The 57671-nt window shown below is 41.6% G+C and carries 58 protein-coding genes, 1 pseudogene and 1 riboswitch (2 of these 60 cut by a window edge); of the genes and pseudogenes, 5 read left to right on the forward strand and 54 right to left on the reverse strand.

What is annotated here, in order from left to right:
• The 22 genes from secY to rpsJ all read right to left on the reverse strand — a co-directional run.
• On the reverse strand, positions 1-1206 hold the 5' portion of the coding sequence (secY, locus tag G611_RS0102010; RefSeq protein WP_028242190.1) for a preprotein translocase subunit SecY. The gene continues 114 nt to the left of window position 1, outside the view; 1206 of the gene's 1320 nt are visible here — the first part of the coding sequence; it begins with the start codon at positions 1204-1206; its stop codon lies off the left edge, out of view.
• Complete coding sequence (gene rplO, locus G611_RS0102015) at positions 1206-1649, reverse strand: 50S ribosomal protein L15 (protein WP_028242191.1); 444 nt, start codon at positions 1647-1649, stop codon at positions 1206-1208. The genes secY and rplO overlap by 1 nt, the downstream gene beginning before the upstream one ends.
• 17 nt (positions 1650-1666) lie before the next feature.
• Positions 1667-1852 (reverse strand): 50S ribosomal protein L30, encoded by a 186-nt coding sequence (gene rpmD, locus G611_RS0102020; protein ID WP_015548343.1) that lies wholly within the window; start codon positions 1850-1852, stop codon positions 1667-1669.
• Positions 1853-1865: 13 nt separating this feature from the next.
• Complete coding sequence (gene rpsE / locus G611_RS0102025; protein WP_015548344.1) at positions 1866-2375, reverse strand: 30S ribosomal protein S5; 510 nt, start codon at positions 2373-2375, stop codon at positions 1866-1868.
• A gap of 11 nt (positions 2376-2386) precedes the next feature.
• Complete coding sequence (gene rplR, locus G611_RS0102030) at positions 2387-2755, reverse strand: 50S ribosomal protein L18 (protein WP_028242192.1); 369 nt, start codon at positions 2753-2755, stop codon at positions 2387-2389.
• Between the two features lie 18 nt (positions 2756-2773).
• Entirely contained in the window at positions 2774-3313 is a 540-nt protein-coding gene (gene rplF, locus G611_RS0102035; RefSeq protein ID WP_028242193.1) for a 50S ribosomal protein L6, read from the reverse strand.
• Between the two features lie 87 nt (positions 3314-3400).
• On the reverse strand, positions 3401-3802 hold the full coding sequence (rpsH, locus tag G611_RS0102040) for a 30S ribosomal protein S8 (protein WP_028234420.1): 402 nt from the start codon (positions 3800-3802) through the stop codon (positions 3401-3403).
• A 41-nt stretch (positions 3803-3843) separates the two neighbouring features.
• Entirely contained in the window at positions 3844-4029 is a 186-nt protein-coding gene (locus G611_RS0102045) for a type Z 30S ribosomal protein S14 (protein ID WP_028242194.1), read from the reverse strand.
• A gap of 10 nt (positions 4030-4039) precedes the next feature.
• Entirely contained in the window at positions 4040-4585 is a 546-nt protein-coding gene (rplE, locus tag G611_RS0102050) for a 50S ribosomal protein L5 (RefSeq protein ID WP_028242195.1), read from the reverse strand.
• A gap of 22 nt (positions 4586-4607) precedes the next feature.
• Positions 4608-4919 carry a 50S ribosomal protein L24 gene (gene rplX / locus G611_RS0102055; RefSeq protein ID WP_015548349.1) on the reverse strand — a complete coding sequence of 104 codons (312 nt, stop codon included), beginning with the start codon at positions 4917-4919 and terminating at the stop codon, positions 4608-4610.
• A gap of 13 nt (positions 4920-4932) precedes the next feature.
• Entirely contained in the window at positions 4933-5301 is a 369-nt protein-coding gene (rplN, locus tag G611_RS0102060; protein WP_015548350.1) for a 50S ribosomal protein L14, read from the reverse strand.
• Between the two features lie 18 nt (positions 5302-5319).
• Positions 5320-5574 carry a 30S ribosomal protein S17 gene (gene rpsQ, locus G611_RS0102065; protein WP_028234423.1) on the reverse strand — a complete coding sequence of 85 codons (255 nt, stop codon included), beginning with the start codon at positions 5572-5574 and terminating at the stop codon, positions 5320-5322.
• Positions 5575-5614: 40 nt separating this feature from the next.
• Complete coding sequence (rpmC, locus tag G611_RS0102070) at positions 5615-5821, reverse strand: 50S ribosomal protein L29 (protein ID WP_015548351.1); 207 nt, start codon at positions 5819-5821, stop codon at positions 5615-5617.
• Positions 5821-6249, reverse strand: a complete 429-nt coding sequence (rplP, locus tag G611_RS0102075; RefSeq protein ID WP_028234424.1) for a 50S ribosomal protein L16 — start codon at positions 6247-6249, stop codon at positions 5821-5823. Before rplP ends, rpmC begins: the two co-directional genes overlap by 1 nt.
• 1 nt (position 6250) lies before the next feature.
• Positions 6251-6910 carry a 30S ribosomal protein S3 gene (gene rpsC, locus G611_RS0102080; RefSeq protein ID WP_028234425.1) on the reverse strand — a complete coding sequence of 220 codons (660 nt, stop codon included), beginning with the start codon at positions 6908-6910 and terminating at the stop codon, positions 6251-6253.
• 11 nt (positions 6911-6921) lie between these two features.
• On the reverse strand, positions 6922-7311 hold the full coding sequence (gene rplV / locus G611_RS13590; RefSeq protein WP_036947839.1) for a 50S ribosomal protein L22: 390 nt from the start codon (positions 7309-7311) through the stop codon (positions 6922-6924).
• A gap of 22 nt (positions 7312-7333) precedes the next feature.
• Positions 7334-7615: a 30S ribosomal protein S19 gene (gene rpsS / locus G611_RS0102090; protein ID WP_028242197.1), complete on the reverse strand. Its 282-nt coding sequence runs from the start codon at positions 7613-7615 to the stop codon at positions 7334-7336.
• Positions 7616-7626: 11 nt separating this feature from the next.
• Positions 7627-8469 carry a 50S ribosomal protein L2 gene (gene rplB, locus G611_RS0102095; protein WP_028242198.1) on the reverse strand — a complete coding sequence of 281 codons (843 nt, stop codon included), beginning with the start codon at positions 8467-8469 and terminating at the stop codon, positions 7627-7629.
• Between the two features lie 81 nt (positions 8470-8550).
• Entirely contained in the window at positions 8551-8850 is a 300-nt protein-coding gene (gene rplW, locus G611_RS0102100) for a 50S ribosomal protein L23 (RefSeq protein WP_028242199.1), read from the reverse strand.
• Positions 8850-9470, reverse strand: a complete 621-nt coding sequence (rplD, locus tag G611_RS0102105) for a 50S ribosomal protein L4 (RefSeq protein ID WP_028242200.1) — start codon at positions 9468-9470, stop codon at positions 8850-8852. The genes rplW and rplD overlap by 1 nt, the downstream gene beginning before the upstream one ends.
• 29 nt (positions 9471-9499) lie before the next feature.
• Positions 9500-10183 carry a 50S ribosomal protein L3 gene (rplC, locus tag G611_RS0102110; protein WP_028242201.1) on the reverse strand — a complete coding sequence of 228 codons (684 nt, stop codon included), beginning with the start codon at positions 10181-10183 and terminating at the stop codon, positions 9500-9502.
• 170 nt (positions 10184-10353) lie between these two features.
• The gene (rpsJ, locus tag G611_RS0102115; protein ID WP_015548360.1) at positions 10354-10665 is read right to left on the reverse strand and encodes a 30S ribosomal protein S10; all 312 of its coding nucleotides are present in this window, start codon (positions 10663-10665) and stop codon (positions 10354-10356) included.
• A 449-nt stretch (positions 10666-11114) separates the two neighbouring features.
• Here rpsJ and G611_RS0102120 point away from each other — a divergent pair, with 449 nt between their 5' ends.
• Positions 11115-12002 carry a class I SAM-dependent methyltransferase gene (locus tag G611_RS0102120; protein WP_028242202.1) on the forward strand — a complete coding sequence of 296 codons (888 nt, stop codon included), beginning with the start codon at positions 11115-11117 and terminating at the stop codon, positions 12000-12002.
• 34 nt (positions 12003-12036) lie between these two features.
• On the forward strand, positions 12037-13410 hold the full coding sequence (locus tag G611_RS13595; protein WP_036947842.1) for an MATE family efflux transporter: 1374 nt from the start codon (positions 12037-12039) through the stop codon (positions 13408-13410).
• A 54-nt stretch (positions 13411-13464) separates the two neighbouring features.
• On the opposite strand, the gene G611_RS13600 is transcribed toward G611_RS13595, so the two are convergent.
• The 11 genes from G611_RS13600 to G611_RS0102180 all read right to left on the reverse strand — a co-directional run bounded on the left by G611_RS13600 (position 13465) and on the right by G611_RS0102180 (position 28560).
• Positions 13465-14520: an ABC transporter substrate-binding protein gene (locus G611_RS13600; RefSeq protein ID WP_036947845.1), complete on the reverse strand. Its 1056-nt coding sequence runs from the start codon at positions 14518-14520 to the stop codon at positions 13465-13467.
• Positions 14521-14525: 5 nt separating this feature from the next.
• A complete protein-coding gene (locus tag G611_RS0102135; RefSeq protein ID WP_036947847.1) occupies positions 14526-15566 on the reverse strand; it encodes an ABC transporter permease subunit in 1041 nt (346 codons plus the stop codon).
• Entirely contained in the window at positions 15566-16645 is a 1080-nt protein-coding gene (locus tag G611_RS0102140; RefSeq protein ID WP_028242204.1) for an ABC transporter permease, read from the reverse strand. Before G611_RS0102140 ends, G611_RS0102135 begins: the two co-directional genes overlap by 1 nt.
• Positions 16638-18158, reverse strand: coding sequence for a sugar ABC transporter ATP-binding protein (locus G611_RS0102145; RefSeq protein WP_028242205.1), 1521 nt, complete (start codon positions 18156-18158; stop codon positions 16638-16640). The genes G611_RS0102140 and G611_RS0102145 overlap by 8 nt, the downstream gene beginning before the upstream one ends.
• Before the next feature lie 78 nt (positions 18159-18236).
• Positions 18237-19271: a substrate-binding domain-containing protein gene (locus G611_RS0102150; protein WP_028242206.1), complete on the reverse strand. Its 1035-nt coding sequence runs from the start codon at positions 19269-19271 to the stop codon at positions 18237-18239.
• 115 nt (positions 19272-19386) lie between these two features.
• On the reverse strand, positions 19387-20733 hold the full coding sequence (locus G611_RS0102155; RefSeq protein ID WP_028242207.1) for a sensor histidine kinase: 1347 nt from the start codon (positions 20731-20733) through the stop codon (positions 19387-19389).
• Complete coding sequence (locus tag G611_RS0102160) at positions 20730-22343, reverse strand: response regulator (RefSeq protein ID WP_036947851.1); 1614 nt, start codon at positions 22341-22343, stop codon at positions 20730-20732. Before G611_RS0102160 ends, G611_RS0102155 begins: the two co-directional genes overlap by 4 nt.
• 20 nt (positions 22344-22363) lie before the next feature.
• Positions 22364-23653: a diguanylate cyclase domain-containing protein gene (locus G611_RS15080; protein ID WP_051195013.1), complete on the reverse strand. Its 1290-nt coding sequence runs from the start codon at positions 23651-23653 to the stop codon at positions 22364-22366.
• Positions 23654-23708: 55 nt separating this feature from the next.
• Entirely contained in the window at positions 23709-24305 is a 597-nt protein-coding gene (locus G611_RS0102170; RefSeq protein WP_028242209.1) for an AAA family ATPase, read from the reverse strand.
• 93 nt (positions 24306-24398) lie between these two features.
• Positions 24399-25748, reverse strand: coding sequence for an SLC13 family permease (locus tag G611_RS0102175; RefSeq protein WP_028242210.1), 1350 nt, complete (start codon positions 25746-25748; stop codon positions 24399-24401).
• Between the two features lie 76 nt (positions 25749-25824).
• Positions 25825-28560, reverse strand: coding sequence for a glycoside hydrolase family 3 protein (locus G611_RS0102180; protein WP_028242211.1), 2736 nt, complete (start codon positions 28558-28560; stop codon positions 25825-25827).
• Between the two features lie 142 nt (positions 28561-28702).
• On the opposite strand from G611_RS0102180, the gene metF reads away from it, so the two are divergent.
• Positions 28703-29557 carry a methylenetetrahydrofolate reductase [NAD(P)H] gene (gene metF / locus G611_RS0102185; RefSeq protein ID WP_028242212.1) on the forward strand — a complete coding sequence of 285 codons (855 nt, stop codon included), beginning with the start codon at positions 28703-28705 and terminating at the stop codon, positions 29555-29557.
• Positions 29558-29566: 9 nt separating this feature from the next.
• Positions 29567-30448, forward strand: coding sequence for a serine O-acetyltransferase (locus G611_RS0102190; RefSeq protein WP_028242213.1), 882 nt, complete (start codon positions 29567-29569; stop codon positions 30446-30448).
• 112 nt (positions 30449-30560) lie between these two features.
• Here G611_RS0102190 and G611_RS0102195 read toward each other — a convergent pair whose 3' ends face one another.
• The 18 genes and pseudogenes from G611_RS0102195 to G611_RS0102285 all read right to left on the reverse strand — a co-directional run bounded on the left by G611_RS0102195 (position 30561) and on the right by G611_RS0102285 (position 52842).
• Positions 30561-32837: a cyclic nucleotide-binding domain-containing protein gene (locus G611_RS0102195; RefSeq protein ID WP_028242214.1), complete on the reverse strand. Its 2277-nt coding sequence runs from the start codon at positions 32835-32837 to the stop codon at positions 30561-30563.
• A gap of 163 nt (positions 32838-33000) precedes the next feature.
• Positions 33001-35808 carry a glycosyl hydrolase 53 family protein gene (locus G611_RS0102200; RefSeq protein WP_028242215.1) on the reverse strand — a complete coding sequence of 936 codons (2808 nt, stop codon included), beginning with the start codon at positions 35806-35808 and terminating at the stop codon, positions 33001-33003.
• 227 nt (positions 35809-36035) lie between these two features.
• Entirely contained in the window at positions 36036-36674 is a 639-nt protein-coding gene (upp, locus tag G611_RS0102205; protein ID WP_028242216.1) for a uracil phosphoribosyltransferase, read from the reverse strand.
• Positions 36675-36698: 24 nt separating this feature from the next.
• Entirely contained in the window at positions 36699-38087 is a 1389-nt protein-coding gene (locus G611_RS13610) for a uracil-xanthine permease family protein (RefSeq protein WP_081656944.1), read from the reverse strand.
• 63 nt (positions 38088-38150) lie between these two features.
• A complete protein-coding gene (locus G611_RS0102215) occupies positions 38151-38930 on the reverse strand; it encodes a TraX family protein (RefSeq protein ID WP_051195014.1) in 780 nt (259 codons plus the stop codon).
• The gene (locus tag G611_RS0102220) at positions 38915-39391 is read right to left on the reverse strand and encodes a KdsC family phosphatase (RefSeq protein ID WP_028242218.1); all 477 of its coding nucleotides are present in this window, start codon (positions 39389-39391) and stop codon (positions 38915-38917) included. Before G611_RS0102220 ends, G611_RS0102215 begins: the two co-directional genes overlap by 16 nt.
• Positions 39392-39432: 41 nt before the next feature.
• Positions 39433-40971 carry a Na+/H+ antiporter NhaC family protein gene (locus tag G611_RS0102225; protein WP_028242219.1) on the reverse strand — a complete coding sequence of 513 codons (1539 nt, stop codon included), beginning with the start codon at positions 40969-40971 and terminating at the stop codon, positions 39433-39435.
• Positions 40958-41842 carry a 4-hydroxy-tetrahydrodipicolinate synthase gene (dapA, locus tag G611_RS0102230; RefSeq protein WP_028242220.1) on the reverse strand — a complete coding sequence of 295 codons (885 nt, stop codon included), beginning with the start codon at positions 41840-41842 and terminating at the stop codon, positions 40958-40960. The genes G611_RS0102225 and dapA overlap by 14 nt, the downstream gene beginning before the upstream one ends.
• Positions 41843-41899: 57 nt before the next feature.
• Positions 41900-42086: riboswitch (Lysine riboswitch) on the reverse strand.
• A gap of 53 nt (positions 42087-42139) precedes the next feature.
• Positions 42140-43102 carry an ion transporter gene (locus G611_RS0102235; RefSeq protein ID WP_242824244.1) on the reverse strand — a complete coding sequence of 321 codons (963 nt, stop codon included), beginning with the start codon at positions 43100-43102 and terminating at the stop codon, positions 42140-42142.
• A 20-nt stretch (positions 43103-43122) separates the two neighbouring features.
• Complete coding sequence (locus G611_RS0102240; protein WP_028242222.1) at positions 43123-43923, reverse strand: N-acetylmuramoyl-L-alanine amidase; 801 nt, start codon at positions 43921-43923, stop codon at positions 43123-43125.
• Positions 43924-43950: 27 nt separating this feature from the next.
• Positions 43951-45447 (reverse strand): bifunctional ADP-dependent NAD(P)H-hydrate dehydratase/NAD(P)H-hydrate epimerase, encoded by a 1497-nt coding sequence (locus G611_RS0102245; protein ID WP_036947854.1) that lies wholly within the window; start codon positions 45445-45447, stop codon positions 43951-43953.
• A gap of 135 nt (positions 45448-45582) precedes the next feature.
• On the reverse strand, positions 45583-46764 hold the full coding sequence (locus G611_RS0102250) for a hypothetical protein (RefSeq protein ID WP_028242224.1): 1182 nt from the start codon (positions 46762-46764) through the stop codon (positions 45583-45585).
• 217 nt (positions 46765-46981) lie between these two features.
• A pseudogene (gene rhuM, locus G611_RS13615) lies at positions 46982-47892 on the reverse strand (RhuM family protein).
• Positions 47893-47974: 82 nt separating this feature from the next.
• Positions 47975-48508, reverse strand: a complete 534-nt coding sequence (locus G611_RS0102260; RefSeq protein ID WP_028242225.1) for a GNAT family N-acetyltransferase — start codon at positions 48506-48508, stop codon at positions 47975-47977.
• 360 nt (positions 48509-48868) lie between these two features.
• Complete coding sequence (locus G611_RS0102265; protein WP_036947856.1) at positions 48869-49924, reverse strand: ORF6N domain-containing protein; 1056 nt, start codon at positions 49922-49924, stop codon at positions 48869-48871.
• Positions 49925-49999: 75 nt separating this feature from the next.
• Positions 50000-50296 carry a hypothetical protein gene (locus G611_RS0102270; RefSeq protein ID WP_028242227.1) on the reverse strand — a complete coding sequence of 99 codons (297 nt, stop codon included), beginning with the start codon at positions 50294-50296 and terminating at the stop codon, positions 50000-50002.
• Positions 50297-50503: 207 nt separating this feature from the next.
• On the reverse strand, positions 50504-51892 hold the full coding sequence (gene rlmD, locus G611_RS0102280; protein WP_028242229.1) for a 23S rRNA (uracil(1939)-C(5))-methyltransferase RlmD: 1389 nt from the start codon (positions 51890-51892) through the stop codon (positions 50504-50506).
• Complete coding sequence (locus G611_RS0102285) at positions 51892-52842, reverse strand: 3'-5' exoribonuclease YhaM family protein (protein WP_028242230.1); 951 nt, start codon at positions 52840-52842, stop codon at positions 51892-51894. The genes rlmD and G611_RS0102285 overlap by 1 nt, the downstream gene beginning before the upstream one ends.
• 250 nt (positions 52843-53092) lie before the next feature.
• On the opposite strand from G611_RS0102285, the gene G611_RS0102290 reads away from it, so the two are divergent.
• Positions 53093-55135, forward strand: coding sequence for a beta-galactosidase (locus tag G611_RS0102290; RefSeq protein ID WP_028242231.1), 2043 nt, complete (start codon positions 53093-53095; stop codon positions 55133-55135).
• 115 nt (positions 55136-55250) lie between these two features.
• On the opposite strand, the gene G611_RS0102295 is transcribed toward G611_RS0102290, so the two are convergent.
• From G611_RS0102295 to G611_RS0102305, 3 genes are all read right to left on the reverse strand, one after another.
• Entirely contained in the window at positions 55251-55658 is a 408-nt protein-coding gene (locus tag G611_RS0102295) for a hypothetical protein (RefSeq protein ID WP_028242232.1), read from the reverse strand.
• A 177-nt stretch (positions 55659-55835) separates the two neighbouring features.
• Entirely contained in the window at positions 55836-57113 is a 1278-nt protein-coding gene (locus tag G611_RS0102300; RefSeq protein ID WP_028242233.1) for an O-acetylhomoserine aminocarboxypropyltransferase/cysteine synthase family protein, read from the reverse strand.
• A 97-nt stretch (positions 57114-57210) separates the two neighbouring features.
• Positions 57211-57671, reverse strand: the 3' portion of a protein-coding gene (locus G611_RS0102305) for a superoxide dismutase (RefSeq protein ID WP_028242234.1). It continues 157 nt past the right edge of the window; 461 of the gene's 618 nt are visible here — the last part of the coding sequence; the start codon falls outside the window, past its right edge; its stop codon occupies positions 57211-57213.

Consider the following 57671-nt stretch of genomic DNA (forward strand, 5'->3'; position numbering starts at 1 on the left):
ACTAGCACCAAGTAAACCATTAAAGATGATTGGAAGTAAAGCCACTATTGAAAGACCTATTGCTCCAATAAATATTACATGTCTTAATATAGCTGTAAGATAATCGGATGTAGGCTTTCCAGGCCTAATACCTGGAATAAATCCTCCGGAACGCTTTAAGTTCTCTGCAATCTCCAAAGGATTAAATGTAATCTCTGTATAGAAATATGCGAATCCAATGATTAGCAATACGTATACAAGAGCGCCGATTGTATAAATCCAGTTGGATGGGCTGAACCAGTTAGACTGATTCATACCGTTAAGTACTTTACCCCAGAATCCCTGAACACCATTCTTTGCAAATAACTGCACAAGCATGATAGGTGTCTGTAAAAGAGACTGAGCAAAAATAACTGGAATAACACCAGCTGTATTTACCTTCATAGGAATAACTGATGAATTTCCACCCACCTGTCTTCTTCCCTGAATCTTATTTGAATACTGAACTGGAATACGTCTTTCTGCGCTTTGAAGAATAACTACAAATACAACTAGTGCAACGATAATTGCTGCAATAATAATTGCTGCAAGTGTTGCCTTTGGAATTGTCTTTCCAGCCATATACTGCTCATAGAGCTTTGTCAAATCAGATGGGATACGGCTAATAATATTAATAGTAAGTACTATAGATATACCATTCCCAATACCCTTCTCAGTGATTCTCTCACCAATCCACATTAATACTGCTGAACCGGCAGTGAGAGCTGCTACTACAAGCACATAATTAATGTATGGAATAGAATAAGATACTAAGTATCCGCTTCTTCCAAATCCAATTGCCATTGCAATTGATTCACCTAACGCTAACGCTATTGTAAGATAACGAGTAATCTGCGTCATCTTTTTTCTGCCTTGCTCACCATCACGCTGCATCTCTTCCAACTTAGGAAATGCAATTGTAAGCAACTGCATGATAATAGAAGATGTAATGTATGGTGTGATATTAAGCGCAAATACAGACATATTTGAGAATGAACCACCAGTGATTGAATCGAAGAAATTCAATGCATTGTCAGAATTCTCGAATAAGCTAGAAAATGCACTACCATTGATGCCAGGCACAGGAAGCAAGCTTCCTAGCCTAACAACAATAAGCATTAAAAAAGTAAAACCAATTCGTCTTCTTAAATCTTTTATTTTGAAAGCATCGCGTAGTGTCTGAAACATTAGATCACCTCTACTGTTCCGCCTAGAGCCTCGATCTTTTCCTTTGCACTAGCACTAAAAGCGTTTGCCTGAACATTGAGCTTCTTTGTAAGCTCGCCACCGCCAAGAATCTTAACGCCATCGCGAGGGTTCTTGATGATACCGCTCTCAACGAGTGTATCAACTGTTACAGTAGCACCATTATCAAATCTCTCTAAATAAGAAACATTGATACCAACGATTTCCTTTGTATTTCTATTCTTGAAACCACGTTTAGGAAGACGTCTGTATAAAGGCATCTGTCCACCTTCGAATCCAAGTCTAATGCTTCCGCCTGAACGAGCCTTCTGTCCCTTATGACCCTTACCAGCAGTCTTGCCATTACCTGAACCGTGTCCACGGCCTCTTCTGAAATTATCACTATGCTTTGAGCCTTCAGCTGGCTGTAAGTTAGATAAATCCATTATGGCACCTCCTTCTATTAAATTTCTTCAACTTTTACTAAGTGATTGACCATTCTAAGCATTCCGCGAACGCTGTCGTTGTCAGGAAGCTCAACAGTCTTATTGACCTTTCTAAGGCCAAGTGCTTCTACAGTCTTCTTGTTCTTAGGAACAGCACCGATTGTAGACTTTACGAGTGTTACTCTTAACTTCTTCTCTGCCATTTATCTTTCCTCCTTAAGCAAGAATGTCTTCAACCTTCTTGCCACGAGCCTTTGCTACCTCTTCAGGTGACTTAAGAAGCTTAAGTCCTTCGATTGTAGCAAGTACAACGTTCTGCTTATTTGATGATCCAAGTGACTTTGTACGGATGTTTCCGATACCTGCAAGCTCACATACGGCACGTGCTGGACCACCAGCGATGATACCAGTACCTTCTGGAGCCTTCTTAAGAAGTACAGAAGCACCTGTGTGCTTTCCTTGAATATCGTGTGTAATACTGTGGTTGTCATCAAGCTTAACTGTGATGAGCTTCTTCATAGCATCTTCCTTACCCTTGCGGATAGCTTCAGGAATTTCAGCTGCCTTGCCAAGTCCAGCGCCAACGTGTCCGTTCTTATCGCCTACTACTACAAGAGCTGTGAAACGCATGTTACGTCCACCCTTAACAACCTTAGTTACACGCTTAATTTCTACAACCTGCTCAGTTAATTCTAACTGGCTAGCGTCAATGATTTCACGTTTCATGTGTTCTCCTCCTAGAATTCTAATCCAGCTTCTCTAGCTGCATCTGCTAAAGCTGCAACCTTGCCGGCATAAATGTAACCACCTCTGTCGAATACGACTTCCTTGATTCCCTTTTCCTGTGCCTTCTTAGCAATAACTGTACCAAGCTTTGAAGCAGCTTCTACGTTATTTGTCTTTGCAAGATCTGCTTTAACGTCAGCGTCAAGAGTAGATGCTGAAACGAGTGTATTTCCACATGTATCATCAATAACCTGAACATACATGTGATTGTTGCTTCTGAACACTGCAAGACGTGGTCTTTCTGCTGTACCGGCTAGAGTGTTACGAAGTCTTCTATGCTTTGTCTGGCGAATTACTGATCTAGATTTCTTACTTACCATTTTACATTCACTCCTTTACTATTTCTTACCGGTCTTACCGACTTTACGTCTAATAACTTCATCAGAGTACTTAATACCCTTACCCTTGTATGGTTCAGGTCTTCTCTTATCTCTGATGTTGGCAGCGTACTGACCAACCTTTTCCTTGTCGATACCCTTGATGATAATTTTATTTCCGTCAACTGTTGACTCGATACCCTCTGGATCTTCCATCTCAACTGGGTGAGAGTAACCAAGGTTAAGAGTAAGCTTCTTACCAGCCTTTGATGCTCTGTAACCTACACCGTTAACTTCAAGAGTCTTCTCATAGCCTGTTGTAACACCAACAACCATGTTGTTGATAAGTGTTCTAGTAAGACCGTGTAAAGACTTCATTTTCTTTAAATCATTAGGTCTTGTAACAACAACTTCTGCACCCTCGAGCTTAATATCCATCTCAGATGGAAGAGTTCTCTCAAGAGTACCCTTAGGACCTTTTACAGTCACATGATTATTTTCTGCAATTTCAACTGTAACACCAGCTGGAACTGCGATTGGCATTCTTCCTATACGTGACATGCCCGTACCTCCTTAAAAATATGATGTATGTCCGGCTTCTATAACCGGGTTATACTTTTAGGTAATTAGTTACTTGTTTGGATATGATTACCAAACGTATGCAAGAACTTCGCCACCAACCTGAAGCTTACGAGCTTCCTTATCTGTGATGATGCCCTTGTTTGTTGAAAGGATAGCGATACCAAGTCCACCTAAAACGTATGGGATATCGTCCTTACCAGCATAAATACGAAGACCTGGCTTAGAAATTCTCTTAATACCAGAAATAATCTTCTCGTTCTTGTTTGCACCGTACTTTAATGTAACACGGATATCCTTGAAGTTACCATTATCAACGATGTCATACTTTGTGATAAATCCTTCATCTACAAGAATGTCTGCAATTGCAACCTTCATCTTAGATGCAGGAACATCTACTGTATCATGTTTTGCAGTATTTGCATTACGGATTCTTGTAAGCATATCTGCTATTGGATCACTCATTGTCATGATGCAATTTCCTCCTAATTTTCAATCTGTGCTCGCTTAAATTACCATGAAGCTTTCTTAACGCCAGGAATCTGACCCTTGTAAGCTAACTCACGGAAACATACTCTACAAATACCATACTTTCTAAGGTATGCATGTGGACGACCGCAGATTTTGCAACGACTGTACTCTTGTGTAGAGAACTTTGCTTTGCGCTGCTGCTTAACTTTCATTGACTTCTTTGCCATAACTTTCCTCCTATGCTTCCTTAGCGAAAGGCATGTTGAATAAACGAAGTAATTCTCTAGCCTCTTCATCTGTCTTAGCTGTAGTTACAAAGATGATATCCATACCACGAGTCTTGTCGATCTTATCGTACTCGATCTCAGGGAAGATAATCTGCTCCTTGATACCAAGTGCATAGTTACCTCTACCATCGAAGGAATTAGGATTTACACCTCTAAAGTCACGTACACGAGGGAGTGCAAGATTGATGAGACGATCTGCGAACTCATACATCTTTTCTCCACGAAGTGTAGTCTTGCAACCAATTGCCATACCTTCACGAATCTTGAAGTTAGCAACTGAGTTCTTAGCCTTTGTTGTAACTGCCTTCTGGCCTGTAATCATTTCCATATCCTTGACTGCAGACTCAAGAAGCTTTGCATTGTCCTTTGCTTCGCCAACACCCATGTTGACAACGATCTTGTCGATCTTAGGAACTTCCATAATATTCTTGTATCCGAACTTCTCTACCATTGCTGGTACGATCTCATTAAGATACTGATCTTTTAATCTACTCAACGAACTGTTCTCCTTTCTTCAATTAGTCAATCACTTCGCCAGTCTTCTTAGCGAAACGGACTTTCTTATCTCCGTCCATCTTGAAGCCAACGCGTGTAGGCTGACCGTTATGAAGTAACATAACATTTGAAGCATCGATAGGAGCTTCCTGCTCGATGATACCGCCTGCCTGGTTAGCCATGCTAGGCTTAACATGACGCTTAACCATGTTAACACCTTCAACTGTAACGGTGTTATTCTTCTTATCTACTGCGATAACCTTACCTTCGTTGTTAACATCGCCACCAGCAATGACACGAACTGTATCGCCCTTTTTAATTTTCATAGTTGCCATTCTACTCTTCCTCCTACAATACTTCTGGAGCGAGAGAAACAATCTTCATGAACTGCTTCTCACGAAGCTCTCTAGCTACAGGTCCAAAAATACGAGTTCCTCTTGGAGTCTTGTCATCTTTGATGATGACTGCAGCATTTTCATCAAACTTGATATAAGAACCATCTTTACGACGGGCACCTTTAACTGAACGAACAACTACTGCCTTAACAACGTCACCCTTCTTTACAACGCCACCTGGTGTTGCATCTTTAACGGTAGCAGTAATTACGTCGCCGATATTGGCATATCTTCTTGTAGATCCACCCATAACACGGATAACAAGGATTTCCTTTGCTCCTGTATTATCGGCTACCTTTAATCTACTTTCCTGTTGTACCATTATAGTAGCCTCCTTTAATTATTTTGCTCTTTCGATTACTTCTACAAGTCTCCATCTCTTATCCTTAGAGAGTGGTCTTGTCTCCATAACCTTTACAGTATCTCCGATGTGAGCATCGCCGTTCTCATCGTGAGCCTTAAGCTTATATGTCTTCTTAACGATCTTGTTGTAAAGTGGATGCTTTACATTGTCACGGATTGCAACAACGATTGTCTTATCCATCTTGTCGCTTACAACAACACCTGTACGTGTTTTTCTTAAGTTTCTTTCCACGTCTTTGTTCTCCTTTCAAATAGTTAAGATCCAAAACTAATTATGCGTTCTTCTCAGCTTCTGTGATAACAGTCTGAATACGAGCGATGTTACGACGAACCTCACGGATTCTTGCTGTATTGTCTAACTGATTTGTAGCATTCTGGAATCTTAAGTTGAAAAGTTCTTTCTTAGCTTCTACGAGCTGAGCGTTAAGCTCTGCTACTGAAGTGTTCTTTAAATCTTCTACGTACTTTGTATTCTTCATTATGCTTCACCGCCTTCTAAATCCTCACGGGAAACTATCTTGCACTTGCAAGGAAGTTTATGTGTAGCGAGACGAAGTGCTTCTCTAGCAACTTCCTCAGATACTCCTGAGATCTCGAATAATACACGGCCCGGCTTAACAACAGCTACCCAATATTCAAGTGTACCCTTACCTGAACCCATTCGAGTTTCAGCAGGTTTTGCAGTAACTGGCTTGTCTGGGAAAATCTTGATCCAAACTTTACCACCACGCTTAATGTAACGTGTCATAGCGATACGAGCTGCTTCGATTTGGTTTGACTTAATCCAAGCTGGCTCCATTGCAACGATACCATACTCACCGTATGAAATCTTATTTCCTCTTGAAGCTTTACCAGCCATGTTTCCACGGAACTGTTTTCTATGCTTCGCTCTCTTTGGCATTAACATATTATTCGGCTCCTCCTTCCACATTCTTCTTCTTTGGAAGTACTTCACCCTTATAGATCCATACCTTTACGCCAACCTTACCATAAGTAGTGTCAGCCTCAGCGAATCCATAATCAATATCAGCACGGAGTGTCTGAAGTGGAATAGTACCTTCGTTGTAAGACTCGCTACGTGCCATATCAGCACCACCAAGACGACCTGAACAGCTTGTCTTGATACCCTTGATGCCAGTCTTCATTGCTCTTGACATGCAAGACTTCATAGCTCTACGGAAAGATACACGGTTCTCAAGCTGACCTGCAATGTTCTCAGCAACAAGCTGTGCATCACGATCTGGTCTCTTGATTTCCTTAATATCTACAACAAGCTTATCGCTTGTCTGCTTCTGGAGCTCTGTCTTAATCTTGTCGATTTCAGCGCCGCCCTTACCGATAACTACGCCAGGCTTTGCTGTATAAACTGTAACCTTAACTCTACCAGCAGCACGCTCGATTTCAATCTTAGAAACGCCTGCAGCATAAAGCTTCTTCTTAAGAAATTTTCTGATATTATAGTCTTCAACTAAGTAGTCTGAGAAGTTCTCGCCCTCAGCATACCACTTAGAATCCCAGTCCTTAATAACACCGACTCTTAAGCCATGAGGATTAACTTTCTGTCCCATGTTTTGCCTCCTTAATTTTTCTGATCAAGCACTACTGTGATGTGGCTCATTCTCTTTTCGATTCTGTAAGCTCTACCCTGTGCTCTTGGTCTGATTCTCTTCATTGTAGGTCCCTTGTTTGCATAGCACTCAGCTACTACGAGGTCCTTACGATCTAAGCCGTTATTGTTCTCAGCGTTTGCAATAGCAGACTTAAGTAATTTTTCTATAACGCTTGAAGCGTATCTTGGATTGTACATTACGATAGCAAGTGCTGTATCAACATCCTTACCACGAATGGCATCAAGTACGAAACAAGCCTTCTGAACTGACATTCTAGCATAAGATAACTTTGCTGAAGGTCTTGTATCCTTTACATCGTTTCTCTCACGTTTAATTTGAGATCTATGTCCCTTAGCCATGATTAAAACTCCTTTCTGTTAATTAGCGTACCTTTGACTTCTTTTCGTCCTTGCCGTGACCTCTGTAGGTTCTAGTAGCAACGAACTCACCAAGCTTGTGTCCAACCATATCTTCTGTTACGTATACTGGGACATGCTTTCTTCCGTCATGTACTGCAATTGTATGTCCAACCATCTGTGGGAAGATTGTAGAACGACGTGACCATGTCTTGATAACTGACTTGTCGCCGTTTGCGTTCATAGCGTCAACCTTCTTTAATAAGCTTGCATCAGCAAATGGTCCTTTTTTTAATGAACGTGCCATGTGTATCCTCCTTACTTGATTGCTCTACCATCGCGTCTTCTTACGATGAGCTTGTTAGACTGCTTATGTTTCTTTCTAGTCTTGAGACCAAGAGCAGGCTTGCCCCAAGGTGTACATGGACCTGGACGTCCGATAGGAGCGCGGCCCTCACCACCACCATGTGGATGGTCATTAGGGTTCATAACAGAACCACGAACTGTAGGTCTGATACCCATGTGTCTCTTACGACCAGCTTTACCAATCTTAACAAGGTTGTGATCACCGTTACCGATAACACCGATAGATGCACGGCAGTTAAGAGGTACCATTCTCATTTCGCCTGAAGGAAGACGAAGTGTTGCATACTTTCCTTCCTTAGCCATGAGCTGAGCTGAGTTACCAGCTGAACGAACAAGCTGTCCGCCACGACCTGGATAAAGCTCGATATTGTGAATAAGTGTACCAACTGGAATCTTCTCAAGTGGTAAGCAGTTACCAACTCTAACTTCAGCGTCAGCACCGTTCATAACTGTCATGCCGTCTGTAAGACCAGCTGGAGCAAGGATGTAAGCCTTCTCACCATCTGCGTAGCAGATAAGAGCGATGTTAGCTGTTCTGTTTGGATCGTACTCGATACCAATTACCTTTGCAGGAATTCCATCCTTATTTCTCTTGAAATCGATAAGTCTATATTTCTGTCTGTTACCGCCACCGTGATGTCTAACGGTAATCTTACCCTGATTATTACGACCAGCGTGCTTCTTTAATGAAACAACAAGTGACTTCTCTGGAGATGCCTTTGTGATCTCAGCGAAATCTGAACCAGTCATATTTCTTCTAGAAGGTGTATATGGGTTATATGTCTTAATTCCCATTTTAGTTCTCCTTTCATGTACTCGTTTATTATCGCGCTCGACTGCGCATACATTAATTTACTCTTGCCTTTAGGCTAAATCTTAAAGACCTGAGAAAATTTCGATATCTTTGCTATCAGCTGTAAGCTGTACGATAGCCTTCTTTGTCTTTGCTGTCTTTCCGTAAGTCATTCCACGTCTCTTTGTCTTGCCATCAGCGTTCATTGTGTTAACTGAAGCAACCTTTACTCCGTCGAACATCTTCTCAACAGCGTCCTTAATCATTGTCTTGTTAGCTTCTGGATGAACTAAGAATGTGTACTTCTTCTCAGCCATAGCGTTCATTGACTTTTCTGTGATTACAGGCTTTAGGATTACGTCATAATATTGTACATTTGCCATTATGCATATACCTCCTGAATCTGATCTACAGCAGCCTTTGTTACAACTACTGTGTTGTACTTAAGGATGTCATAAACGTTGATTGTGTTTGTAAGAGCTGTCTTTACTGTAGGAATGTTCTTTGCAGACATAACTACGTTCTTGTCGTTTGTATCAAGAACTACAAGAGCCTTTTCAACGTTAAGGTTTGTAAGAACCTTTGCAAAATCCTTTGTCTTAATCTCGTTTAACTTAAGCTCGTCAACAACGATGAACTTGTTCTCGTTAACTGCAGAAGTGAGAACTGACTTAAGAGCTGCTCTCTTTTCCTTCTTGTTGAGCTTAAATGTATAATCTCTTGGTGTTGGAGCGAATACTACGCCACCACCTGTCCACTGTGGAGATCTTGTAGAACCCTGTCTTGCATGACCTGTTCCCTTCTGTCTCCAAGGTTTTCTACCACCACCAGAAACCTCAGAACGTGTCTTAGCTTTCTGTGTTCCCTGACGGTTATTTGCAAGCTGCTGGACAACTGCCATGTGAACTAAATGTTCGTTGATCTCAACTGCGAAGATGCTGTCGTTAAGATCCATGGTGCCAACTTCTTTGCCTTCCATATTGTATACGGATACTTTAGCCATCGCTAAGTTCCTCCTTTCCTATCGTAAGATTACTTTCCTGCTTTAACTGACTCTTTGATTGTTACAAGAGACTTCTTTGGTCCTGGAACAGCACCCTTTACTAAAAGCAGATTGTTTTCAACGTCAACACGTACAATCTCAAGATTCTGGATTGTAACTCTTGTTCCGCCCATCTGACCAGGCATTCCCTTGCCCTTGAATACACGGCTAGGTGATGAACATGCACCGTTTGAACCCTGATGTCTGTGGAACTTAGAACCGTGAGCCATAGGTCCTCTGTGCTGACCTAATCTCTTGATAGCACCCTGGAATCCCTTGCCCTTTGATGTAGCTGTTGCATCTACCTTGTCACCAGCCTCAAAGATATCAGCCTTGATTTCCTGAGCGAGTGCATAATCTGCACAATTATCAAATCTGAACTCTCTAACAAATCTCTTTGGCTCAACACCAGCCTTATCGAAGTGACCCTTCTCAGGCTTGTTTACGCCATTACGATGAATGATTTCTTTGCGTCCGTTAGCATCCTTATTAACAAGCTTAACCTTCTTGTCGATAAAGCCTACCTGAACTGCATCGTAACCGTCGTTTTCTACTGTTTTGATCTGTGTAACAACACAAGGACCAGCAGAAAGAACAGTTACAGGAATAAGCTCGCCGCCTTCACTGAAGACCTGAGTCATTCCGACCTTTGTAGCTAAAATAGCTTTCTTCATGTTTCTTACCTCCATTTTCTACAGCGGAACGCTTCTTGCCCAACTTAATAACTGGGGTAGCGGAACCGTTCATCCTAGAACAGTGTCATATAAGTGGAACTAGATAAGAAATCTAAGTTGCTTCTATATAAAACCATCTTGGATGTTTACAAAATTTGTTTCGAACTCAATTACTTGTTTTTGATGCTGATTTCAACACCTGCTGGCATCTCTAACTTAGAAAGTGCTTCAACAGTCTTCTGTGTTGGATCGATGACATCAATCAATCTCTTATGAGTTCTCTGCTCGAACTGCTCACGAGAGTCTTTGTACTTATGTACAGCTCTAAGAATTGTAACAACTTCCTTCTTTGTTGGAAGAGGTACTGGACCACTAACCTGTGCTCCGTTCTTCTTAACAGTCTCGATGATTTTCTTGGCAGATGAATCTACTAACTCGTGGTCATAAGCCTTGAGTGTGATTCTCATAACTTGATTTGCCATAAAAAAAGTCTCCTCCTTTTTCGTTTTTCTTCTTTCTGAAAAAGCGAACAAGTGGCGACTGTACACTTACCCGTGTGTTTCATGCTTCAATTTTTAAAAATCGAATCAAGTTCTCACACGTCGTCTCCGCAAAGCGGACGGTTTTCTGTTGTACAGTGACTTGTCGTCAGTTTCCTAACTTGACATTCGCTCCACGGAAAACCAACCACAGCAAGCTGGGTTGCAACCTCACGCTTCATCGCTATCATGTCACAGCAAGTAATAATATACACGAGAAAGGGGGTATCTGCAAGAAAAAGTAAGAAATAATTGTATTTTATTAAGAACAATCCATATTTCAACTATATATTGTGGTCAAAATAAGAAACGACCACAAAAAGCCATTGAAGAATAATAAAGTTTTCGTATAATTACTAAGTCAACATATTATATAGATAAGAGGTAACGAAATGCAAGTAGCAAATAATTGGAAAGATTATGAAATTATAGATTGCTCCTCAGGAGAAAAGCTAGAACGCTGGGGAGACTACATTTTACTTCGTCCAGATCCACAGGTAATCTGGAACACTAAAAAAAGCTCTCCTTATTATAAGAAGCTAAACGGTCACTATCATCGATCTAACAAAGGTGGCGGTGAATGGGAATTCTTTGATTTACCTGAGCAGTGGACCATCAGCTACCCTATTTGTGAACACAATCTTACATTTAATATTAAGCCATTTGCATTTAAGCATACAGGAATCTTTCCTGAGCAGGCTGTAAACTGGGATTGGTTCTCTTCTATTATTAATAAGGAAATAAAAGAAAAGAATCGTCCTGTTAAGGTCCTTAACCTTTTCGCATACACAGGCGGTGCTACACTTGCTGCTGCAGCTGCTGGTGCACAGGTTACTCATGTAGATGCTTCAAAGGGTATGGTTGGATGGGCTAAAGAAAACGCCATCTCATCTGGCCTCGGTGACGCACCTATCAGATGGCTTGTAGATGATTGCCGTAAGTTTGTTGAAAGAGAAATCAGACGCGGAAACAAATACGACGGTATCATTATGGATCCTCCTTCATATGGAAGAGGTGCTAAGAATGAGATTTGGAAGATTGAGGATGATATCTTCCCATTCATCGAGCTTTGCGAGCAGGTTTTATCAGATGATGCATTATTCTTCTTAGTTAACTCATACACTACTGGCCTTCAGCCCGCAGTACTTAACTACATGATTAGCACTGCTTTATTAAAGAAGCACCCTGGTACAGTTACAGCTGATGAAATTGGTTTGCCTGTAACAGATACAGGTCTTGTACTTCCATGCGGAGCTAGTGGACGTTGGATTAGAGCATAATAGAAATTACTATAATATAGAAGGAACGAGCACAATGGAAGAAACAACTAAAATTAATCCACTGGGCACTGAGCCAGTTGGAACACTTCTTAGAAAATTTGCGATACCAAGCATTATCGCCATGCTTGTAGGTTCTCTGTACAACATGGTGGATCAGCTTTTCATTGGAAACTTTGTAGGGCCTTTAGGTAATGGTGCCACAAACATTCAGTTTCCATTATCAATACTTAACGTATCTATTGCGCTTTTATGCGGTATCGGTTCTGCTTCTACTTTCAACCTTGCAATGGGTAGAGGCGAGACCAAACGAGCTGGTTATTATATAGGTAATGCTGTATCAGTTATGCTGATTGGAGGTCTTCTCCTTACAGCTATTACAGAAATATTCCTTGAGCCTATTCTTTTAGGCTGTGGCGCTACAGAAAATATTCTGCCTTATGCCATGGAATATTCAAGAGTCTGTGCTTTAGGCTATCCACTTTTTATCTTATCAGCTGGTGGGGCCCACATCGTTAGAGCAGACGGAAGTCCTAATATGACAATGGCCATCAACCTGACTGGTGCCATCATCAATACAGTATTAGACTTTTTATTTGTAGCAGTATTTGGATGGGGAATGAAAGGCGCTGCTGTTGCTACCATCATCGGACAATACATAGCAGGTATCATGGTGCTTGTTTATCTTACAAAGTTTAAGACTGTTAAGCTTGAAAAGAAGCACTTTGTTCCTAACATACATATTATTGCAGCTGTAACATCACTTGGAGCTGCACCATTCATTAACCAGATTGCTATGATGCTTGTGCAGATTGTAATGAACCACGTTATGGGTCACTACGGTGCACAGTCAATTTACGGTTCAGATATTCCTATCACTTGTGCAGGAATCATTTCCAAGGTAAACGGTATATGCTTCTCGTTTGTAATTGGTATCTCACAGGGATTGCAGCCAATCATCAGCTTTAACTACGGTGCCAAGAATTACAAGCGAGTTAAGGATGCTTACCACTTAGCTATTAAATTAGCTTTTTGCATAACAACAATCAGCTGGCTTTGCTTCCAGCTCTTCCCACGCCAGATTGTTTCAATCTTCGGTTCAGGAAGTGACCTTTACTTCGATTTTTGTACTAAATACTTTAGAATATTCCTATTTGGTATTTGTACTGCTTTCCTACAGCCACTTTCATCAAACTTCTTTACATCAATTGGAAAGCCATACAAAGGAATTTTCATGTCACTTACAAGACAGGTTCTTTTCCTTACACCACTTATCATTTGCTTGCCACTTATCTTTGGCTTCAACGGTGTACTTTTCGCAGGACCTATTGCAGATGTACTTTCATTCATCGTATGCTTCACTCTTGTAAGACGAGAGTTCAATCACCCTGAATTCAAAACAACAAAATAAATATAAAAAGAATCACCCCAGTTTCCTATATAAGCTAATAGGACTGGGGTGATTTTATTTAGGAGATGCAACGACATATTCAATGCCGTCTACCTTAATAGTTTCAACATCATCAAGGGTACTGAAAATGCTCTCTTCAACATAATTGAATTTCTCAGGCTCGCGGCCACGCTCAAGGCTTTGTATTAAGGCTGCGACTCTAGGGCCATGAAGTGGATTACATTCGCCGATGCATGCAATCTTACCTTCCTTAGCATATGCCAAGGCCTCTCTATTGATTCCATCAAAGGAAAGAACCATTATCTCTCCGTTTTTAATATCTGCACCAGCAGTTAAGCCTGCTGACTCGATTGCCTTAATGGCGCCGATTGCTTCGTTGTCGTTTTCACAGTATACAACGTTTATATTATCGTATTCACGAAGTAATTCGCTCATTACCTCGCGGCCCTTTTCCTGGGTGAAATCTGCGTCCTTTAGGGCCACAATATCCCAGCCGTGTTCTATGGCTGCCTCGTTTAATCCGCGGGAGCGACCTAGCTGCGCTGTGGAACCGAGGGTTCCCTGCAAATCAACTATATGAAGATCTTCTGAAGGAATATCGTTAGCTAAGGTGTATTGGTATAGCCATTCGCAAACCTTTTTCCCTTCAAGCTCGAAATCTGAACCAATCCAGCACTGATATAAGGACCTGTCTGCCACATCAACCATACGGTCAACAAGTATAACAGGAATCTTAGCCTCCTTCGCCTCCTCAAGAACTGAATCCCAACCTGTTTCCATAACAGGGGCAAGGACGATGTAATCAACATCCTGCTGGATAAATGTACGGATTGCAGTTATTTGATTAGTCTGCTTCTGCTGGCCATCGTTGAATACTAGATTATAGCCATTGTTTATAGAAAAAGCTTCCTTCATGGATGCAGTGTTGGCGCTACGCCAATCAGATTCTGCACCAAGCTGGGAAAATCCAACAACTATCCTTCCATCATCCTCATTTTCAGTTTGCTCTGTCAGAACATCTTGTTCCGTGTTAACAGGACGACTGCTCCCGCAGCCAGCCAAAACCAGCAACGAGAGCAGAAGCCACATAAAAGTCTTTTTATTTTTCATAAGTATTATACTGCCTTTAATGCCTTCTTCTTATTAGCCATGATAACAGACTGAATCAAAAGGAACAAGCATAGCATTGCAGCAATTGTAATTCCTGTCCACCAAGCCTGGTCGAAACCTGCTGATGAAACGATGTTTTGGATGGTGCTAAGTGAAAGAACACCAAATAATGTTCCGATAATATTTCCAACACCACCTGTAAGCATTGTGCCACCGATGATTGATGAAGCGATTGCGTTCATTTCCATACCCATGGCATGAGATGCTGCACCAGAACCTACGTGGAGGAAATATACATATCCACCGATGCCAGCTAATACTGAGCAGATAAGGTGTGATAAGAACTTTGTACGTTTTACATTGATACCAAGCATCAAAGCGCTTTGCTTGTTACCACCAACAGCGTAGAAGCTGCGACCAAGCTTTGTCCAACGTAACACTACAAAAAGTACAAGCACAATGATAATTGCAACAACAACTCCGATTTCAACATAAGCAGGAACATATGCACCAAGCTTGTTTGTTGAACCCATTCCTGGAACGTTGATACGTGTAAGCTTTAATGCTACGAACTTTTCGTTTGAAACGTTGAATGGTGCTGTGTTAACTATTGTTGTCATACCTCTGGCAAAGAACATACCTGCAAGAGATACGATAAATGGCTGGATATCTAAGTATGCTACTAAAACACCCTGAACGATTCCATAAGCAAGTCCAATTCCAAGGGCAATAAGTACTGAGCCAAAGATTGAACCATCATGATAATCCAAATAAACTGCGCAGCACATTGATACAAGGGCTACAACACCACCGATTGAAATATCGATTCCACCTGTTATCATTACAAGGCTCATGCCGCAGGATGTAATGATAAGCGCTGCATTTGCGTTCAAAATATTGAAGAATGCCTGTGGCTTAGTGAAGGCTCCACCAAGAATTAATGCAGCTCCAATATACATAAGAACAAATACTACTATTGTGATTGAAAGAAGGAGATTTGTATCGCTAACACGTTTGAAGATACTTTCCTTATTTGCCTTTTCCATTATGCCACCTCCTTCTTGTTTACAAACTTTTTGCTAAGCTGTCCAAGATAATCACGTACAGTTGGAGCTGAGAATACAACAAGGATAATAACTACAACTGCCTTGTATGCAGCAAGTGCATCAGAGCTTACCTCAAACTTGTAAAGAGTTGTTGTCAAGAACTGGATGACGTATGCAGCTAAAATTGAAGCCCAGATATTGAACTTACCACCTGAAAGTGAGTTACCACCAAGGGCAACTGCAAGGATGGCATCCATTTCGATATCCTTTGCAATTACTGAATAGTTAATTGTTGAAAGACGGCTTACCTTGATTAATGCTGCTACAGCAACACACAATCCTAAAATAACAAACGCTAGAACCTTGATTACTGTTGGATTGATACCGTTAAGTCTTGAAGACTTTTCGTTGATACCAACAGCCTGTGTATAAAGTCCTAAGTTTGTGAACTTAAGAACTAATGCAATGATGATAATGCATGCAATTGCAATAAATACTGTTGTTGGAATTGGGATTCCTGGAATGAATCCACCAAAATATGCAAACTTTGGATCTGGAACGATTGGAAGCTCATTGTTGTTAATCCAAGCTGCGATTGAACGTCCAGCTGTGAACAAAATCAATGTTGCAATCATTGGCTGAATCTTAAATATGGCTACCAATACACCGTTGAACAATCCGCAAAGCATTCCAACTACACATGCTACCAAAAATGCTACGATTACAGGGGCAGCTAATTCTGTAGGTCTTGCAACACCGCCGCAAAGTACCCTAAGCATTGCAGAGCCTGCGATGGCAATTGTTGCACCAACGGAAATATCCTGTCCACCAGATGCCGCTGTAACAAGTGTCATACCAATTGCAAGGATTGCAAGCTCTGAGCCGTAATCCAAAATAGTAATAAGGTAACCAGATAAAACTGGGTTGCCTGCGTTGTTAAGTCCCATTGTAACCTTGAAGAAGGTTGGATCATGGAACAGGTTTATAAGTGCAAGTAACACTAATGCTAAAAGCGGAATAAACATCTGATTAGAAATCAGCCTTCGCCAAAAGTTGTTGTCTTTGTTTGTTTTACTCATTTTCGCTTTCACCTCCGGCTATGGTTTTCATAATCTTGTTCTGGCTCAAATCATCCTCTGTTAACTCGCCAACGATTTTGCGATCACGAAGAACGATAAGTCTTGAACAAGTACGGAGCATTTCGTCTGTTTCTGAAGAAATGAATGTAACACTCATACCCTCTGAAGCAAGCTCCAATACAAGCTTCTGAATATCTACCTTTGTACCAACGTCGATACCACGTGTTGGCTCGTCAAGGATGAGATATTCTGGGTGCATAAGCAACCAACGAGCTAAGATTACCTTCTGCTGATTTCCACCTGATAATGATTTGATTGGTGTATCAGCTGAAGCAGTCTTGATATTCAGTTTTTTAATATATTCATCTGCAAATTTATATTGCTCGGCCTTTGAGAATGGCTTGAAGAATCCAGTTAGAACCTGAAGTGCTAAGATAATATTCTCCCTAACTGACAAATCTCCAATGATACCGTCAACCTTTCTATCCTCTGGAAGATATGCAATGCCGTTTTTCATTGCATCAAGAGGCTTTTGGATTTTAACATCCTTGCCGTGAACCTTAACCTTTCCAGATAGAACTCTGTCGGCACCAAAGATAGCACGGACGCTTTCTGATCTACCAGATCCAAGCAATCCGATAAAGCCGTTAACTTCACCCTTTTTAATGTAGAAATCAAATGGCTCGATGCCTGCATCACTCTGCAAGCCCTCTGCCTCAAAAATAGTTTCACCTGCGTCACTTCCGCTGTAAGTTTCATGCTCGCCCTTAATGTCTGAAAGGTCATCCATTTCCTTTCCAAGCATCTTTGCTACCAGCTGAACGCGAGGTAAATCTTTTATTTCATACTCTCCCACTAACTGACCGTCGCGAAGAACTGTAATCTTGTCACATACCTCATACACCTGGTCAAGGAAATGTGTAACGAAGATGATTCCAACTCCTCTTGCCTTTAGGTCACGCATTAATCCGAATAGCTTTTCAACTTCCTGTGCATCAAGTGATGATGTTGGCTCATCAAGGATTAATACCTTACAATCCATGTCTACCGCTCTTGCGATGGCAACCATCTGCTGAACTGCGATAGAGCAGCTTGCTAACTGCTGTGTTGCAGACGCTGGAATATCAAGTGATTTTAATATACGGTCTGCATCCTCATTCATTTTTTTCCAATTTGTAAAAGCACCTTCGGTACGTCCAATATACATATTTTCTGCAACCGTAAGGTTTGGACACAATGTAATTTCCTGATATACGGTACTGATACCGCTACGCTGTGCGTCCTGTGGTGAGTGAATCTGAACTTCACCCAATCCTTTCAAGCTAATAGTTCCTTCGTCCTTTGTGTAAACTCCGGTAAGGACCTTAATTAATGTAGATTTTCCCGCACCATTTTCCCCCATCAAAGCGTGAATCTCACCTTCATTCAAGGAAAAATCCACATTTGCTAAGGCTCGAACACCAGGAAAACTTTTGCAAATGCCACGCATTTCAAGTACTCTGTTGTCTTTCACCGGCTTATCTCCCTAATCTCTTTTTTGAAAGAGGCGCGGAAATCCGCGCCTCATGAATTACTATAGTTACAATGACAATTAGATTCCGTATGTATCAACGTCTTCCTGTGTAATTGTCTCAGCATCGAAGCCCTTCTCTTCCATGATTACAACCTTCTCTGCTGGAGCGCTTCCACTTTCGATTGTCTTGATGATTTCATCAATGTATGAAGCCTGGAATGGGTTGCACTGTCCATCATAGTTCCAGTTCTGAGCAAGAAGCTCTTCAAGTGCCCACTTGTTGCAGTCAAAGCCCATAACGATTACGTCTTTGCCAACACCGTGTGAGATACCAGCTGCATCAAGAGCTGCTACAGCACCCTTAGCCATATCATCGTTCTCAGCGTAGATTACGTTGAAGTCCTTACCAGCATCGATCTGTGACTGAACGATCTGCTGTGCCTTCTCTGCGTTCCACTCAGCTGTCTGCTGTGCTACGATTTCCCAGTTGCTTTCTGCTGCTACCTTGTCATCAAGAGCGCCTGAACGACCCTGCTGTGCTGCAGAACCCATAACACCCTGAATGTGGATAACCTTGTAGCTGTCTAAGCCCTGACCCTCAAGCCACTTAACTGCTGTCTCACCTTCTTTGTCCATATCAGATACGATAGAAGCATCATAGAGGCTCTCATCAGCATCGATTGTACGGTCAAATAAGATTACGTGGATACCAGCATCCTTAGCATCCTGAAGTACGCTGTCCCAACCAGCTGTATCAGCTGCAGAAAGAAGTAAGTAATCAACATCATCCTGGATGAACTGCTGAGCTGCCTGAATCTGCTCATCGTTCTTTAAGCTGTATGCGAATGATGCATCATAGCCATTCTCCTTTGTGAACATTGCCTTTAAGTCAGCATCGTTAGCTGTACGATAACCAGACTCGTTAGGATCGTTGTTGATGATACCAACCTTGATTAAATCACCAGAAGCTTCTGTTGTCTCCTCTGTAGTAGCTGCTGTATCGCTACTTGTGTCACCTGTTGCTGCTGCATCGCCGCTGTCGCTGCCGCCGCATGCTACAAGACCCATTGTCATTGCAGCAACCATCATCATTGCTAAAACTTTTCTCTTCATTTTTCCCCTCCTTATTAGGTCTAATTGATTTATGGGATTTCCCCCTTGTTGAGATTATCTTAGCCCAGAAGGTTGGGATTTTACATTGATAAAAAAAAGTTTCTTGTTTGATTTTTTATTCCGTTTTTTGTAAAGTTTGATTTTCTACGATTTCGGTAGAATTTTTAGGGAGATGGACAGTCACCTTAGTGCCTTCCTGGTATTTACTGTCCACAACCAAACCGTAATCCTCTCCAAGATTAAGGCGAATACGTTCATTTACATTGTAAAGACCATAAAGAATGTTTTCCTCTGGAACACTTTCCAGCAAGCCATTGTTTACTGCTGCAAGGCGTTCCTCAGTCATGCCGATTCCATCATCTGCTACTTCTATATAGTAGGAATCCACAGTCTCCCATCCTTTTATAGTGATTTTTCCACCGCCACGTTTATTTTTTATACCATGATAAAGGGCATTTTCCACAAGTGGCTGAAGTGTAATTTTAGGAAGCCTGTTAGAAAACAGCTCCTCCGGCACATCTATTTCATATCGCAAAATATCCAAATATCTAATCTGCTGAATTTCCAGATAACTGGTAACATGCTGCAAATCTTCCTTAACGGTTACGATTTCTTTACCCTTATTAAGAGATGTTCTGAAGAAATCTGAAAGACTGCCTACCATGGCAATTACCTGCTTTTGATTGCCCGCCTCTGCGGACCAGACAATGGCATCCAATGTGTTGTACAAAAAGTGTGGATTAATCTGAGCCTGCAGCAATTCAAACTCCGCCTTTCGAAGCTGGCGCTGTTCCGCTCTAACCTGTTTTTCGATAGGCTCTGTGATTTGGATTGGTACAAAGATGGAATACACAACCAATATAGAAATAATAACCATGAAAAAGCACACTGCAATTCTCATGAAATTAATTACATGAGCCCTGTTATTTTCCTGGGCAGTTTGCAGTTCCCTGTTTTCGTAGTAGATGTATTCGTTGATGGTATTTTGCACTAGGCCCGTTACAATTTGCACATCGTTTTCCCAGATGACCATATTTTCTTCGTATCGACCTTCAGTCTCAAGATTAGAAACAATTCTTTTGTTGTAGGTTTCCAGATTGTCCAGATATTTTTCAGCACTCTCCAAACGTTTTCTATTGTCATCGGTATCGGTGTACTGCTCAAGATTTTCAACTACACGTCTGGCATCAGTAAGAAGCCCCGGAAGCAGCGACTGCTCTGGGGTCTTGTTACCAACAATCAAAAGATATGTTTCATAGTCGTAATCATTTTTAAAATCCAATGAGAACTCGCTGGCCGTCACAACGGAGTTAAGCATTTTGTCGTATCTGGAATTTGTTTCCCAAAGATTGTAAAAAACGTAGCCCAAGAAAAACAGGATTGGAATCAGCAAAAACAAATACGACATTCTTATTTGAAGTGCAAGCTTTCCCTGCTCTTTTTCGCTATTTTTGCTTCTCATTTCACTTCCTCTTTAGCTGTTCCACGATACTGTGTAGGTGTCATCCCCTGTGCCTTCTTAAAAGCATAAGAGAAATAATGAGAATCCTTGTAGCCTACCATAGTTGCTATTTCGCTACTCTTTTTGCTAGTGCAGCGCAACAGCTCCTTAGCCTTAGTAATACGATAGTCTGTAAGATATTTTATGAAAGGCTGGCCTGTCTGCTGGCGGAAAACTGCGCTCAAATGATTTGGCGAAAAGTTTACGTATGCCGCCAATGTATTAAGGGAGAACTCCTCATCTGCATAGTTTTCCTCTATAAATTCGATGGCATCTCTAACCACATCATGATATCTGCTCTTAGATTTTTCCTCCCGAAGATTAATTGCCGCATCAATTATTCGCTTCATGTAGCCTACCGCATTTTCCTTATTAAACATTATGCCCTTGTCGGAATCAAAGGATTCAATAAGGTTGCGGGATGCACCGATTTCATTTTCCACAAAATCAACTACAGTAAGATAGGTATCCATTGTCAGATACTGGCGGAACATGGTGGAATTCATGACACTGGCACCAAGCTCTCTAATAAATTCCTCAACGAAGAAGGTTACCTCGTTGCAGTCACCTCTGCGAAGGAACTCTATAACACGTTCATGTGCCATCTGCTTAGGATTAAGATCTGACAAAGACAGGTCATCATTTTCCTGAGCTAAGTGCTCGTTACCCCAGATGAATTTATTGGTCTCGCCTAAATGACGATGGGCAAATCCACGTCCTGCGCTATCAAATGACTCTGGGATCTCAGTGATATGGGTAACGGTTTTGCCTACACCTGCGAAGAATCTTATGTGACGATTCTCCTCAAACATGGACTCCATCTTGTTTATGCATTCCTTTAAAAGAGCATCCATCTGCTCATTTGAATCTGCCTTAAATAAAAATGCCTTGCCTTCCAGATGACGATCGAAAAGCAAAGCATTTTTCTCCTCGGCCATCTGTTTTAATCTGTCTTCCATAGAAACAACGGTTCCAGAGTATTCCTCCATATCGTGTCTATCAGACCAGACCTTCAACAAAAGTATGTTGTAGCAAACTGCAGAAAGATCTAAGGACAAATCTCTTGCCTCGCCCATGAGACTAACTGTGTCTCTTCCGCCAGTTACCAATGAGTCGAAGAACCTAAGCTTTTCAGCCAGATTCTTTTCCTCCATTTCTCTTTCGTACTTTTCTACAATGGCCAATTCTTCTTTTTTATCTTTTATTTTTTGACCAAGGCTTTCCAATTCTTCTACTAATTTTTCACCGCTAATAGGCTTGCCTAAATATTTGGCAACGCCGATGTTCAACGCCTCCTGGGCATAGGCAAACTCCTCGTAGCCTGTGAGCAGGATGATTTCTGTAGAAGAATGCTCCTCCTTAATCATTTTGGACAAAGTTAGTCCATCCATAAATGGCATTTTGATATCCGTAATTACGATATCAGGAAGCTCCTTTCTAATCATAGGAAGTGCCACCTCGCCGTCACCAGCTTCACCGCAGAATTCGAAGCCGTGACCCTTCCAATCAATGTTGTTCTTGATTGATTCGCGGACAAAATACTCGTCCTCAACTAAAAAAACCTTTAACATAAATTCCCCCAATAAAACAACTACTTACAAACAATCTGGTTACGACCGCCCTCCTTAGCCTCGTACAGATTGGCATCAGCTCTGCTTAAAGCCTCATCGCTTGATTCTCCTGGAATCATTGCCGTTAAGCCAAAGCTCATTGTTATTTGTCTGTCGGTATCTGGCACATAGATGGTTCGAATATCATCCATTATTATTGATAGTTCTCGCTTGGCTATATCAAGCTCACGATTATCAAAAATAAGCAGGAATTCCTCGCCGCCCCATCTAGCCGCAAAGCCTTTGCCGACCATTCCCTTTTTTAGTTTAGCCGCCACCATTCTAAGGACCTCATCACCCATTTCATGTCCGTAGGTGTCGTTAACCTTTTTAAAGAAATCGATATCCGCAATACATACACAGTATTTCATTCCCATTTCTACTATGCGAACCCTTATTTCTTCTAACTTCTTGTCTGCAGAACGTCGATTGTTTAACTCAGTTAAGGCATCAAATTCAACGAGATTCTTAAGTGCTCTGGCCATCTTTTTACCATCATTGGCCAGACTCTTGATTTCGTCATCCTCTGCCATCAGCTCGCGAGGCATTTCGTAATCGAAATCACCATTTGCCAGCTTGTTCATGTATCTGTCCATCTTATGGATTCGCTCCGCTAACTTTTTATTGAAGCACACCATGATAATGCCAAAGAAGATTGCTACAATTAAGCAGATTCCAATAATCGGCAAAACGTATTTGAAAACAGAGCTTTGAACATCCTCCGCTGAACGGCAAACTGCAATCATACCAAGCTTTTCACCGTTTTCGCCAAAAACTGGCATATAGTATGCGAAGCTTTTTCTATCATATACCATTACATTATCATAAAATTTGCTTTCGCCCGTGTCATACACTTCGTTCTTAACAACGGCCGCAGCCTTAGTCCCCATGGCACTGTTGCCTTCTGAATCCACAAGTGTAGTGAGAACTCTTACGTCCTCATAGAATATAGACACATCAATATTTCGTCTTTTCGAAAGCATCGACATAAGAGTGTTTTCACCATTCAGTAGCTGGTCCCCTTTGTATATTACCAGCTCTCCTTTGGTTTCATCTCTTTCGATATGAAAATCGCCATTATAAAATTTATCAAAAATAAGGCTTACTAAATCCGCATCATTTATCAGCTCTTTTTGAATATGATCTGTGATGGATTTTCTGACGATGCTGGCAGAAACTGCCACAATGGCAACTGTCATAAGTGTTAACGGAATCAGTGTCATCTTCAGCATCTGCTTTTTAAGACTGTTTTTTAACCCACTATCTGCCATACCCCTCTCCTTTTCAAAGCAAAAAAGAGTAGGCGATAAAGCCTACTCTTCAAAATTACTCTTGTGTTTTTAAGAACTCAGATAGCATTTTAAATAGAGCATCTGCAGTAGCTTCAACGCCCATCAGGGAGCTGTTAATACAGAAATCATAACCCCTGCTATCTCCCCATTTCATTTTCGAATAATAGTTGTGGTAAGCCTTTCGCTTTTTGTCGTGACGATACATTTTTGCCTTAGCTTCGATTTTATTAAGCTTGTAAAGTCGGCAAATTCGCTCAGTCTTAGCTGCCTCATCACCCCTGATAAAAAGAGATATAAGTGCTGGGTTGTCTCTAAGGACATTTTCCGCACATCTTCCTACCACCACAAAGCTTTCTCCGCTTTCAGCCTTCTCTCTGATAAAATCGAACTGCAGCTTTGCTATTGTATCCTGCACACTAGAAGAATGACCGCGTACTGTACGAACAAGTCCCTGACGCTTCATTTCCTCATGCTTGTGCAAATCCTCTGCGTCTATTCCATTTCTTTCCGCCATTTGATCAAGCATATTGCGATCATACATTGGAATGTTAAATTGTTCTGCAAGGCGGCTGGCAATTTCATGACCGCCGCTACCATATTCTCTACCAACTGAAATGATAAATTGCCCCATAAACTACCCCCTCTTCAGTATTATCTATATTATTATTTTAAATGATTGTTGAACATAAGTCGAGATAATTGTCTTCTATATTCAGTTATAAATCTACAAATATCTGAAAAAGATGTTTATCATTGAGATAACAAGCACAATAATTGTACCTGGCACAAGTTCCTTGCAGTATGTTGCCCAACTGATAGGATAACCTTCCTTACCTGCTGTAGAAATACCTACAACGTTAGCGCTGGCACCGATTGGAGTCATGCTGCCGCCGATATCTGTACCGATAGCAAGTGTCCAAGCCATTGTGGAAAGGTCTACACCTGTAGTAGCTGCAAGTGTTCTGATAACTGGAATCATTGTAGCTGAGAATGGAATGTTATCAATAAATGCTGATGCAAATGCACTTACCCAAAGGATGATTGCAATCATAAGATGAGCATTACCACCTGATACCTTAGCAATGAATTCTGCAATAACTACTAATACACCTGTCTCCTCAAGTCCACCGACTACGATGAAAAGACCGATGAAGAATAACAATGTATGATAATCTACTCTCTTAAGAAGAGTAAGGGCCTTACGTCCTGCTGTTGCAAGAGTGATAAATGCAATAAATGTACCGATAAATGCAACTGTAAGACCAGTCATTGAATGTGTAATGAGAAGCGCAATTGCAACAAGGAAGATAATTGTGCTAGTTAAAAATTCCTTCATGTTATCAATTTTAACTTCAACATTGATTGTGCTTGGGTCTACCTTATCGGCAGGATCCTGCAATCTGTTTCTCATTGTTAAATAGAAATACAAAATGATTACAACAAGTGAAATAGCACCGATTGCACCAGTGTTTTCTACGAAATCTGCAAAGGAATATCCAAGTGATGTTCCGATGATGATGTTTGGTGGATCACCACACATAGTTGCACTTCCGCCTAAGTTTGCGCAGAAGATTTCTGCCATAATTACAGGTACTGGATTGAACTTAAGAGTTCTGGCAAGTCGAATTGTAACTGCTGCCAAGAACAAAATAACTGTAATGGAATCGATAAACATAGCAAGAAACGATGAAAGAATCATGAATGATACAAAGATTCTAACTGGTTCAAACTTTGCAAGCTTAGCGATTTTAAGACATAACCAATCGAAGAAGCCGGCTTCTGCCATGCCTTCGACCATTACCATCATGCCCCATAAGAATATGATAGTAGCCCAGTTGACACCAGAGGTCTGTTCTGCTGACTCGCCTGCTGTATGCCAAAAGTTACGTGTAAAAATCCCTTTCACTGCCAGTGTGTTTAAAAATGCCTCCATGCTACGCATTCCGATACCAAAAACGAAAATGCTGGTAAGCGCGCCACAGCCTAAAGTGACATAGTGCTTTGGGAATCTGTCCCATACAATAAGCACAAACATAGCCACAAAAATGACTATAGCCATAATTTCTGCTAACATAAATTACTCCCTTCATATACCAATATTTCTTCATATATTGTATACGAGGGGAGCAGATTTTTAAAGCAATATTTAATTAAATCTCAGCGCTATCCATGAGTTTTTTCATTGATGCAGAGTTCTTAATATTTGAAAGGACATTAATAACAGCCTGCTGCAAATCTCCTAAAGCAAGATAAGCGCCTCTGTTGATTCCTTTATATACAACAGCCTTGCCTCCATCTGTGAAATCCTCCACCTTACATAGGCCAAGTTCCTGATATCTAAGGACATTTTCATTTAATGGAACATCTGCTGCAACAGTGGTTCTAACGTAATCCGTACCATCCTTGTCTGGTAAGAATGAGCCCCATTTATAGTACTGAATCATAGGGTCACCGTATTTATATGCCTTTTCTACCTTTTTGACGAAGCCATCCTCTGCAAATTCAGGTGTTGTCTCCATCATAGCCTGAAGCAATTCATCTGGATCAAAGCCTGGCATTATCAAATCGCAGCCTGCGTGGATATCGTAAGGCTTCTCTGATAGAGAGCCCCAGTCAGACAGTACAAAGCCTGTAAAGCCCCAGTCCTTTCTAAGGATCTGGGTGTTAAGTCCTCTGTCAGATGAAGAATAAACTCCGTTAATCCTGTTGCCAGAATTAAGAATTCCAGCAGGTGAGGACATGAAGTTGCAAACTGAAAAGGCTCTTAAATAGATTTCGCCAAATGCACGTCTTGAAACATTAATGTTTACATCTGCTGTGCCAGTTTCCTGATTATATGTGGCTAGATTCTTTAATATTACGTTTCGGCCTTCATATCTTTTTATTCCCATAACAAGTCCGCCACCCATTGTACCTGCAAGAGTTGGGTCCTCTGAATAGAATTCGTAGGCACGACTTCTCATAGGATTTCTGTGGATATTAAGAGCTGGCGCAAGGCAAAAATCGATGTCGTAATATTCCATCTCGCGGCCCATGGCTCTACCCATTCTAACCATAGCCCCCATATCCCATGTCTGGGCCATATTCATTGGCGATGGGAAATTGGTACAAGGCACCTCATCGATTCTAAGGCCTGATGGACCATCTGCAATATTAACAGCAGGAATGCCCAGTGTTGAAGTAAACTGGGATGTTGTACGACTTGATATCTTATATTTATATTTATCAACGTTAACATCAACCTTCAGTCTGGACTCGCTATCTATCTTAGTCTCCCCGGTTGCACCTGCAACTATTCTGGCCATAATCTCTGGAGATAGTGAAGATACAAATTCTTCAATGGTGAACTTACCTCTCACCACATCAAAAAATGTTGCAACGCCGCATGGCTTAACATACTTTATACTCTCATGGGCTGCAAATGGCATAGCATACGAATTTTCGTTGATATATGACACATACTTACTGCCCTCTTGGACATAGGTGGTAAATTCTGTAGACTGTGGAACGAATTTGTTCTCAGAATTATAATCGTCACCTTTTAGAGACGCTGACATTATAAAGCCTGTATTTTCCTGCTTTCTTTCAGGCGCCTGGATAAATTCCAATGGCTTTTTCAGTTCTATTACATTTGAAACGCTTTTTATTGTTGTGAATTTATCTAGCACAACCTTTGCGCAAAGTTCAGTATCTCTTGAATTAACACCTAATCTGAATAGATAATCACCAGCTTCCATTACCCAGCCTGTGGATTCTTCATCGAATGAGCACAATGCCATTATTGGAATCTTTAATGTGATTTCTTCTGACTCGCCTGGCTTTAGCTTGCCTGTTTTGGCGAAGCCTACCAGTATCTGATAAGGCTTGTCGATATTACCCTTAGGCTGAGAGCAATAAACCTGTACTACCTGGCGACCTGCATGGCTTCCTGTGTTTGTAACCTTTACACGAAGCATGATTGATATCCAGCTAGCCTCGAAATATTCAAGCTTTATATCGAAGGTGGTATAGCTAAGTCCATACCCAAAAGGATATAAAGGCGCAACATCAAAGGTATCAAAATATCGATACCCTACGTAAACACCTTCCTTATAATCAATCTCATTGTTCTTTGAATTTTTATTTGTGACAGCTGAGCTGTAGCAGGTTGAATAATCCTTGTACTTCTTTGCCCATGTTGCAGTCAATCGACCACATGGATTAACAGCACCAGTTAGCACATCGGCTAAAGAATTACCAGCTTCCATACCTGGAATTCCCATTAAAACAATAGCCTTAACATTCTTTGCTCTGGCAAGCTGCCCCATTTCAATCATGTTTGTGTTAAGCACAAGAATAACATTTTCAAATGCCTCAAGCACCAGCTTAAGATTTGCCTGTTCAATATCGGAAATACGATATTCCCTCTCAAGCAGAGGACCTGCCCCAACCAAATTGTGTCTGATGACATAAATACAGGTATCAGTTCCAAGGACAGCTTCTGCGATATCAGCCTTTGTGATTAGAACCTCAGGGGTCTCATATTTTTTTCCGGCAAAAGAATTCTTCTTAGATAATGCTCTTACTTTTTTATCTTCTGGCTTGACTGCCTTTTCCATCTTTTCAAGCCATGTATCTGTAGAAAACGTAAATCCGTTTCCTAATAAACCATCTTTTACGCTTACATTTCCATCCGTATATACGTAATTAAAAAATAAACCAGTGTAAATGGTGTCAACTGCCCCTGCACCAAATAATGCTATTTTTCCTTTATTCATAGGAAGAATACCATTATTTTTAAGCAAAACCATACTATCAGCGCCTAAAGCCCTAACTGCACTTCTATTCTCAGGAAACTGCATCTTTCCCGAGCGCGACAGAATATTTTTGATGTCATCTAACTTCATACCAATAATAACTCCCAAAAAACTAGTAATTCCTTCTTTAAATTCTATTATACTATTTTATTTTATAATTGAATATGATACTATTTTTCTATTTAAAATCTGTGATAGAATTGTTAAACTTAAACGTACAGGAGGATTTTTTATGCTTAAAGACATGTTTGACCGAGATTCATCCCTATCATTTGAGGTGTTCCCTCCAAAAAAGGAAGCGGATTTTTCCAATTGCTACAACATTTTGGATTCGCTGGCCACACTTAATCCTGACTTTATCAGTGTTACATATGGCGCCGGCGGAAGCAACTCCAAAAAAACTGTAGAAATTGCATCTTATATCCAAAACAACCTTCACACTGATGCCATGGCGCATCTCACTTGTGTTGGTTCCACTGAGGAAGATATTTTAAATGTTACTGATGAACTAAAAAAAGTTGGCGTTAATCATGTGCTTGCCCTCAGAGGAGACAAGCCTAAGAACATGTCCGACGAACAATTTGAACAAAGAATCTTTCCACATGCAACTGATTTGATTCAGTTTCTTAATAAAAAAACTGATTTAGATATTTCAGCATCATGTTATCCTGAAAAGCATCCTGAGGCCATTTCCATGGACAGCGACATCGCCTTCATGAAGATGAAGCAGGACATGGGTGCAAAGATGTTTATATCTCAGCTTTTCTTTGACAATACTGATTTTTACAGATTCGTAGAACGTGCCAAGAATGCCGAAATCACAGTTCCAATCGTTGCTGGTATCATGCCAATAACATCTGCCAAGCAGATTGGCTCAACTGTTACATTAGCAGGCTCATCTGTTCCAAAGGCACTTGCAGATATTTGTGCTAAATATGGTGATTCACCAGAAGACATGAGAGCCGCCGGCATCGAATACGCCGTTAATCAAATCAATGATTTAAAACGTTGCGGCATGGGGCACATCCACATCTACTGTATGAACAAGCCTAAAATGACAGCAGAAATTTGTGACGCAATCAAATAGGAGATTACTATGGACGGAAAAAAGATTGAACAGGAAATACTTGAAATTACAGAAGAATTAATTAAAGATTACAAATCCGACAGGGCAATCGACAAGATGGACACCTACCATCAGCCTAACAAGGACAGCATCATCGACATAACTAAGAAGCTCCTTAGAATCGTTTACCCTGGCTATTATCGCGACCATGTTTACAAGGTTTACAATGTAGAAACAAATCTTAACACTCTAATGGAGGATGTTGTTTACAACTTAAACAAGCAGATTGCTCTCATTCTTTGCTACAGACCTGATTTTGATGGTTGCTGCGAAGAAATCTGCTCTACAAAGGCAGAGGAATTATCACTTGCATTCCTTAAACGCATTCCTCACGTTAGAGCACTTCTTGATACAGATTTGCAGGCTGCATTTGATGGAGATCCTGCTGCAACCAGCATAGATGAAATCATTTTTGCATATCCTGGTATTATGGCAATCACAATATATCGACTTGCCCATGAGTTGTACCTACTTGGGGTGCCAATCATTCCACGTATCATGACAGAATATGCACACTCTAACACAGGTATCGATATTCATCCTGGTGCCACTATCGGCGAATATTTCTTCATCGATCACGGCACAGGTATTGTAATCGGCGAAACTACAGTCATCGGCAAAAATGTTAAGGTTTACCAGGGTGTTACTCTTGGTGCCCTCTCAACAAGAGGCGGCCAAAACCTTAGAGGAGTTCGCCGCCATCCTACCATTGAAGACAATGTAACTATTTATTCAAATGCTTCAGTGCTTGGTGGAGACACAGTTATCGGACACGATTCAATTATTGGAGGTTCTACATTTATTACTGAATCGGTGCCACCTGAATCTAGGATATATTATGATGTGAAATAAAAAACACTCTGTAGATAACAAGCTATTATAATTCTAAAGCGAAGCATATTAGCTGAGCGTAGAATTCATAATGCTTGTTACCGTAACAGAGTGTTTTTTTCCCACAAATATGTTACATCTTCAGGTATTCCATACCTTGTTTTACCTCGTCGGGTACTACTCCCTCGTTCTTTTCCACTCTGTCGATTATGGTCTTCAGGTGGTTAAGAGCCTGGGAGCATTTTATTTCGTGGCGTGATATCATCTGCTCGTACATAGGATGGTTTGCCACCTTGGTACGATATGCCTTGGCGAAGGTACAATGCTTGTTTAATATATTTCGCTCTGGCTTGTTTAGTCGGATACTTCCCTGAGCCTCGAAATTAATCCAAATAGTGTACTGCTTTGTGAAGGCCTCTCGCATGTTGTTGCGGGAAGACTTAAGCAGAGTCTTTACCTTTTCCTTATTTTCTGCCGACAGCTCCTTGTTCTTTCGATAGAATGTGAAATAATCGTAGAAATCAGATGTTAGGCAATCACTTCCAATATCATTCCATCTAGAGCCCTGCTCCTTACGGCAAATCTCCCAACGGAAGGCGCCGCAGCAGTAAATCATCATCTTATCCAAATCATCGAATGTGAACATCGGAAATACGAATCGGCCTGGAGAATCTACCTTGATACCGCCGCACTCCTGCCACATCATGGCACGCATACCACAGTTTGGAAGCAGGATGATATCTGGCTCCACGCGCTTAAGATATGGCTCGCTTTTTACGTTGGCGTCCATATCTGTGTAAAATCCTTCTCGCAGGAAAATCTGATAATCCACGCTTTCGACCTTTTCCATGGCTTCCATAAGCTTAGAATGAGTCAGAAGCATTCTGGATGGTTCCATGCCAAAATCTTCCTTTGTCAAAACTGGACAGAAGGATGTCATCTTACCAGATGTGGTTCGGTTTGCTGAAACGAAGAAGTTGTTCATTTCAAACTTAACCTTCTGCTCCTGGTCCGCCATCCATTTAGGCATATCTGCCTCGGAAATATTTCCTGATTTACGCTCCTCCAAAACGAAGCCTCTGTAATCAAGGTCCAGCTCGTTTCGGCTTGGTTCACGCTTGCCGGCATACACCGCCCTAAGCCAGGTGTAGATTGTAAACATGTGCTCGCCTTCGCAGATGCTAGGCAATCTGTCCATAATATCAGCAAGCTCGTTTGTGTATTCCTCACCTACGGCATCGTAATCTATGTAGCCGAAATTCAAAAACATGTTGATGATTGTATCAAGCTCACCGCCGTATGCTTCAAACTCCAGTGCTCTAAAGAAGGTCTTCTGATAAATCTCATAGAATATATCAACTGCCTTCTTTCTAACCTTTCTTTCGTTATCTTCCTTACCCTCTCTATCTGAAAGGGCAAGGTATTCTGCAATCTGTGCCTTGTATTCTGCTGTCTTATCTTCGTCGATTTCTGCAAACTCACAGATGTGCTCGAAGGTCTGAGTGAACTCGGCCTGCTTTTGCATCTTCGCCTCATCGAAGGCTGCTGCAGTGGCCTCGAAGTCATGGCTGTCATATTCACTCCAGCGCTGCTTGATAAGAGTCTTATCATACAGGCCCGATGTGGATATGAACTTGTACAGCATCTTCATCAGCTTAATAACGTTAGTCTGATCAGCTGCGCGCTCGGCAGCATAGATTCTCAGCCTGAAAATCTGATCAAACAAATCATTTCCATCTGTTGATAGAAGTACCGGAGCGAATTCATCCAGATAAAAGCCCATGGTTTCGGCGCATTCCATAGCACGAGCCATGTAGCCACAGCTGATTCCAATCACGCCATTTACTATTTCTGTTCGCTTGCCATAAATACTTTCTATCTCTTTATTATCTACAGAATTAAGGCTGTCGATGTAGTCGTGCTCCCAATCTAAGATTCCATCTTTAAGCTCAAGAGGCTCCATCTCCTCTAACATTGGAATCTCCCCAGGAGTCAGGCCCACAGCCCTGCACTGCTTTCTGTATTCACCATTTATTCCGCGGCAGTAATCAGTGAAATCATCTACCTTTTTCTTGAGGTCATCGTAAATCTTAAATACATCACGGCACTGTCTAAAGGCACCCTTAGCAAAACCAAAGATATACACTGGCTGTGCCTTAAAGATTCCTTCAAAGTCTGCCATGCACTTGTACGGACATTTGATAACAGTGCAATCCTCTGCTGCAGTGTAATCAGCATCGTACTCATGATTCAGCGCATCAGAAAGCCCTGCCACCGTACCAGGTCCAAGGAGTAACTGCTTCCCTTTCCAGTCCTGACGCACAGCGCCACTCATAACTACATACACGCACTCCACCGCATCCCCTGCGTTTATTAACTTTTTGCCCTTTTCAATGGTGATTGGTTCCAAAGTTTTCCCCCAATAGTTGCATATACCACAATGTCAATTATTCCCACTGGCCTGCCGGCACACTTTCCAGCAGGATACTACAAGTTACTATAATTATAGAATTGTCTGAATATTATTGCAATTCCACAGGAATAAATTCACAAAAATTTAACGGCTGAGGGGATTACCATCTAAACCATCCAAAGATTTTCTTCACAACCTTTGTAATTTCCTTGATAACTGGAACGACAACCTGCTTTACGAATGTATCTACAGCCTTAACGATTTGCTGTACAGCTTTTTCAATTTCCTGCTTGTGGTCAGAATCCTTGTTATCATCCTCAGCAGGGTCGTCGATTGCTGGATCATCCTGGTTGCCTGAACCTGGGTCATCGATTACCGGATCATCACCAGGTGTAGGTGTTGGATCGTCGCCACCGCCGATTTCCTCTGATGAAGCCTCGGCTGTTTTGTAGAGATAGAAGTCATCCCATGCGCCCCAGCCGCCTGCTACAGCTTTGACACTTACGCCAACAGTGATTTCTGTTGAATCCGTATTTACGATAATATCTGTGACCTCTGGGTTGGCCCAGTTCTGCCAGCCTGTTACGCCTGTATCTGTAGAAAAATTATTATCACCAACAACTGCATAAAGCTTGAACTCAGCTTCGTCACCACAATCTCCACCTTCAACGAAGGCACCAAGCTTGTAAACGCCCTTATCTACAGTAACCTTCTGTTCTACTGTGTAGTAGATTTCCTCGTTATCCCAGAACTTAAGGCTCATCTGGCCTGTTCTTACATTTGAAGAATCTGCCTGGATTGAGACACCGTTGTTGCCATCGGCATTTTTGATGTCGCTGATAGTCCAGGCCTTATTGCCATCCTCGAAGCTTCCATTCACAAGAAGATTCTTAGGGTTGATGGTAAGCTTACAAGTTACATCCTTTGTTTCATCATTAACTACTACAGTTCCAGGGATTTCGTATTCGCCAGCCCCAGCTTCCTTAGCTTCTGCAAGCTTTGCCTCATCCCAGTTAACCTTAGCATCAACCTTTGAGCCGTCGTTATAAACTACTGATGCATTTTCAGGAAGAACCACATCATCACCAAGCTCTACTGTCACTGCTTCCACATCGATTCGGATGACAGAAAGAGGAGCCTTGGCGCCTGAGCGAACGTAGCTGTAAATCTTTGCTGATGCAAGGGCATGGCCCTCGAAGTCGAACCATGCTTCGTTGTCTACTGCGGAACCGCCGTACCAATCCTTAGCATCCTTATCATAAGCACCGGCATAAGATGATGCCCAGCCACTGCCGTATTTTTCCCAGGCTTTCTTATTGCCAGCAAGCACATCTGCTGCATCCTCGGCATCTGCATCATAAGCCTTTACTGGAATCCATGCTGGCTCCCAGTAGAACACGCCGATACCATCATCGATTGATACAACTGTGTCAATTACTGAACGAACTGAATCTGCCTGGCCCTGAACAGAGATGTCGAAGTTTAGGGCATCTCCGGACTTGCCTTCGTATTCAGTATTTGTATGACCATCTCCATCCTTAAGTGTGTGAACGTAAGATGTTTCTGCAACCATGACCTTCTTGTCATAGGTGTCTGCTATATTAGAAAGAACACTTTTAAGATTGCTTAAAGTGCCATGCCAATAAGGATAATATGATGATGCGAACACATCATAGTCCACGCCATAGTCATCTAACTTCTTAGCATAGCCTGCATATCTTCCGCTAGTCTCAGGATTTGTAAAATGAACGGCTACCAAGATATCATGGTCAAGATTCTCTGAAACCTCTCTTACTGCTTTGCTACCTGCTGAAAAAATCTTAGACATATTCTCCCAAGTCTTTTCGCCTGCCACGCCATTGTTGGTCTCATTACCTATCTGCACCATGCCTACATTTACACCAGCATCAATAAGCTTATCAAGACTATCTTTGGTGTAAGCTTCTACAGCCTCAGTCTTTTCATCTATAGACATAGATTTCCAAGCCTTTGGTGCAGTCTGCTTGCCAGGGTCTGCCCAGAAATCAGAATAATGGAAATCGATAAGTACCTTCATGCCTGCGTTTGTAACCCATTTACCGATTTTAACAGCAGTGTCGATGTCGCAGTTTCCGCCACCGTAGCCATTGCCGTTGCCATCTGTTGGGTCGTTCCAAACTCTGATTCTCACATAGTTGACTCCACAATCATGCAAGAAATCAAAGAAGCCCTGATTGCTAAGCTCATTGCCGTCGAAATCATAGTATTTTACACCACTATTTTTCTCAGATAGATATGAGCTTACATCCACACCTGTAATAAAATTGTCATCACAGCCTGCTACCTTTTCTACATTTATCTCTGAGTCAACTGGTTCAGTTTCCTCTGTTTCTTCCTGACCAGGTTCCTCTGCTGAAGAGTCCTCTAATGCGTACAATACAAAATTGTCCACATCTCCCCAATAGCCACTTTCAACTTTTCCACTGAAGCTAACTGTAATATCCTCTTTATCCGTAACTGTGAATTCCTCTGTTGTAAATGTACTCCATGAATCCCAGCCTGTAGTTTCTACATCGATTTTTTCTCCTGCGATGCTGACTGTCATTCCAGACTGGCTGGTTGCACCATCAGCCTCAAAGGACAGCTTGTAGGAGCCCGCAGGTAGACTCTTAATTGTTTGAGACAAAGAAAGCTCTGCCCCATCAGCATTGTTATTCCAGTAATTAAAGATGTTAGTTTTATTATTGCTGGCCCATTCATCTACCTTTATTTTTGAGCCGACATTTTCGCCATCATCATCTGGCATAGACACTGACCAGCCAGATAAATCACCTTTCTCAAAATCACCATTTTCAATATAATCTGTTTTCTTCCAAGTCTTTTCTTCTTTTTCTTCTTCTGCATTTGCTACTATTGGCATCTGTGCAAGAACAACAGACACCATAGAAAATGCGCTAAGTGCACGCACAAACACACTTCTTCTCTTCATTCTATACCCTCCCTTAAGTTTTCTTCTGGTCGCAACCGATTGCAAGTGATAATATAGCACTTTAAATCCCGTAAATTCCATTGACATTACAAACGATTTCCAAGAAAATTCTTTGTTAAAACCCCACATTTTTGCGCAGTTGTTGCGCAAATATTCCAGCATAAAAAAAGAACATCCAGTAGCTATCGTTCTTGATAGCCCGCCTGGATGTTCCAAGTGTTTTTAAATTATTTTGTACCGAAGATTCTGTCTCCAGCATCGCCAAGACCTGGGCAGATGTATGCGTCGCTGTTAAGCTCGCGGTCGATGTGACCTACATAAATCTGAACGTCTGGATGTGCCTCGTGAAGAGCACGAACTCCTTCTGGAGCAGCGATGATAGCCATGAATTTGATGCGCTTACCACCGTGCTGCTTGATAAGGCTGATAGCGTCGATAGCTGAACCACCAGTTGCAAGCATAGGATCTGTTACAACGATAAGACGCTCTTCGATTGGGCTAGGAAGCTTGCAGTAGTATTCGTGTGGGATGTGTGTCTCCTCATCACGGTACATACCGATGTGACCAATCTTTGCTGTAGGAACGAGCTGCTGGATACCGTTAACCATACCAAGACCTGCACGAAGGATTGGCACGATTGCCATCTTACGACCAGCGATAACTGGTGCCATGCACTTCTCGATAGGTGTCTCACATTCGATGTCTACTGTCTGTAAATCGTTAAGGGCTTCAAAAGCCTCAAGCATAGCTATTTCTTCTACAAGAGCTCTGAACTCTGCTGTTCCAGTGTTCTTGTCTCTGAGCATTGTAATTTTGTGCTGAAGTAAAGGATGTGTTAACTCTACTACATTATCTAACTTTTCCATTAGATTCCTCCTAATATATCATAATTATTTATTTGAGCTTGCATTATTTTCTGCAGCTTTAAATTTATCACCAGCTGGGATTACAGTATCCATTGCGCCATACTCGTAATCTCTGCCAGGGATTATCGCGTTAAGTAAGATTCCTGCGATTGCAGCAATAGCGAGGCTAGTAAGTGTGATGTCTGTGCCTGCTACTGTGAATGTAAGACCATCAGAAAATCCAAGGCCTGAAACAAGGATAACTGCTGCAATGATAAGGTTTCTAGACTGTGTGAAATCTACCTTGTTTTCTACAACATTTCTTACTCCTATTGCACTTATCATACCATAAAGCATGAAGCTTATTCCACCTACAATTGCGCTAGGCATTGTACCGATGATACCAGCCATCTTAGGGATGAATGAAAGAACGATTGCATAAACAGCAGCGATTCTGATTACCTTTGGATCGTGAACCTTTGAAAGCTCAAGTACGCCTGTGTTCTCACCGTATGTAGTGTTTGCAGGGCCACCGAACATTGCTGAAAGTGATGTTGCAAGTCCGTCACCGATAAGTGTGCGGTGAAGACCTGGGTCAGAAACTAAATCCTCTCCAACTGTTGCAGAGATTGCTGACATATCACCGATGTGCTCCATCATAGTAGCGATAGCGATTGGTGCCATAACAAGGATTGCTGAGATGTCGAATTTGCAGATGAAGAAATCTGGCAAACCTACCCATGCAGCCTGGTTAACTGATGCGAAGTCAAATATTGCACTGCCGTCAGCATTTGTCATACCAAATGCATTGAAGATAAGTGCGCAAACATATGAAATTGTAACACCCATAAGAATTGGAATGATTCTGAAAATGCCCTTACCCCAGATATTGAAGATAATAACTACTGCAAGAGCTATAATAGCAAGAAGCCAGTTCTGCGAAGCGTTTGTGATAGCAGATGGCGCAAGTGAAAGTCCGATACAAATGATGATTGGGCCTGTAACAACAGGTGGTAAGAACTTCATAACCTTCTTAATACCAACCATTTTGATAACTACTGCAAGTACAAGATAAAGAAGACCTGCAATTACGATACCACCACATGCATATGGAAGCTTTTCGCCCATTGTCATGTTTTTGAAAATTCCTGTATTTAAATTAGCAACTGTGTGAAATCCGCCAAGAAAAGCAAATGATGAACCAAGAAAAGCGGGAACTTTGAACTTTGAACAAAGATGGAAAAATAAAGTACCGATACCGGCGAAAAATAAAGTGACTTGAATTGAAAGGCCTTGCCCTTCGAAATAATTGTTGACTAAAATAGGGACTAAAATAGTCGCTCCAAACATCGCGAATAAGTGCTGAAGCCCTAAAATCAACATTTTTGGTCTGCCTAGTGTCGAGGCATCTTTGATTGGTGCATGTTCTCTCATACATTTCCTCCTTAAATATACTCAAACTTTCAATATCCTATCACAAATCTTTTTATAAGTCTACTACAAAATAAAAAGATTTGCGATTAGTCCTAAAATCAAAAGATGTACTGGGTAGAATAAGTAAAAGAAAAGCCTAAGTGCTTTGTTATCCAATCCTCTGTTTCCTTCGTAAAAATACATAGGAATAAGCATAAGAAATGCCCACACTTCTATTGAGCCATCACAAACAGCAAGTACAGCTACACCTGTAGCAAATGATATCAGTCGGTCCATCTTAGTGCCGTTTCCTCGCCAAGCATACATAACTGCAATACAGCAAATGCCACCTGGACCATAATCAAGGTTAGTAAGATATGCAAAAAGCATTCCTGCAAGCAGTACCAAAATTTTCGATACATAAATAAGCTTAGTATCGATTGGCTTTTTTTCGATTTCTGAAATCACATATAAAACGATTAGTCCAACCAACAGCTCCCATAAAACATTATTTTTTTCGAATGTAAATAATGTGTTTCTGCTCACAAGGTTAAATGGGATCTCTGAAATCAGTGCAACAAGTAATAATCTAAGGCCATATTTTTTGACATTGCGGGTGTGTAAAAAGCCTTCCACCAGCATGTAGCAGTAGATTGGAAATGCCATACGGCCTATATATCTCATCACATGGTATAAATCGATGGCATTGATAAATGAAAATGGCTCAATGCCCTGACTAATCATGTTTGCCACCAGCGTTACACCCATGTGATCTATCAGCATAGTGATGACTGCTATTAATTTTAAATCTGTTCCTGTAATTTCAAACCCCGTCTGCTTTGTGCCCATTATTTTACCAACCATTCAATAAATTCTCTGACAGCCCCTCTTCCACCGTCCTTTTTAGATACAAAATCTGCTAAATCGATTACCTCATCACAAGCATCTGCTGGGCAGCCTACTAATCCGCCGGCTTCCTGAATGCGCTTCATACAATCGTAATCATTCATATCATCTCCACAGTACGCGCACTGTGAAAGAGCTACGCCAGATTTATCCAAAATCTCTGTAAGCTTTGCAAACTTGTCACCAACACCCTGGTAGATTTCTGTAATACCAAGCTCCTTAGCTCTGTTTTCGACGATTCTGCTGGTGCGACCAGTGATGATAACTGGGATGATGCCATTTGGCATGCCGATATGGCAAATTCCGTAGCCGTCCTTTGCAGAGAAGGCCTTCATAGCCTCACCGTCCTGTCCCATATATATGTGTCCGTCTGTAAGAGTGCCATCAACATCAAGCACTAAATATTTAATATTCTTCATAAAAAAACTCCTTAGAAAAACTCTAAGGAGATTTTAACATATTATGCAGTAACTTTCCTCTGTGAAATACTTTTAATTGCAAGAAGTGTTCCAATCATGAGGGCGATACCGATGATTAAGCAGATGGCCCAGTTTCTAATGAAACCTGAAATGATGTAAGAAACAAGGGATACTGCTGCAACTGTGATGGCGTATGGAAGCTGTGTGCTTACGTGTTTGATATGTTCACACTCAGCACCGGCTGATGCCATGATAGTTGTATCTGAAATTGGTGAGCAGTGATCGCCACAAACGGCTCCTGCCATACATGCCGAAATAGCAATAATCATAAGCTCGTTGTTAATGTCACCGCCGAATACATTTACAACGATAGGAATGAGGATACCAAATGTTCCCCATGAAGTTCCAGTTGCAAATGCAAGGAAGATACCTACAACGAAAACAATTGCTGGAATAAGGTTCATAAGTGCTGCATTGTCTGCAATGTTTGCAACGATTCCAGCTACATATTCTGCAGCGCCAAGAGAATCAGTCATAGACTTAAGTGTCCATGCAAATGTAAGAACAAGGATTGCAGGCACCATACTCTTGAAGCCCTCAGGGATAGCATTCATACATTCATTGAAGCTAAGAACCGAAGTCGCAAGGAAGAATACGATTGTGATAATAAGTGCAACTACTGAACCATAAACAAGTCCAACTGATGCATCAGAATTAGAGAATGCATCGATAAAGCTTGTGCCTTCGAAGAATCCGCCTGTGTAAATCATTCCGATAACGCAGCAGATGATAAGGGCTGCGATTGGAAGTACAAGGTGAATAACTTTACCTCTTTCAGAGATAGGTGGATGTGGCTGGTCCTCAGCACCTGTAAGGCTGGCTGCATCCTTCTTCTTTCTCTGTTTAACCTCTGCCATGTGCTTGAGCTCGGCAAGGTTCATTGAGCCGTAATCAAAATTCATGTAAGTGATGGTGAACATCATTACAAGTGTAAGCAATGCGTAGAAGTTGTAAGGGATGGCTCTGATGAAAAGTGTAAGGCCATTTGCCCCATCAACGAAGCCAGTTACTGCAGCTGCCCATGATGAAATAGGGGCGATGATGCAGACAGGAGCTGCCGTTGCATCGATAAGGTAAGCCAGCTTTTCTCTTGAAATGCCATGCTTGTCAGTAACAGGTCTCATAACCGAACCAACTGTAAGACAGTTGAAATAATCATCGATGAAGATAAGTATACCAAGGATGATTGTTGCGACCTGGGCGCCTGCCTTTGTCTTCACGTGAGTAACTGCCCATTTTCCAAATGCGGCGGAACCACCGGCTCTGTTCATAAGCATAACCATGCTTCCCAAAACAACAAGGAATGTAAGGATACCTACGTTCCAGCTGTCTGAAAGCTGAGCAATCATTCCATCTACAAAGATGTGCTCCATTGCGGCAGTGATGTTGAAGCTAGCGTACAACAATCCGCCTGAAACGATTCCGATGAAAAGTGATGAATAAACTTCCTTTGTAATCAGCGCTAACAAAATAGCGATAAATGGTGGAAGTAAAGACCATATAGTGTTAGTAAATTCCATAAAGCTTCAAATTCTCCTTTAAAACATTTGCGTTAGCCTCTTCCATTTCTGTAAGAGGTTTTCTTAGAGGACCAACCTCATATCCCATAAGGTTTAGCGCCTTTTTAACAGGGATTGGATTTACCTCTGAAAACAGGCTGTCGATTAATGGAAGTGCGTCAAACTGCATTTCTGCAGCCTTTTTGAAATCTCCATCAAGACATGCCTGACATATATCATGAGTCTGCTTAGGTGCCACATTTGAAAGAACGGATATGACTCCGATGCCACCTAAAGACATGATTGGCACAATTTGATCATCATTGCCGGAATAAACATCCATGCAGCCATCTGCTAAATGCATAAGCTTTGCAATCTGGCTGATATTTCCTGATGCTTCCTTAATGGCAACGATATTTTTAACATCCTTGGCAAGCTTAACTGCTGTTTCTGGAAGGATGTTGCAGCCTGTACGGCTTGGGACATTGTAGAGGATGCATGGGATGTTGATTGCATCTGCTGTATCTTTGAAATGCTCGTACAATCCACCCTGAGTTGCTTTGTTGTAATAAGGTGTTACAAGAAGCACTGCATCTGCGCCAGCAGCCTCAGCTTCCTTTGACAGGTAGATGGCTGTTTCTGTGCTGTTTGAACCAGTGCCAGCAATTACTGGTACGCGGCCATTTACAGTTTTCACACAATGAGCGATTACATCGATGTGCTCTTCGTGAGAGAGTGTGGATGCTTCGCCTGTTGTGCCACAGATTACAATGGCATCAGTGCTGTTTTTGATTTGGTATTCGATTAGCTCATCAAGCTTCTCGTAATTAACTGTTGTGTCTTCGTTGAATGGTGTAACGATTGCTACTGCTGCGCCAGTAAATATACTCATTTTTCTCCTCCTAATAAAAAAAAGCTCCTCACCAAAAATGAGTAGCTTTAAAATCCATTTTATGATAGCTCCCCATCTTTTGCACAAATACAATTGATGACAGTCATACGAATGTTATCCGTATGCCCAGGACAAGCAACTACAGTCACTGCTCTCCTTCGGCGAAATTCCCTTTTATCTCATATCACTTGGGCCTGTCCCATCAATGAGATTACTAATGTTTCTCGCAACCTCTATCTCTTATTAAGTTGTCCCCATAGTACATCTTCACATACTATATGTCAATAAAATTTTTCATTAAAAATCTTTGGCAAAATATCCCTCAGCGGCGAGCACCACTGTATCTCCTTCTTTAAGCTTTAGTTCCGCCACAGGAATCAGTGCTTCGTTGTCACGCAGTACCACTGATGGAAGAAAATGCTGTGGTGGACTGATTTGATTGATGTTCAAACCCTTCCAGCAATGGGCGTCGTTGATATGTACTGTCAGCATATCAATATGTTCGTCTTTTGCAAAATTCTCCTGCTGCTTCACACGGGTGTACTGCTCCACGAAGCCAGCGCTGATGATACCAGTTGGGATGGCAACCACTCCCACTCCGAAGAAGGCGGTAAGTATGGCCATCAGCCTGCCCATGACAGTAATTGGATAAATGTCGCCGTAGCCTACAGTTAGCAGTGTGGATACAGACCACCATATTCCTGAAAAGGCGTTTTCAAAAACATCAGGCTGAGCGTTGTGTTCAGCGTAATAAACTCCAATGGAACTGGCTAGCATAAGAATCAGCACGATTATCATGGAAGATGCAATCTGATTCTTCTTTTCCTTTAGGACTGAAAATATCACCGCAAAGGAATCGTATTGGCCGTTGATTCTAAACAGATGAAAGATTCGTACGATTCGAAGTATTCGAAATGCCACAAAGCCAGACAGGAAAAAGAATGGCAGTATGGTAAACAAATCTACAATTCCATCGTAGGAAAGCAAAAATTTCAAAATCGCTTTTGGTCTACTTACATTTGGATAAAGCAAATCTGCCGTCCAAATCCTAAGGCCATATTCAATGCAAAATATGAGGATTGTAACAAATGCAATCACATCCATTATTGGAAAATATGCAGATAGCTGACTGAAGGTTTCTAGCACCATAACCAGTATGTTTAAGGTGATGGTTATGGTAATGAAAATGTCGAAAAATCTGCTTATGATATCGTCCTTGTTTCCAATTTGGATGATGTTAAAAACCCGCTGTTTAGTCAAAACATGTCCTCCCATTTGTCCTACTGTTTTAACTTGAGTCCGTAGTAATTTGCGATACCAGTTGCATCTGCGATACCAAGCTGCTGGTACTGCTCAGGTGTGCTAAGGTGATTTAATCTATCTGATTCGTTTGTGCAGAAGGCATGCTCAACTATGATGCAAGGGATGCCTGCGCTCTTAGACTGGTTGATGAGTGCATAATAATCCTTAACGCTACCGTCTGGATATTTACCAGATGTAGAATCTCTAGTAACGATACCTGTTCCGTTAGGGCAAAGCTTCCAATTGTTAACTGTAAGGCCTGTTCCTACAAGCTGTGTAAGAATAGACTGTCCAAGCTGGGAGCCCTGAACGCAAAGCTGTGGTCTGTAGTTTGGATTTGGGATGATTACCTTTGATCCGTTCTGTGATTTGTCTAAATCTGGGTCGTAATCGTTGTGAAGGCTGATAAGCACATCTGCTTTTGCATTCTTTGCGCAATTAACTCTTGCTGCAAGACATTTTGTTGCTGAATTAGGGTCAGCCCCGTATGGGCATTCTAATGTGTATCTTGTCATGTAAACTGTAACACCTGCATACTTTTCAAGCTCCTGCTTGCAGTAGTAAGCGATGTAAAGATTGGCAATTCCCTCTTCGAAGTTTTCATAATGGCAACCCAAATGTGTGGTGTCATGACCTGCATCAAGAACAACTACTATATTCTTTTTTGCTGAAGCCTTTTTTGCTTTTGCCTCAGACTCAAATGATGTAGCTGTAAAAAGTGCTACAACCATTGTTAAACCAAGCATTAAGCTGATTCCTTTTTTCAATAATCCTTTCATAATTGCCTCCGTATATATATTTGATAGTTATAGTTTTTCAAAATTATCTATTATATGGCTGGCTAAAACGCCTTTTGTTCCGTAGATTTTGGATGCCTTCGCACCTGCTTTGCCGTGTAGATATGCTGCTGCACAGGCTGTGATTAATGTGCTTTCCGTAGCATTTTGACCAATTAGTGAAGCCATAAGTCCTGCCAGCACATCACCTGACCCTGGGGTTGCCAGGCCTTCATTTCCACTGGTGATGAAGTGGGTCTTTTTGCCGTCAGTCACAATGGTGGTGTGATTTTTAAGCACTAGGATGCAGCCAGTTTCTCTGGCAAAATCCTTTGCCACCTGCTCCTGATTGATATTTATATCTGATACCTTAATATTAGTCAGGCGCTCCATTTCCTTAAGATGTGGTGTTAGAATCACTGGGATTCTTTTTGCTGCCTGAATTAGCAGTTCACGATTTTTAGCTGCAAGATTGATTCCATCTGCATCTATTACCACAGGCTTTGTGGCAGATTCTAAGGTCTTCTTTAGGATGTTTTCCGATGTTTCATCCATGCCAAGGCCTGGGCCAATTAGTATCACATCTGCCCCGTTAAGTTCAGATTGAAGCTCGGTTTCATTGTATTCATTATAACCCAAATACATTGCTTCAGGTAGATTTTGCCTGATGGATTCTGTGTTATTATTGTGAGTATAAATCTTTACCAGGCCAGCTCCTGACGATAGTGCTGATCTAGCAGACAGGTAGCAGGCACCATAGATATTTTCGCTTCCTGCGATAATCAAAAGCTTGCCGCAGCTGCCTTTGTTGGCATCCACTGGGCGTGGCTTGATATGATTTACGATGGCATCATCTATGATAGTGTCATAGTTAGTGTCAGCTTCGTTTAAGTATATGCCCACATCAGCTACTATTAATTTTCCTGCAGCCACCTTGCAATCGGCAAGGGTCAAGCCCTTTTTCATGTAGGCAAAGGTCACGGTTAAATCTGCCCTGATGCCTGCATCACCTAGCAGATTTCCACATGTAGCATCATAGCCTGATGGGATATCCACAGCTACAACCTTGTTTGCCTTTTCATTGATGATAACTGCTGCTTTTTCAAAATCTCCTCCAAGCCCACGGCTTAGGCCGATTCCAAACATGGCATCGATGGTCACGCTTGATTGTTCTATGGCTGTTTCATCAAATTTGTTTTCTATTGTTATGCCGTAGCTTTCTGCTATGGCGATTTCCTGTTTTAGCTGGTCAGTGAACTTGTCAGGATTTCCCATAACAAAGCATCTGACGGTCATGCCCTTTAAATGAAGCAGGCGTGCCACTGCCACTCCATCCCCACCATTGTTTCCAGGACCACACACCACTGCAAACTTGTTGGCTTCAGGGAATTCCTGAGTGATGGCCTCCACCACCTTCATGGCGGCGCGCTCCATCAGTACCAGAGAAGGCATCCTGTGCTCAGTCATTGTTTTGTTGTCACATTCTTGCATTTCCTGCGCTGATAATATGTACTGCCCTATGTTCATAATAATCCCCTTTTGTAGTGTGATGTCTCTTTTTTATATACTATACCACATTTAGATATCAAGTTTCCCCTTAACTAAAAAAGACCAGGGCTACACCCTGATCTCTTTTATGAATGTTTTATGTATAATTGCAGCTTATTCTGCTACAGCTTCAGTCTCAACAACTTCTGTTTCTTCTGTCTCTGTTTCTACAGATTCTGTTTCAACAGACTCTTCTACTGTTTCAGCTTCAACTACTTCAGCATCAGCTTCAATTACTTCAGGAACTTCTGTTTCAACAGGAGCAATTTCAGTTACCATAGCAAATGTTGTAAACTGATTTAAAGCATCCTCTGACATGTATCCATCAGCAACTGCCTGCTTAGCTAAGTCATAGCACTCAGCTGGTGTCTTCTTAGGAGCGATTGATGATCTAACTACTGATGTTGTTCCATAGAATGATGTATAGAATGATGTAGTAGCGAAGTTTAATGTAAGCATTCTGCTACCTGTTTCTACGCCTAAAACACTTCCTCTCTTCTCACCAGCGCAATCGTAGTTGCCCCAAACGTCTTCACGTAAGTAGCTATCGCAGTGAGCAGCAGATGAATCTCCGTTGTAACCACCATCTTCATGGTTAACACCTGCGTACTGCCATACAATATTAAGCACTGAAGAAATGCTGTAGAATGTGTTCTTATCACTGCTATCACCAAGTCTCTTTACCATGCCTTCACGACTAAAGCCCTTGATAAGAGGTGAACCAAATGTAACTGTGTTAAGTACTTCATAATTGTCCTTGATGTACTTATCAGCAGCAACCTGCTGCGCAACCATTCCACCAAGGCTGTGACCGGCAAGAATAATGTTGCTGCCTGCAGGAATTCTATCGATAATAGCATTCTTTACATTTAATACGTATTCATTACTTAATTCAAAACCTGCCTGAAGGTCTTCCTTAACAGTTGTAGTCTGATTTTCAACAATTGTCTCTGTTCCTGAAAGTGCAACTACGTATACTTCCTTGTCCTCAGCGCCCCAATAAGTATTATAAGTCATTCTACCTTCTGTGATAGAAATAGGACCAGCTGACTGATAATCTGCATAGCCAACCTTTGTAAGTGTTGCCATCTGAGCAGCATTCTCAATATTTACAGTCTCACCATTCTGGATTTTATAAACCATATCCATGATCTTAAAATCTGTTTCTGTGTGAAGAACATAATTTGTATCTCCACCTGCTGGAAGAATTGAACCAGCCTCTGCAACCATTGGATTAACCAAAATAGTAGTAGCCACAAGAGCAGCAGCTAACATTCTAAAAACTCTTTTACTCATAATTATTTTTACTCCTTTTCTATTGCGGAAATAATATATCAGCAATATTGTCCTAATGCAAGCCAAAATTAATTCAATAAATGGAGTAGTTTTTGTGATTATTGCGATTTGTCACACAATGTATTTTTACAAGTATATATTGTTATATTTCTATCTTTTGTTTCCATACTGCTTCCATATATAACTTTTGTTCCTCTCGGGCCGCCTTTACCGATTTTTATTTCTTAGTTGCTCTTTTTCTCTTCTTCACTTCTTTTTCCAGACCTTTGACACTTTTAAGATACTCTTCTTCCACCGGAGATAATGTATTCTCCTGATACTTTCGATATTCCGCCTTTGCCTTCTTTATAGCCTCATCATGGCTTACTTTGCCAGAATCTTCAAGGAGCTTTCTGTTCCCAGATGTAAGAATAGAATCCAACTGTTCAACATAATCAATCATATACATTGGCTTATGTTCAATGCCGGCAGTTCTCCTGAAAAGGAAGTTAATCCCATAAAAGGCTTATTAGCATCTGCTCTTTCATAGATCACTTCTGCCGCAGTATGACCGTGTGCCGCGTAATGAAGCTTGTTCTGAACAATCTTAAAAAACTGTATAGACTCATCACTCTTTGGATTGTAATCAACACTGGTTGCATACAAATCCAGAACCTGACGATAAAGAACCTTTTCTGAAGAACGGATATCTCGAATCCTGTCAAGAAGTTCTTTCCAGTAATTACCACCGCCATTTCCTTTTAGACGCTCATCGTCAATTGTAAATCCCTTGATTATATATTCTTTCAAACGTTGCGTAGCCCACTTACGGAAATGCGTCGCTGTTGAAGATTTAACTCGATAACCCAAAGAAATTATCATATCAAGGTTATAAAATGGGAGTTCTCTTGTGACCTGTCTGTTTCCTTCCATCCGAACCTGTCGGAATTTCCGACAGGTTGAATTATCATCTAATTCACCCTCGTCGTAAATATTCTTAATGTGATCAACTACGTTTGTTCTGGATGTTTGAAACAGCTCTGCCATCTGTTGCTGTGTCAGCCATACAGTTTCATCCTCCATTCAGACATCCAGCTTAGTCAATCCATCCTCTGTCTGATATATAATGATTTCTCCATAATTATCCATAATGTTCTGCTCCTTAGTTTTCATATTCTACATTTCTTCAAGTCTCTCTATCTTTTTCAGTGCCTGCCCCAGCCCGAAGTGCTTATAACACATATTCCATCTGTACATCAAATGGCTCCTCATCTGCAATCCAGGGTATTATCTCCTCGGCATGCACGCATCCCAATGCCTTATACGCAGCCTGAGATTCTTTTGATGAATGAGCGGAAATGTATAGCTTTTTTGCACCATGTTCCTTTGCCGCCCCCGCTGCTTTCTCAAAAAGCTTTCTTCCAACTCCCATACCCCTGAATGGTTCTGATACTTGAAATGTAACAAGCTGGACATACTGTCCATTTGTTCCTAATCTTTTTGTACCAACCGTGATATATCCTATCAAATACGTCTCTTCAAATGCCCCATAATCTATCATGTCCCCATATAGATTATTTGCTATTGCCGACGCTTCTTCTCTGCACTTATCAAGACTCCATTCTTCCACAAATGAAATAGGCAGAAGAATCCAGTTTCCATCCACATTTCTCCAGCACTCCGTGACAACCTGATGCCTAATAAAGTTATCCAGTGAATGGGAATTAAAGTTATCTTCAGTTAGTCTCTCAACTCTTATTTCCATACCTCAATGTCCTTTATGTTTTTTCATCTTCTATTGCACCAATTTCCTCATATAGCTTATTCATGCGCTCCCTATTCTGTATCAGTAGAAAGCTTGCCTGAGTTTTCTGCAATCAGATAGCACGCATATCGAATGAGCATATAATCATCAACTTCTCGATTACCGCCTTTACCGATTTTTATCATTTTGCTGACGTCAGCAAAATGATCCGTTACAGTTATCCCATTGTTTTCACAAGAAGTCTTTCTCCTCCTGCTACTTCCAACTTTCCCATAATACGAACCCACATAAGCGGTTCAGTTCCACCGTGGTATCAGTGGCAATCCTGTTTGCTTTTTAAAGTGGTCGAATTCGACCACTTTACAACTTTAATTTATTATTACTAAGTAATAGCTCTATAATGTCTTTGTACTTATCCTTGTCTCGATCTTCCAGAATAGTTGTTATTCTTGCCCCAGAATCTTTAGAGGATGCTCCACATAGGTAAATCTTTTCACTATCCAATCCATAATCAAGAATAATATATCTATCGTGAAATACACCACCAGATTCATATAGCTCAATATCTAGTCCTGTATACTGTTTTCTAAAATCTGTATATTCAATAGCAGTTAGTCCCTTCATCAAATTATCGCTGTATACTCTTATTTTGACTCCATCTTTTGCATGTGCAAGTAGTTGTAAGGTCTTTGTACTAATATAATTATCAACTACATAAATTGAACTACTTGCTTGTGAATATATTTCTGCGTATGCCACATCTGAATCAAATATTTGTCCATTATAAAATAAATATCCACGACATGCATTGGCTTCACTAAAATTCTCAAAGATTTCTGCTAGCTCAGATTTACGGACGACATCTGATAATTCTCCCATAGCAATAGCAATATCATCTTCAACTTGATTTAGACTTTTCTTTATTTCGGCTATACTTTGAGTCGTATTTGTCACTTGCATAGATAACTGTAGCATCTGTCTGTTAGATGGAAGCATTTCATTAGAAACAATGTAATCTTTCATCTTTTTAAATGTTCTTACTAACGCTCTACTTTGCTTAATTGCAAGGTCACCTCTTAAAACAGTCATCAGCATATATACGCCTTGCTCTGTAAATGCATAAGGCGTATAGCGCGAGCCGCCCCAACTTGAGGTGAAATTTTTGCACCTCAAAATATCATCAAATTCTGTTTTTGTAAGGCGAAACATAAACTCGTCACCCTCAAATTTTTTAGCATTATTCTTCACCTGGCGGTTAAAGTTCTTGGTTTCATATCCATATATTTCTGCCAAATCTGAATCAAGCATCACCTTTACACCACGTACTTCATATAGTTTTTCTTTCAAAAGTTCTTCCGTGATTTCTACTGGAACTATTTCAGTATTTTCGACCACTTCCTTCTTTTTATCGTCCATATTTTCCTTTCAAAATCTTGAGGTCAAATTTTTCGACCTCAAGATTCTATGTCTTAACCTTAATATTTAAAGTGTTCACTTCTGAACACTTTTTGAAGTCCCTGCAATTTTCTGCAATTCTTTATAATATGCCAGATAACGATAAGCAGTCCTCCTGCTTACATCACCCTCTGCTACAATCTCTGAAAGAGTCATGCCATTCTCATATTTAAAAATAAAATCATTGTATGCAGACATCCATGCTTCATCATGTTTTTTACGTCCACCGAAGTTACGATTACGGAGCGTTTCATTTTCCGCCTTTAGCTCGGCAACCTCTTTTTCTAATTCTTTTATTCTCTTAAGAGCTTCATCAAGTGTTGTAATCTTCATTTTGTGCCTCCTCGCTTTATGGCACAATTATAATTCCACTCCGCTTGTGTGTCAATATGATTTGTGACACAAATATCTCTCGCATTTCCAATCTTGTAGCCTATTTTGAAGATGATAACTTTTAGGATAGCATTATTAAAGGGTCTGGCAATCGCCAGACCCTCTACTAGCCCTCTCAAGTTAACCCCTCAAGATCTTTGATTATCTTTAAATATAATTTTTGGACAAAAGTGCACACGTTTCTGTATGCATTGTATGCCCGAACTGATCGCAGACGGTATACTTCTGCAGATGATAGCCGTTTTCTTCCAAATGCTTCAGGTCGCGGGCCAAAGTGGCGCTGTCGCAGCTGACGTAGACGATGCGGGATGGCGCCATGGCAATCATGGTATCTAGGGCAACTACATCGCAGCCTTTACGTGGTGGGTCTACCATGATGACGTCTGGGTGAGACATCTTTTCGTAGATTTCTGGAAGGACTACTTCTGCCTCGCCGCAATAGAATTCTGCATTATCTAAGCCGTTAAGCTTGGCGTTGGCCTTGGCGTTTTCGATGGCCTGTGGCACAACCTCGATACCGATGACGCGGCCTGCGTGCTTTGCCATGGAAAGGGAAATGGTTCCGATTCCGCAATATAAATCCCACACATCCTCACTTCCATGCAAATCAGCATATTCTAAAGCCTTACTATATAATCTTTCCATCTGGTCATGGTTGACCTGATAAAAGGAATTGGCGCTGATGTCAAAGGAAATAGTATCACCGTTTGTAAGTGTGATGCTGTCGCGGATGGTTTCCTTGCCATAAAGCACCTTAGTCTCATAGCCCATGATGACATTATCACGACGAGTGTTGATGTTGAGCACCAGTGATGCTAGAGAAGGCTCAACGGTTTTCACGTGAGAAACAAGTGAATCCACTTTCGGCAGTGATTCTCCATTTACTACCACACAAACCATAGTCTCGCCTGTAGCCTTACCCTCGCGAACTAGGACGTGACGAATCAACCCCTTACCACTCACTTCATCATAAGGAGCTACGCCACATTCCTTCATATAATCAATTATCGCATATACGATATCCATACTCTTCTCAGAGCAAATCTTACAATCATCAGCTGGTACGATGCGATGGCTTCTGGCGCCGTAAAATCCTGCGATGATGTTTCCATCCTTGTCCACGCCGATAGGCACCTGGGCCTTGTTACGGTAACGAAGTGGGTCTGCCATGCCAAGAATAGGCTCACGGATGTTGTCTACAAAGGCACGATCATAGCCACCAATCTTTACAAGATTGTTAGCAACGATGTTGTCCTTAATCTCCAGCTGCTTCTCATAAGCTACCTGCATAATCTGGCAGCCGCCGCACTGTTTAGCATTAGGGCAGGCAGGCTGAACACGGTATGGGCTAGGTGTCACGACCTCCTTCAAAGCGGCGAAGCAGTATGTCTTTTTCACCTTGGTGATAATGACGTCACACTCATCCCCTACTACTGCATCTTTGACAAAAATGGTCACACCATCTGTGTGACCAATTCCTGCGCCTTCAAGGGACATATCTTCAATTGTAAGTCTTACAATATCATTCTTATTCATTAATTCTTTCCTGTTCTACGGATGTTTGAATCAAGCAGACGGTTAAAGCCCTGCCATGCAAGATTGTTCTCATCAACATTCTCAAGTGCCTCGTAGATAGTCTCAAGCTTTGCATCGATGTTATCTGCAAAAGAAAGTGCGATAGCTTCGGCAATAGCTGGCTTCTTAGGTGAGCCAAATTCCAGTTCGCCGTGGTGAGATAAGATGCAGTGGATAAGCTCCTTACGCTTTACCTCAGGGAAGCCTGGGATATCATCGATGGCGCGGTCTACCATGTTAGCGCCCACGTAGATGTGACCTAAAAGCTGGCCCTCATCTGTATAATCGTTGCGAGGGAAGTCTGAAAGCTCCCTAACCTTTCCGATGTCGTGGAAGATGGCTGCTGTGATAAGTAAATCTCTATCTAAAAATGGGTACTGCTTGCTGAAATAATCGCAGTTGGTTGCAACTGAAAGTGTGTGCTCAAGCAAGCCGCCAGTAAATCCATGATGCACTGACTTAGCAGCAGAATGTGCCTTGAAGGCTTCGATGAAATCCTTGTCCTCAACAAAGTATTTTCTAAGGAGCGCCTTCATGTATGGTGCTTTGATGGAATTAATAAGCGCCATCAAATCGTTCCACATAACGCCGATGTCCTTCTTACTAGAAGGGATGTAATCTGTGATTTCGAATTCGCCAGCGTTAGCCTTGCGAAGTCTTTTTATATTGAACTGCAATGCACCGTTCCAGCTGGTGATATCACCTGTAACAGTGATGAAATCCAGCTCATCGTAATCGCTGATTCCCTCAGAATCAACATCCCAGATTTTGGCGTCGATAGTGCCTGTTTTATCGCATAATGTAAGCGATTCGAATGCCTTACCAGTCTTAGAAATGCCTGCAGTTTTTTTCTTGCAAAGATAAGTTTCTGTTCCTCTGTCTCCCTCTTTAAGTGTGTTAATGTATTTCATAAAATTCTCCATTCTAAGCTCCAAAGGAGCGGCGCAGCGTTGCTGCAAAAATCTTACTTAATTATAAGGTATGCGGGGGAGATAATCAATGTAATGATGATGGTCGAAAATATAAATTATTTCTTCTTTTTTTAGTCGTTTTCGCACTTTTTATGTGGTAGGATTTTTATAGATGCGAATGGGGATTTGCCCTCATCCGCCCTGCGGTCACCTTTCCCCAGAGGAGGAAGGCTTAAGATAGGAGAAGATTATGGAAAGAAAAAAATTGTTTACTCAGGTAGATGGGCTGCTGCATGGAGGGGATTATAACCCTGAGCAGTGGTTGGATAGACCTGACATTTTGGAAAAAGATATTAAATACATGAAGGATGCCCACATCAACACAGTCACAATGGGTGTGTTTTCCTGGGCTGTGCATGAGCCAACTGAGGGCAACATCAACTTCGACTGGCTGGCTGAAATCATGGATAGACTTTATGAGAATGGGATTTACACAGTGCTGGCAACACCTACTGGTGCCCGCCCTGCCTGGTTGGATGAAAAATATCCATCTGCAATGCGTTGCAATGAAATGGGCGTGAGAAATCACCATGGAGTTCGCCACAATCACTGTATGCAATCACCTGAATTCCGTGAGAAGGTCCGCATTATGGACTCTAAACTGGCTGAAAGATTTGCGGGACATCCAGGGCTTTTGATGTGGCACATTTCCAACGAACTTGGAGGATATTGCTACTGCGATACTTGTCGTAAAAAATTCCAGGAGTGGCTTGCTGATAGATACGACCACGACATCGAAAAATTAAATAAGGCTTGGTGGACTACATTTTGGTCTCACAAATTCAATAGCTTCGACCAGATTGACCCACCTTACGCAAACGGTGAAAACTGCGTCCTTGGATTGAATCTTGATTGGAAGAGATTTTCTACCTGGTCTGCAACAGATTTCATGAGATTTGAAATTGATACACTTCGCAGTGCAGGCGCTAAAGAACCTACCACAACTAATTTCATGGAGATGTTCTACGACTACGATTACCATTACATGAAGGATTTCATCGATGTAATCAGCTGGGACAACTATCCAGAAATGCACAACAACTGGCAGACAGATGCTGACCATCTGTTGGAGCGTAGCTTTAACCATGCACTTTTTAGAAGCATGAAAAGGGATAAACCATTTATGATGATGGAGTCGGCTCCTGGACTTGTGAACTGGCGTCCATTCAACAAATACAGAAGACCTGATATGCATGAGCTGATTTCCATGCAGGCAGTTGCAACAGGTTCTGATACTGTTCAATACTTCCAGATTAGAAAGAGCCGCGGTTCTTCTGAACAGTGGCACGGCGCTGTCATCGACCATATCGGCACAAACGACACTCGCGTTTTCAAAGAGGTTGCAAAGCTTGGCGAGGATTTAGAATCTATCTCTGAAGTAGCCGGCACACTTTCCGACAACAAGGTTGCCATTATTTTTGACTGGGATAACCGTTGGGCCATTGATGATGCCTGGGCTCTTGCAAAGGAAACCAAGAAATTTGATGAGACCTGCATGAATATCTACAACGTGTTCATGAAGCTTGGCGTCGAGCCAGATATCATTTCATCTGACATGGATTGGAGCGGCTACAAAATCATCTGCGCTCCTATGTTATATGTGCTTCACGACGGCGTTGGTGAAAAGATTGCAGATTTTGTAAAAAACGGCGGTCAGTTTATGAGCACATATTTCACCGGATATGTTAACAAGGATTTGCTTGCAAACCTTGGCGGATTCCCTGGTGATGGATTGTCCGAAGTATTCGGTCTTCGCTCTGAAGAAATCGATACACTCTATCCTGAAGACAGGAACAGTATCAGCATCATCGACAGAGCCGGAAAGCCTTCTCATTCAATTGAGGTTAGGGATTATCAGGAATTGCTTAGAGATGTCACTGCCGATGTTTTGGCTAGATACAATGGTGATTACGTTGCTGGCAAGCCTGCCATTACACGCAACAACTACGGTGATGGACGTGCTTACTATGTGGCATGCCGCACAAAGCAGGAAGATATTGAATTCATTTATCGTGAGATGTTGGAGCATGCACATATCGCATATACGAAGTTACCTGCGGGAATCGAGAAGCACACTCGCTACGCTGAAGACTGTGCGTACGACTTCTACCTCAACTGCACAACCGAGGAAATTGTTGTGCCTAACGTAACTGGTACTGACCTTATTACAAAAGATAAACTGGCCGGCTCGCTGTCGCTCAAGGGCTACCAGATAGCTGTAATACGAAGATAAAATAAAAGCCACCTAGTTACGGCTACAAGCCTAATTAATTCTCCGCTTCACTAATGTGAAGCTAAAGAATTATTAGAGCTTGATGCCTACTAGATGGCTTTCTTTATCTTATAATCTACATATTACGGTTGAGTGACACCACGAGCACGTCGTCGCTATCTTCGTCGGCTACCAGGTAGTCGGTGATTTCCACACGGCGAAGAATGCCGTCGTCCCCTTTTTGGATAACGCGGATTTCCACCTTGTCTGTTCCGTTTTCGTATTCCTTCAGAAGATTTTCCCTTGAAAATGTATTTTTAAAAAGCTCTCTGTCCATTTCGTGCATGGTGCTGGCTCCCGATTCAATGAGCTCGTCAAAGCTGCCAGCCACATCACATTTGGTGGATGTAAAATCCTTGTAGGTCAAAAAGCTATAGGTGTTCTTAGTCAAGTTGCCCAGTATCATCAGTGGATACTGCTTGAACAATGCCTGACTAAGTAATTTTTGAATACTAATACTATTTTTCTTATTATCTGCTCCCATGATTCTTGCTCCCCTAAATACGTTGTGCAAGAAATACTATACTGCTTCTTTGGGAAAAATGCAAAGAATTTAGGTTGTGGGCAATCTGTTACGGCAACAAGCAAAATTATTCTACACTCGGCTAGGATGCCTCGCTTAAGAATAATTTTTCTTGTTACCTACAGATTGTTCGCTACGTTATTTTAATGCCTGGGCGATATCGGCTACGAGGTCGGCGGAGTCTTCTAGGCCGCATGATACACGGATGAGGCCTGCTGGGATGCCGGCTGCTTCTAGCTGTTCATCTGACATCTGGCGATGTGTTGATGTGGCTGGGTTTAGGCAGCAGCTTCTTGCGTCAGCTACGTGTGTTTCGATTGCGATAAGCTTAAGCTTCTTCATAAAGCTTTCTGCAGCTGCACGACCGCCTTCAAGCTCGAAGGATACTACGCCGCAGCCGCCATTTGGAAGGTACTTCTGAGCGATTTCATAGTACTCATCTCCTTCAAGACCTGGGTATGTAACCTTCTTAACCTGTGGCTGCTCGCTTAAGAATTTAGCAACTGCAAGTCCGTTTTCTACATGGCGAGGCATGCGCACGTGAAGTGATTCCAGACCAAGATTTAAAAGGAATGCATTCTGTGGTGACTGGATGCATCCAAAATCACGCATAAGCTGTGATGTACATTTTGTAATGAATGCACCTTCCTTACCGAATTTCTCAGCATAAGTGATTCCGTGGTAGCTTTCGTCTGGAGTGCAAAGTCCTGGGAATTTGTCAGCATGAGCCATCCAGTCGAAGTTGCCTGAATCTACAATACATCCACCTACTGCAGCGCCGTGACCGTCCATGTATTTTGTAGTTGAATGTGTAACGATATCTGCTCCCCATTCAATTGGTCGGCAGTTTACAGGTGTTGGAAATGTGTTATCAACAATAAGAGGTACACCGTGTTCATGTGCAACCTTGGCAAACTTTTCAATATCAAGCACTGTAAGAGCTGGATTAGCAATAGTCTCACCAAATACTGCTCTGGTGTTATCCTTGAATGCAGCGTTAAGCTCTTCCTCTGATGCCTTTGGAGATACGAAGGTCACATCTACGCCCATCTTTCTCATAGTAACTTCGATAAGGTTGAAGGTACCACCGTAGATAGATGATGATGCAACGATGTGGCTACCGCATTCGCAGATATTGAAAAGTGCAAAGAAGTTTGCAGCCTGGCCGCTGGATGTAAGCATTGCAGCTGTACCACCCTCAAGAGCCGCAATCTTTGCAGCAACATAATCGTTAGTAGGGTTCTGTAATCTTGTGTAGAAATATCCGGAAGCCTCTAAATCAAAAAGCTTTCCCATATCCTCACTGGTGTCATATTTAAAAGTGGTGGATTGCACGATTGGAATCTGGCGTGGCTCGCCGTTTCCTGGAGTGTATCCAGCCTGTACACATTTAGTTCCGATGCCTTGATTAGTCATTAAACATATCCTCCTGTATATTTACAATTAAATAAGGAGCGTAATCAAATACGCTCCTTACACTTTAACACATTAAAGGACTAATTTAAATAAATTGTTAACAGCAGATTTCTTTATATCTGGCAGAAACCTTGCTCCAATCCAGAATTTCCCAAAATGCCTTAATATAGTCAGGTCTTAAATTTTTATATTTAAGATAATATGCATGCTCCCACACATCTAACGCAATCAGTGGAATCATGCCCTTGCCCTCGGAAATAGGATTGTCCTGATTTAAAGATGTAGACACCGCCAGCTTTCCTGATTTATCCGCTGAAAGCCAGGCCCAGCCAGAACCAAACTGTCCTGCTGCAGCTGCAGACATCTGCTCCTTCAAAGCATCCAGGCTACCAAAAGTTTTATCGATGGCTGCTGCCAATTCACCTGTAGGCTCCTTCGCAGGATTAGGGGAGAACATTTCAAAATACAGATTGTGATTGTAGTAACCACCACCCTGATTTCTTAAGCCTTTTCTCAAGGTTTCATCACTGACTTTATCTAAGCTTGCCAACAGCTCCC

Source organism: Pseudobutyrivibrio ruminis AD2017 (assembly GCF_000424305.1).
Classification (GTDB): Bacteria; Bacillota; Clostridia; order Lachnospirales; family Lachnospiraceae; genus Pseudobutyrivibrio; species Pseudobutyrivibrio ruminis_B.

What these genes read in the sequence shown, in the direction of transcription:
- rplO (WP_028242191.1), bottom strand. Translation starts at nt 1,649, where the DNA reads ATGGATTTATCTAACTTACAGCCAGCTGAAGGCTCAAAGCATAGTGAT.
- rpmD (WP_015548343.1), bottom strand. Translation starts at nt 1,852, where the DNA reads ATGGCAGAGAAGAAGTTAAGAGTAACACTCGTAAAGTCTACAATCGGT.
- rpsE (WP_015548344.1), bottom strand. Translation starts at nt 2,375, where the DNA reads ATGAAACGTGAAATCATTGACGCTAGCCAGTTAGAATTAACTGAGCAG.
- rplR (WP_028242192.1), bottom strand. Translation starts at nt 2,755, where the DNA reads ATGGTAAGTAAGAAATCTAGATCAGTAATTCGCCAGACAAAGCATAGA.
- rplF (WP_028242193.1), bottom strand. Translation starts at nt 3,313, where the DNA reads ATGTCACGTATAGGAAGAATGCCAATCGCAGTTCCAGCTGGTGTTACA.
- rpsH (WP_028234420.1), bottom strand. Translation starts at nt 3,802, where the DNA reads ATGACAATGAGTGATCCAATAGCAGATATGCTTACAAGAATCCGTAAT.
- G611_RS0102045 (WP_028242194.1), bottom strand. Translation starts at nt 4,029, where the DNA reads ATGGCAAAGAAGTCAATGAAAGTTAAGCAGCAGCGCAAAGCAAAGTTC.
- rplX (WP_015548349.1), bottom strand. Translation starts at nt 4,919, where the DNA reads ATGGCAACTATGAAAATTAAAAAGGGCGATACAGTTCGTGTCATTGCT.
- rplN (WP_015548350.1), bottom strand. Translation starts at nt 5,301, where the DNA reads ATGGTACAACAGGAAAGTAGATTAAAGGTAGCCGATAATACAGGAGCA.
- rpmC (WP_015548351.1), bottom strand. Translation starts at nt 5,821, where the DNA reads ATGAAGAATACAAAGTACGTAGAAGATTTAAAGAACACTTCAGTAGCA.
- rplP (WP_028234424.1), bottom strand. Translation starts at nt 6,249, where the DNA reads ATGTTAATGCCAAAGAGAGCGAAGCATAGAAAACAGTTCCGTGGAAAC.
- rpsC (WP_028234425.1), bottom strand. Translation starts at nt 6,910, where the DNA reads ATGGGACAGAAAGTTAATCCTCATGGCTTAAGAGTCGGTGTTATTAAG.
- rplV (WP_036947839.1), bottom strand. Translation starts at nt 7,311, where the DNA reads ATGGCTAAGGGACATAGATCTCAAATTAAACGTGAGAGAAACGATGTA.
- rpsS (WP_028242197.1), bottom strand. Translation starts at nt 7,615, where the DNA reads ATGGCACGTTCATTAAAAAAAGGACCATTTGCTGATGCAAGCTTATTA.
- rplB (WP_028242198.1), bottom strand. Translation starts at nt 8,469, where the DNA reads ATGGGAATTAAGACATATAACCCATATACACCTTCTAGAAGAAATATG.
- rplW (WP_028242199.1), bottom strand. Translation starts at nt 8,850, where the DNA reads ATGGCAAATGTACAATATTATGACGTAATCCTAAAGCCTGTAATCACA.
- rplD (WP_028242200.1), bottom strand. Translation starts at nt 9,470, where the DNA reads ATGGCTAAAGTATCCGTATACAATATGGAAGGCAAAGAAGTTGGCACC.
- rplC (WP_028242201.1), bottom strand. Translation starts at nt 10,183, where the DNA reads ATGAAGAAAGCTATTTTAGCTACAAAGGTCGGAATGACTCAGGTCTTC.
- rpsJ (WP_015548360.1), bottom strand. Translation starts at nt 10,665, where the DNA reads ATGGCAAATCAAGTTATGAGAATCACACTCAAGGCTTATGACCACGAG.
- G611_RS0102120 (WP_028242202.1), top strand. Translation starts at nt 11,115, where the DNA reads ATGCAAGTAGCAAATAATTGGAAAGATTATGAAATTATAGATTGCTCC.
- G611_RS13595 (WP_036947842.1), top strand. Translation starts at nt 12,037, where the DNA reads ATGGAAGAAACAACTAAAATTAATCCACTGGGCACTGAGCCAGTTGGA.
- G611_RS13600 (WP_036947845.1), bottom strand. Translation starts at nt 14,520, where the DNA reads ATGAAAAATAAAAAGACTTTTATGTGGCTTCTGCTCTCGTTGCTGGTT.
- G611_RS0102135 (WP_036947847.1), bottom strand. Translation starts at nt 15,566, where the DNA reads ATGGAAAAGGCAAATAAGGAAAGTATCTTCAAACGTGTTAGCGATACA.
- G611_RS0102140 (WP_028242204.1), bottom strand. Translation starts at nt 16,645, where the DNA reads ATGAGTAAAACAAACAAAGACAACAACTTTTGGCGAAGGCTGATTTCT.
- G611_RS0102150 (WP_028242206.1), bottom strand. Translation starts at nt 19,271, where the DNA reads ATGAAGAGAAAAGTTTTAGCAATGATGATGGTTGCTGCAATGACAATG.
- G611_RS0102155 (WP_028242207.1), bottom strand. Translation starts at nt 20,733, where the DNA reads ATGAGAAGCAAAAATAGCGAAAAAGAGCAGGGAAAGCTTGCACTTCAA.
- G611_RS0102160 (WP_036947851.1), bottom strand. Translation starts at nt 22,343, where the DNA reads ATGTTAAAGGTTTTTTTAGTTGAGGACGAGTATTTTGTCCGCGAATCA.
- G611_RS15080 (WP_051195013.1), bottom strand. Translation starts at nt 23,653, where the DNA reads ATGGCAGATAGTGGGTTAAAAAACAGTCTTAAAAAGCAGATGCTGAAG.
- G611_RS0102170 (WP_028242209.1), bottom strand. Translation starts at nt 24,305, where the DNA reads ATGGGGCAATTTATCATTTCAGTTGGTAGAGAATATGGTAGCGGCGGT.
- G611_RS0102175 (WP_028242210.1), bottom strand. Translation starts at nt 25,748, where the DNA reads ATGTTAGCAGAAATTATGGCTATAGTCATTTTTGTGGCTATGTTTGTG.
- G611_RS0102180 (WP_028242211.1), bottom strand. Translation starts at nt 28,560, where the DNA reads ATGAAGTTAGATGACATCAAAAATATTCTGTCGCGCTCGGGAAAGATG.
- metF (WP_028242212.1), top strand. Translation starts at nt 28,703, where the DNA reads ATGCTTAAAGACATGTTTGACCGAGATTCATCCCTATCATTTGAGGTG.
- G611_RS0102190 (WP_028242213.1), top strand. Translation starts at nt 29,567, where the DNA reads ATGGACGGAAAAAAGATTGAACAGGAAATACTTGAAATTACAGAAGAA.
- G611_RS0102200 (WP_028242215.1), bottom strand. Translation starts at nt 35,808, where the DNA reads ATGAAGAGAAGAAGTGTGTTTGTGCGTGCACTTAGCGCATTTTCTATG.
- upp (WP_028242216.1), bottom strand. Translation starts at nt 36,674, where the DNA reads ATGGAAAAGTTAGATAATGTAGTAGAGTTAACACATCCTTTACTTCAG.
- G611_RS13610 (WP_081656944.1), bottom strand. Translation starts at nt 38,087, where the DNA reads ATGAGAGAACATGCACCAATCAAAGATGCCTCGACACTAGGCAGACCA.
- G611_RS0102215 (WP_051195014.1), bottom strand. Translation starts at nt 38,930, where the DNA reads ATGGTTGGTAAAATAATGGGCACAAAGCAGACGGGGTTTGAAATTACA.
- G611_RS0102220 (WP_028242218.1), bottom strand. Translation starts at nt 39,391, where the DNA reads ATGAAGAATATTAAATATTTAGTGCTTGATGTTGATGGCACTCTTACA.
- G611_RS0102225 (WP_028242219.1), bottom strand. Translation starts at nt 40,971, where the DNA reads ATGGAATTTACTAACACTATATGGTCTTTACTTCCACCATTTATCGCT.
- dapA (WP_028242220.1), bottom strand. Translation starts at nt 41,842, where the DNA reads ATGAGTATATTTACTGGCGCAGCAGTAGCAATCGTTACACCATTCAAC.
- G611_RS0102240 (WP_028242222.1), bottom strand. Translation starts at nt 43,923, where the DNA reads ATGAAAGGATTATTGAAAAAAGGAATCAGCTTAATGCTTGGTTTAACA.
- G611_RS0102245 (WP_036947854.1), bottom strand. Translation starts at nt 45,447, where the DNA reads ATGAACATAGGGCAGTACATATTATCAGCGCAGGAAATGCAAGAATGT.
- G611_RS0102250 (WP_028242224.1), bottom strand. Translation starts at nt 46,764, where the DNA reads ATGAGTAAAAGAGTTTTTAGAATGTTAGCTGCTGCTCTTGTGGCTACT.
- G611_RS0102260 (WP_028242225.1), bottom strand. Translation starts at nt 48,508, where the DNA reads ATGGAAATAAGAGTTGAGAGACTAACTGAAGATAACTTTAATTCCCAT.
- G611_RS0102265 (WP_036947856.1), bottom strand. Translation starts at nt 49,924, where the DNA reads ATGGACGATAAAAAGAAGGAAGTGGTCGAAAATACTGAAATAGTTCCA.
- G611_RS0102270 (WP_028242227.1), bottom strand. Translation starts at nt 50,296, where the DNA reads ATGAAGATTACAACACTTGATGAAGCTCTTAAGAGAATAAAAGAATTA.
- rlmD (WP_028242229.1), bottom strand. Translation starts at nt 51,892, where the DNA reads ATGAATAAGAATGATATTGTAAGACTTACAATTGAAGATATGTCCCTT.
- G611_RS0102285 (WP_028242230.1), bottom strand. Translation starts at nt 52,842, where the DNA reads ATGAAATACATTAACACACTTAAAGAGGGAGACAGAGGAACAGAAACT.
- G611_RS0102290 (WP_028242231.1), top strand. Translation starts at nt 53,093, where the DNA reads ATGGAAAGAAAAAAATTGTTTACTCAGGTAGATGGGCTGCTGCATGGA.
- G611_RS0102295 (WP_028242232.1), bottom strand. Translation starts at nt 55,658, where the DNA reads ATGGGAGCAGATAATAAGAAAAATAGTATTAGTATTCAAAAATTACTT.
- G611_RS0102300 (WP_028242233.1), bottom strand. Translation starts at nt 57,113, where the DNA reads ATGACTAATCAAGGCATCGGAACTAAATGTGTACAGGCTGGATACACT.